Origin of the sequence: Streptantibioticus ferralitis (assembly GCF_029223525.1) — a bacterium.
GTDB classification, from domain to species: domain Bacteria; phylum Actinomycetota; class Actinomycetes; order Streptomycetales; family Streptomycetaceae; genus Streptantibioticus_A; species Streptantibioticus_A ferralitis.
Genome location: NZ_JARHTQ010000049.1, coordinates 1 through 43,913, shown reverse-complemented (window position 1 = coordinate 43,913; position 43,913 = coordinate 1). Strand labels below are relative to the sequence as shown.

35 protein-coding genes and 4 pseudogenes are annotated in these 43,913 nt (G+C 68.6%); 16 read left to right on the top strand and 23 right to left on the bottom strand.

The genetic code is table 11. The features are described 5' to 3' along the window. Positions 1–37: 37 nt before the first annotated feature. From P2L57_RS37400 to P2L57_RS37380, 5 genes are all read right to left on the bottom strand, one after another. Entirely contained in the window at positions 38–1,252 is a 1,215-nt protein-coding gene (locus P2L57_RS37400) for an FAD-dependent oxidoreductase (RefSeq protein WP_275822548.1), read from the bottom strand. 925 nt (positions 1,253–2,177) lie between these two features. Beyond that, entirely contained in the window at positions 2,178–3,878 is a 1,701-nt protein-coding gene (locus P2L57_RS37395; RefSeq protein WP_275822547.1) for an SWIM zinc finger family protein, read from the bottom strand. Positions 3,879–4,673: 795 nt separating this feature from the next. Next, positions 4,674–5,921, bottom strand: a complete 1,248-nt coding sequence (locus tag P2L57_RS37390) for a serine hydrolase domain-containing protein (RefSeq protein ID WP_275822545.1) — start codon at positions 5,919–5,921, stop codon at positions 4,674–4,676. Positions 5,922–6,166: 245 nt separating this feature from the next. Continuing rightward, a complete protein-coding gene (locus P2L57_RS37385; protein WP_275822543.1) occupies positions 6,167–7,408 on the bottom strand; it encodes a serine hydrolase domain-containing protein in 1,242 nt (413 codons plus the stop codon). A 323-nt stretch (positions 7,409–7,731) separates the two neighbouring features. Further along, the gene (locus tag P2L57_RS37380; RefSeq protein WP_275822541.1) at positions 7,732–8,394 is read right to left on the bottom strand and encodes a DUF4097 family beta strand repeat-containing protein; all 663 of its coding nucleotides are present in this window, start codon (positions 8,392–8,394) and stop codon (positions 7,732–7,734) included. Positions 8,395–8,656: 262 nt separating this feature from the next. Here P2L57_RS37380 and P2L57_RS37375 point away from each other — a divergent pair, with 262 nt between their 5' ends. Next, a complete protein-coding gene (locus P2L57_RS37375; RefSeq protein ID WP_275822554.1) occupies positions 8,657–9,412 on the top strand; it encodes a GbsR/MarR family transcriptional regulator in 756 nt (251 codons plus the stop codon). A 263-nt stretch (positions 9,413–9,675) separates the two neighbouring features. Here the strand turns inward: P2L57_RS37375 and P2L57_RS37370 are convergent. Continuing rightward, positions 9,676–9,800, bottom strand: a pseudogene (locus P2L57_RS37370) (IS5/IS1182 family transposase); the annotation flags it as partial. Positions 9,801–10,226: 426 nt separating this feature from the next. On the opposite strand from P2L57_RS37370, the gene P2L57_RS37365 reads away from it, so the two are divergent. The 3 genes from P2L57_RS37365 to P2L57_RS37355 all read left to right on the top strand — a co-directional run bounded on the left by P2L57_RS37365 (position 10,227) and on the right by P2L57_RS37355 (position 13,853). Beyond that, positions 10,227–10,883 carry a hypothetical protein gene (locus P2L57_RS37365; protein WP_275822539.1) on the top strand — a complete coding sequence of 219 codons (657 nt, stop codon included), beginning with the start codon at positions 10,227–10,229 and terminating at the stop codon, positions 10,881–10,883. A gap of 980 nt (positions 10,884–11,863) precedes the next feature. Then, a complete protein-coding gene (locus tag P2L57_RS37360; RefSeq protein WP_275822537.1) occupies positions 11,864–13,270 on the top strand; it encodes a NucA/NucB deoxyribonuclease domain-containing protein in 1,407 nt (468 codons plus the stop codon). A 76-nt stretch (positions 13,271–13,346) separates the two neighbouring features. Next, positions 13,347–13,853 carry a hypothetical protein gene (locus P2L57_RS37355; RefSeq protein ID WP_275822535.1) on the top strand — a complete coding sequence of 169 codons (507 nt, stop codon included), beginning with the start codon at positions 13,347–13,349 and terminating at the stop codon, positions 13,851–13,853. Between the two features lie 167 nt (positions 13,854–14,020). On the opposite strand, the pseudogene P2L57_RS37350 reads toward P2L57_RS37355, so the two are convergent. After that, positions 14,021–14,179: pseudogene (locus tag P2L57_RS37350) on the bottom strand (diadenosine tetraphosphate hydrolase); the annotation flags it as partial. Continuing rightward, positions 14,160–15,287, bottom strand: coding sequence for a tyrosine-type recombinase/integrase (locus tag P2L57_RS37345; RefSeq protein WP_275822533.1), 1,128 nt, complete (start codon positions 15,285–15,287; stop codon positions 14,160–14,162). The gene P2L57_RS37345 and the pseudogene P2L57_RS37350, both read right to left, overlap by 20 nt. Before the next feature lie 1,294 nt (positions 15,288–16,581). Between P2L57_RS37345 and P2L57_RS37340 the strand changes: the two genes are divergently transcribed. After that, the gene (locus P2L57_RS37340; protein WP_275822531.1) at positions 16,582–17,607 is read left to right on the top strand and encodes an isocitrate/isopropylmalate dehydrogenase family protein; all 1,026 of its coding nucleotides are present in this window, start codon (positions 16,582–16,584) and stop codon (positions 17,605–17,607) included. Positions 17,608–17,620: 13 nt separating this feature from the next. Here P2L57_RS37340 and P2L57_RS37335 read toward each other — a convergent pair whose 3' ends face one another. The 8 genes from P2L57_RS37335 to P2L57_RS37300 form a co-directional block, all read right to left on the bottom strand. Beyond that, a complete protein-coding gene (locus tag P2L57_RS37335; protein WP_275822529.1) occupies positions 17,621–17,947 on the bottom strand; it encodes an antibiotic biosynthesis monooxygenase family protein in 327 nt (108 codons plus the stop codon). 55 nt (positions 17,948–18,002) lie between these two features. Then, complete coding sequence (locus tag P2L57_RS37330) at positions 18,003–19,346, bottom strand: FAD-dependent oxidoreductase (protein WP_275822527.1); 1,344 nt, start codon at positions 19,344–19,346, stop codon at positions 18,003–18,005. Between the two features lie 39 nt (positions 19,347–19,385). Then, on the bottom strand, positions 19,386–20,597 hold the full coding sequence (locus P2L57_RS37325; protein WP_275822552.1) for a cytochrome P450: 1,212 nt from the start codon (positions 20,595–20,597) through the stop codon (positions 19,386–19,388). A 48-nt stretch (positions 20,598–20,645) separates the two neighbouring features. Then, positions 20,646–22,406, bottom strand: a complete 1,761-nt coding sequence (locus P2L57_RS37320; protein ID WP_275822525.1) for a non-ribosomal peptide synthetase — start codon at positions 22,404–22,406, stop codon at positions 20,646–20,648. Further along, positions 22,403–23,473 (bottom strand): LLM class flavin-dependent oxidoreductase, encoded by a 1,071-nt coding sequence (locus P2L57_RS37315; RefSeq protein ID WP_275822523.1) that lies wholly within the window; start codon positions 23,471–23,473, stop codon positions 22,403–22,405. The genes P2L57_RS37320 and P2L57_RS37315 overlap by 4 nt, the downstream gene beginning before the upstream one ends. Beyond that, positions 23,470–24,075 (bottom strand): flavin reductase family protein, encoded by a 606-nt coding sequence (locus tag P2L57_RS37310; RefSeq protein WP_275822521.1) that lies wholly within the window; start codon positions 24,073–24,075, stop codon positions 23,470–23,472. Before P2L57_RS37310 ends, P2L57_RS37315 begins: the two co-directional genes overlap by 4 nt. A 25-nt stretch (positions 24,076–24,100) precedes the next feature. Further along, on the bottom strand, positions 24,101–25,693 hold the full coding sequence (locus tag P2L57_RS37305) for a tryptophan halogenase family protein (RefSeq protein ID WP_275822519.1): 1,593 nt from the start codon (positions 25,691–25,693) through the stop codon (positions 24,101–24,103). 145 nt (positions 25,694–25,838) lie between these two features. After that, positions 25,839–26,723, bottom strand: coding sequence for a sigma-70 family RNA polymerase sigma factor (locus tag P2L57_RS37300; protein WP_275822517.1), 885 nt, complete (start codon positions 26,721–26,723; stop codon positions 25,839–25,841). An 86-nt stretch (positions 26,724–26,809) separates the two neighbouring features. On the opposite strand from P2L57_RS37300, the pseudogene P2L57_RS37295 reads away from it, so the two are divergent. Next, positions 26,810–27,319 (top strand): annotated as a pseudogene (locus tag P2L57_RS37295) (YceI family protein); the annotation flags it as partial. Between the two features lie 68 nt (positions 27,320–27,387). Here P2L57_RS37295 and P2L57_RS41000 read toward each other — a convergent pair. After that, positions 27,388–27,498: pseudogene (locus P2L57_RS41000) on the bottom strand (hypothetical protein); the annotation flags it as partial. A 588-nt stretch (positions 27,499–28,086) separates the two neighbouring features. Next, the gene (locus tag P2L57_RS37290; RefSeq protein ID WP_275822513.1) at positions 28,087–29,679 is read right to left on the bottom strand and encodes an MFS transporter; all 1,593 of its coding nucleotides are present in this window, start codon (positions 29,677–29,679) and stop codon (positions 28,087–28,089) included. Between the two features lie 132 nt (positions 29,680–29,811). Between P2L57_RS37290 and sigJ the strand changes: the two genes are divergently transcribed. Further along, positions 29,812–30,699 carry an RNA polymerase sigma factor SigJ gene (sigJ, locus tag P2L57_RS37285; RefSeq protein ID WP_275822511.1) on the top strand — a complete coding sequence of 296 codons (888 nt, stop codon included), beginning with the start codon at positions 29,812–29,814 and terminating at the stop codon, positions 30,697–30,699. Positions 30,700–30,712: 13 nt separating this feature from the next. Here the strand turns inward: sigJ and P2L57_RS37280 are convergent, their stop codons facing one another. The 3 genes from P2L57_RS37280 to P2L57_RS40480 all read right to left on the bottom strand — a co-directional run bounded on the left by P2L57_RS37280 (position 30,713) and on the right by P2L57_RS40480 (position 32,636). Continuing rightward, positions 30,713–32,017 carry a cation:proton antiporter gene (locus P2L57_RS37280; protein WP_275822509.1) on the bottom strand — a complete coding sequence of 435 codons (1,305 nt, stop codon included), beginning with the start codon at positions 32,015–32,017 and terminating at the stop codon, positions 30,713–30,715. Positions 32,018–32,082: 65 nt separating this feature from the next. Further along, on the bottom strand, positions 32,083–32,289 hold the full coding sequence (locus tag P2L57_RS37275; RefSeq protein ID WP_275822550.1) for a ferredoxin: 207 nt from the start codon (positions 32,287–32,289) through the stop codon (positions 32,083–32,085). Positions 32,290–32,342: 53 nt separating this feature from the next. Beyond that, positions 32,343–32,636 carry a cytochrome P450 gene (locus tag P2L57_RS40480; RefSeq protein WP_308292558.1) on the bottom strand — a complete coding sequence of 98 codons (294 nt, stop codon included), beginning with the start codon at positions 32,634–32,636 and terminating at the stop codon, positions 32,343–32,345. A gap of 13 nt (positions 32,637–32,649) precedes the next feature. On the opposite strand from P2L57_RS40480, the gene P2L57_RS40475 reads away from it, so the two are divergent. The 6 genes from P2L57_RS40475 (at position 32,650) to P2L57_RS37245 (ending at position 36,993) form a co-directional block, all read left to right on the top strand. After that, positions 32,650–33,306 (top strand): hypothetical protein, encoded by a 657-nt coding sequence (locus P2L57_RS40475; RefSeq protein ID WP_308292557.1) that lies wholly within the window; start codon positions 32,650–32,652, stop codon positions 33,304–33,306. Positions 33,307–33,755: 449 nt separating this feature from the next. After that, positions 33,756–34,532 (top strand): thioesterase II family protein, encoded by a 777-nt coding sequence (locus P2L57_RS37265; protein ID WP_275822507.1) that lies wholly within the window; start codon positions 33,756–33,758, stop codon positions 34,530–34,532. A 2-nt stretch (positions 34,533–34,534) separates the two neighbouring features. Then, on the top strand, positions 34,535–35,254 hold the full coding sequence (locus P2L57_RS37260) for a tryptophan 2,3-dioxygenase family protein (protein ID WP_275822505.1): 720 nt from the start codon (positions 34,535–34,537) through the stop codon (positions 35,252–35,254). Positions 35,255–35,305: 51 nt separating this feature from the next. Then, complete coding sequence (locus P2L57_RS37255; protein WP_275822503.1) at positions 35,306–35,533, top strand: MbtH family protein; 228 nt, start codon at positions 35,306–35,308, stop codon at positions 35,531–35,533. A 27-nt stretch (positions 35,534–35,560) separates the two neighbouring features. Then, positions 35,561–36,148, top strand: a complete 588-nt coding sequence (locus P2L57_RS37250; protein ID WP_275822501.1) for a flavin reductase family protein — start codon at positions 35,561–35,563, stop codon at positions 36,146–36,148. A 182-nt stretch (positions 36,149–36,330) separates the two neighbouring features. Further along, positions 36,331–36,993, top strand: coding sequence for a nitroreductase (locus P2L57_RS37245; RefSeq protein WP_275822499.1), 663 nt, complete (start codon positions 36,331–36,333; stop codon positions 36,991–36,993). 328 nt (positions 36,994–37,321) lie between these two features. On the opposite strand, the gene P2L57_RS37240 is transcribed toward P2L57_RS37245, so the two are convergent. Both P2L57_RS37240 and P2L57_RS37235 read right to left on the bottom strand, forming a co-directional pair. Continuing rightward, entirely contained in the window at positions 37,322–38,632 is a 1,311-nt protein-coding gene (locus P2L57_RS37240) for a tyrosine-type recombinase/integrase (RefSeq protein WP_275822497.1), read from the bottom strand. A 37-nt stretch (positions 38,633–38,669) separates the two neighbouring features. After that, the gene (locus P2L57_RS37235; RefSeq protein ID WP_275822495.1) at positions 38,670–38,852 is read right to left on the bottom strand and encodes a helix-turn-helix domain-containing protein; all 183 of its coding nucleotides are present in this window, start codon (positions 38,850–38,852) and stop codon (positions 38,670–38,672) included. Between the two features lie 839 nt (positions 38,853–39,691). Here P2L57_RS37235 and P2L57_RS37230 point away from each other — a divergent pair. The 3 genes from P2L57_RS37230 (at position 39,692) to P2L57_RS37220 (ending at position 43,162) form a co-directional block, all read left to right on the top strand. Further along, positions 39,692–40,483 carry a hypothetical protein gene (locus P2L57_RS37230; RefSeq protein WP_275822493.1) on the top strand — a complete coding sequence of 264 codons (792 nt, stop codon included), beginning with the start codon at positions 39,692–39,694 and terminating at the stop codon, positions 40,481–40,483. A 318-nt stretch (positions 40,484–40,801) separates the two neighbouring features. After that, positions 40,802–41,440, top strand: coding sequence for an acyl-CoA-like ligand-binding transcription factor (locus P2L57_RS37225; protein ID WP_275822491.1), 639 nt, complete (start codon positions 40,802–40,804; stop codon positions 41,438–41,440). A 102-nt stretch (positions 41,441–41,542) separates the two neighbouring features. Continuing rightward, on the top strand, positions 41,543–43,162 hold the full coding sequence (locus P2L57_RS37220; RefSeq protein ID WP_275822489.1) for an FAD-dependent oxidoreductase: 1,620 nt from the start codon (positions 41,543–41,545) through the stop codon (positions 43,160–43,162). The last annotated feature ends 751 nt before the right edge of the window (positions 43,163–43,913 follow it).

Here is a 43,913-nt window from a genome sequence, read left to right as displayed (position 1 = left end):
GGTGCGGGGTGCGGGGCGCGGGGTGCGGGGCGCGGGGTCAGCCTTCGGGGACGGGCAGCGGGTTCTGGCCGACCAGATCGTGTCCTCGCTTGGCCGATTCGCGCACGGCGTCGAATCCGTAGCCGAGCATCTCGCTCTCGTAGGCGTGCAGGGCTTCGTGGAGCGGCCGCCCGCCCGCGGCCTCGGCGAGCCGGGCGGCCAGGACGCGTGCGTCGCGCAGGGCGGTGTTCGCGCCCACGCCGATGGCGGGGCTCATGACGTGGACGGCATCGCCGAGCAGGGTGACCGCGGTCGTCTCCCATGCGGCGACGGGCACACTGCTGCGCACCGAGACGGGGAAGATCGAGGCCGGGTCCTGACCGGACACGATCTGGCGCATCTGGGGGTGCCAGCCCTCCAGCAGCGACAGCGTCAGCGCCTGCAGTTCCTCGCCGTTCATGGCGAACAACTCGGCGTCGGTGCAGGGAAACTGCTCCTGGCGGGCACCGAAGACGCAGGTCACGTAGTCGCTCTCGGCCTGGAGCTCGATGTCGGGAGCCAGGCGGGCCGTCACCTTGTGCATCGGCTCGCGGTACTGCACCGGCGCGAGCCCGACGAACCGCCGGCCCGGGCCCACGACCGTGGTCCACAGCCCCAGCAGCTCGGGTGGGACCAGGGCGCGTGCTTCCTGGCCGACGAAGGGGATCTTGCCGTACAGCAGGCGCAGCCCGGCGTCCATGACCTGGGCCCGGGGCAGGTACTGCCGGCGCGTCGCCGAGTTGACGCCGTCGGCGCCCACCAGCACGTCGCCGACAGCGGTGCTGCCGTCCGCGAAGTGCGCGGTCACCGTGCCCGACAGGTCGGTGGTGTAGTGGGTGAACTGGGCGCCGAAGTGGACACTGTCGGCCAGGCCGGACAGCAGGATCTGCCGCAGCGTCATGCGGTTGACCGCAAGGTGGCCGCCCCCGGGCAGGCCGGGGTCGGCCGGGAGGTTCTGCGGGTGAACCACGTTGAGCTGGTGGTCGAGGGTGTCCATGCGCGGCCCGGGCATTCCCGCGGTGGCCACGAACACCTCGTACGCCTGCGGCGTCAGCACGGCCCTCAACCCGGCGATGCCGTCGGAGTTGATGCGGATGCGGTAGCCCTGGTTGCGGAAGGACGCCGAGGCGTCCTTCTCGTAGACGGCGACGCTGACCCCCGCTCGGCGGAGTCCCTGCGCGAGGGCCAGGCCACCCAGGCCGCCCCCGGCCACGATTACATGCAGATTCGACACAGCATGTCCCTTCTCGATGAATGAACGAAAAGGGACGCACTGGACATGCCGTCAAGGGCACCGTACGAGCGATCAAACCGCCATCCGGACTACCGACCGGACCGTGACTTCTGTACGTCCGCCAATAACGCTAGCAGCTCCCGTCGGCGGGCTTGCAAGCCCCGCGCAGCCGAACTCTCCATCGCTGGGCGGGACCTGCGCCGGCTGATCCGGCAGGTCGTTGATCTCCTGGACCCCGCCGCGGGGAGGCCGGGGCACCGCGAACCCCGCCGCGGCGCGCCGACGTCCCTACTCGTCCTCGGACGCGTCCGGGTCGCGTAGCGGCCGCATCCCGCCAGGCACTGCGCGAACCGTGTTGAACACGGTTCGCGCAGTCTTCCGCACGGCGGTCCGCGACCGCATGATCCCCGAAAACCCCTGCGTGGACGCGAAGTCGCCTCCGGTCCCCCGCAAGCGGTCATGCCCCTCTCCGTCGACCAGGTTCGCCAACTGGCAGCGAGGATCTCCCCTCGCTACCGGGGCCTCGTCCTGCTGGGCTACGCCACGAGCCTCCGTCCCGGGGAACCCTGGAGGCGCGCCTGAAGGGGTTTCCCGTCCACGGTCCCGAGGGCTGGCTCTTCACCGCTCCCGAGGGCGACCCGGTCGTCCACACCCACTTCATGGACGGCCCATGGCGCCCCGCCTGCAAGCAGGCAGGCTTACCGATGGGCACCGGCCCGCACGCCCTCCGGCACCACTTCGCCAGTCTGCTGATCAAGAACTCGCGGCAGCCCCATCGGAACCCGCCTGACACCGCCCCTGCCCGGCTACGGCATTGGCCATGGCACGGGCGGATACGAGCGCAAGGCTGCCTGGATCACGGTCGGGACTTGTCCCAGGAGGCGTGAACGGGCTGGTTGCGTAGGCCCCGAGACGCCGTCCCGGTTCACAGACCGCGCTCGTCCATCAAGCGCATCAGGTTCCGCTTGCGTTTCTGGGCAGTGCGCAGGGCGGTGACGTACCCCGTGAACTCGTCGGGTGTGCCCAGACGGCGGTGGCAGTCGCGGATGCCCAGCAGCAGGCTGACGAGCTGCTCGTAGACCGCGTTGCCAGTCTGTTCGGTGAGCGGCTGGGCAAGACGCAGGTAGACGCCGAGCGCGTCAGCGGGACGGCCAGCGCGGGCCTGGTCGGCGAGAGCGAGCCACTGCCGGTCGTGGGCACCGGTTTCGGTCGCGGCCAGCCAGGCGGCGTCGAGGTCCTTGTCGTCGAGCAGGGCGTCGACCAGGAGGGCACCGCCGTACCAGCCACCCCCGCCGTACTGGCCGTTCCCGCCGCGCCGGTTCCCTGCGGCGTCGGCGCGCAGCAGAGCCAGTGCGCCCTCGCGCTCGGCCGGCCAGCTCTCGGCGGCCCGCGCCGCGGCACGCAGCTGCTGGCACGCGAGCAGGGTGCGGCGGGCCCTGAAGTGGGCGCGACGCAGCGCGACGGCCTCGGGGAGCCGGGCAGCCTGCGCGTAGCGGTCGCAGAGGTAATCGAGCAGGGCCGTGTCGACGGCGGCGAGGTTCTGGGCCTCCCGGATGCCGCGTTCCGCCCAATCCAGGGCCTCGTCGCTGCGCCGCGCGGTGTCCAGCTCGCGGGCGATGACCAGGTGCGTGTGACCGTTCGGCGCGAGGTCGGCCGCGTGCACAGCGATCACGGCGTCGACATCCCCGCCCGCCTTGGCCAGGTGTTCCATCAGGTACTTCTCGGCCCAGCCGGTACGGTTGCGCCGCCACGCCTCGACCGCCAGCTCCCGCAGGACGGTCATCCCCCGTTCACCGAGGACATCCTCGTAGTCGAACGGATCGATCTCGGTGAGCTCGTCGAGGTCACCGAGCACATGGCCGACCAGCCAGCGCGCGAGCGCTCCGGGGTCCGGGCGCGCCGCACGGCACGCTTCGAGGTGGGCGTCGGCGAGGTCGGCACCGATCTGTCCCAGCCCTCCGTCGGAGTCGTCGACACTCTCCAGCGCCTCGGCCAGCAGCCGCATCGCCTCCCGCGCCAGGGTGATCGCGTCGGCGGCCCGGCCCGAGCCGGTCAGCGCCCTGATCGCGGACACCGCCTGCCCGGCCTGGTCGGCATAGGCGCGGGCATCGGCATACTCGACGTACCCGTACTGCGCGAACGGACCGAAGTCGAGCAGCTCACGGCTACGGGCCCGGACCCCGGCGAGGTCTCCCCGGGCGCTCGCGGCCCGCAGCTCCAGACGGCGGCGCAACTGCCGGTCCTCGGCAACCTGTTCCCGTAGCAGGGCCAGCAGTTCGTCCCTGGAGAGGTCGGACAGCCAGGTGTCGAAGTCCTGTGCGCGCTCCCGGGCCGCCTTCCGCTGTTTCGGCAGGCTCTCCGACCGGGCGAGCACGGTCAGGCCGAGGGCGACCAGGTGCTTGCAGAAGTTGCCCTCCAGACCGTACGGGCAGTCGCACTCGCCGGACAGCCCTCCGGGCTCGGGCAGCGTCAGCTCCACCACATACCGCTGCGTGCCGTAGACGGTCGCGGTCACCCAGCCGTCACCGACCTCGACCCCGGACACCGCGTCCAGGTATCCAAGCCCGCGCTCGAAGGAACGCACACCGGCCAACGCCCGCAGATCCGCCTCGGTCAGGCCACCCATAGTCTTTCCACCCTGCTCAGCCGTGCAGTTGATGCTCCGCCAGCCTAGGAGGCATCTCCCGCACCCAAGGCCCATACCGCGCAGATGACTTGGGCCAGCAGAGCACGGCGGCCGCTCCGTCCTCATCGCCTGGAATAGGACACCTCTCGACCCCGGGGCCGGGCATGGTCGTAGTCATGCAAAGCATGGAGGACATCGCCGCAGGCCATGACGAAGTGAACATCGACAGCACGCACGGTTCGCTGCGCCACCAACTCGAATGCTGGGGCACCAAAGTCGCACTCCCCCCGGCGGCGACGAGGCCTGCAGCCCCGCTCCCCCGATGCCCGCCGACGGACCCCTGTCAGCGGCGCGTCGACAGGGAGGAAACCAGGCACGAGGTGCACGACGGGTAGGCCGCGCACGGCACCGCGCCTGTGCACCACCTCACGGGACGAGCGGTTACAACTCCCCCGCACGAGCTCGCCCTCACCGTCGCCAGATCTGGACAGAATGAGCGGGCCGGACCGAACGTGACCAGAGATGGCAAATATGACGGGACATCAGCCAGCCCAGGACGGATCCAGCAACGGGAACACGAACGGGGCCGAACCCAACCAGGGCCGAACCCGCCTGACCTACAGGTTCGCTTGATCACCATGCCAGTGCCATGGCAGCGCCTAACCCTTTGAACCGGAACTTCCGGCGCACCGCTGTCACCTGCTAATGCAGGGCTTGCACCGCCCCTATCCAGCACGCATCCAGCCTGGTCGGGCCGACCCAGCGCATCACACCGCGGCGCCGTAGCCGCCGCGATCAGCGGTACCCGATGAGGTGACGGGTGATCACACGCCTCGCCCCAAGACATCTCGGCGGGGCAGCCACGCCGAGCTCAGCGAGCTTGGCGTGGCCCGGTTCGTGCTCCTCGGCCCGGTCTACTGAGCCGACCCGAGCCGCCTCGTGAGCCGGCTCGGCCTGCCCGCTGCCGAACACCTCTTTGACGAGCCTGTGCTGCGCCTTCTGGAACGCCTCGGCCGTGGCGGCGAAGTCGAGCTCGGCGTCACCGGTGGTCAGCGAGGCGGTCAGGGTCCTACTGCCGTCGGGCGTGCTGTACATCAGCGCCGCCCAGCCAAAGAAGCCTCCGTTGTGGTTGAAGATGGTGCCGCCGTCCGTCTCCTCCACGAACAGCCCCAGGCCGTAGCCGAGTTTGGGGTGCGGCGCGCGCATCTCGGCCAGCAGTGAGTCCGGCAGGAGCTTGCCGCTCATCAGCGCGGAGAAGAACGTGTGGAGATCCTCGGTGGTCGAGATCATGTCACCGGCGGCGGAGATCCAGGAGACGTTGAAGCGGGTGACGTCGACCACCTTCCACTGGTCGGCGTGCTCGTACCGGTAGTAGCCGTGGGCGTGCGGCTCGGGGATCTCCGGCGAGGCGCCCGGCACCACGGTGCCCGACAGTCCCAGCGGCCGCAGGATCAGCCGCTGCATCTCCTCGGCCAACGAGCGGCCGGTGATCTCCTCGATCAGCAACTTGGCCAGCACGTAGTCGGTGTTGGAGTAGCTCCAGTCCGTCCCCGGTTCAAACCGCGTCGGCTTGGACAACGCCAGCCGTACCAGCTCGTCCGGCTGGTAAGTGTGGAACTGGTTGTCCATGTACTCCTGGCCCTGCCAGGGGATCCCCGGCGCGACCGTCCCGTCGTCGTAGTACTCGCCGGTGTAGTTGAACAGCCCGCTGGTGTGCTGCAGCAGCATCCGCACCGTGATCCGCCGGTCCAGCCCGAACTGGGGTAGGTAGTCATCCGCCGGGCTGTCCAGTCCGATCTTGCCCTCGGCCACCAGTTGCAGCACCACGGTCGCGGTGAAGGTCTTGGTGGTGCTGCCTATCCGGAACCGCCCGTTGGTCGGCGGCTTGGCGCCCTCGCCCAGCTTGCGCACCCCGGCGCTGCCGACCCACTCGCCCCGCTCATCGTTCACGCGCAGTTGCACCCCGGCGAAACCGGAATCGACGATCTCCTCGATGGCCTTCTGCAGCTCCGGGCGATCCTGCCTGGTGAGGGTGAGGGACACGGCTGTGCTCCGTTGGATCTGTGGTGGTGGGATGCGATTGAGCGGACGGAGGGTGCGGTCCTGCTGGCCCGGCGGGTCGGGCCGCCCGAGGGGATCTCGCCCTCGGGCGACCCGGCCCTGGCGGACAGGGCCGTGGCCAAATCCTGTGGGGATGTCGACGGTTCGCGGCCAGGGGCCTGGCTGTCGGGTGTCGTGGGTCAAGGGCGGGCCCACGCGGGACGCTAGGTCGGTGTCAGTCGTCGATGTCAGTCATCGATCGCCTGATAGAGCGTGGTCCAGAAGTCGTGGATGAGCTGTGCCGGGGCCGGGAGGGACAGCCCGACCTGGGTGAGCAGGACGCCGACGAGCCCGCTGTGCGGGTCGGCGTAGGCGGTGGTGCCGGTACCGCCGTCCCAGCCGAACTGGCCGATCGGCGCGTAGTCGCCGCGGTAGGTGCGTACCGCCATGCCGTAGCCCCAGCCGCCGTGCTGTCCCTGGCCGAAGGAGATGTGGACGTTGTTGCGGGCCAGGTCGTTGCGGGCGGCCTGCTGCTCGGGGGTGAGGCAGTTGGTGGTCATCAGCTCCACGGCCGGCCGGGACAGGATGCGTTCGCCGTCATGCGTCCCGCGGTTCAGCAGCATCCGGAAGTAGGCGTGGTAGTCGTCGACGGTGGAGACAAGACCGCCGCCGCCTGACTGGAACGCCGGAGGCGCGCTGTACTGCCCGCCCACCGCCTCGTCCCACACGGTGAACTCCCCGGTCTGCGGGTTCGGGGTGTAGCAGGGCGGCAGTCGGTCGATCTTGCCGGCGGACACATGGAAACCGGTGTCCTTCATGCCCAGCGGGCCGAAGATCCGTTCGCGCAGGAACGACTCGAACGACTGCCCGGTGACCCGGGCGACGAGCACACCGAGCACATCGTTGCTGATCTGGTACTGCCAGTGCTCTCCGGGCTGGTGCATCAGCGGCAGCGTGCCCAGGCGGCGCATCCACTCGTCCGGCGCGGCCAGCGCTGTCGCGCTCTGGCTGAAGATGCCCCGCTCGAAGACCGCGTCCATGATCGGGGTGCCCAGCGCCGTCAGATCCATGCCGAGCCCGAAGGTGGAGGTCAGCAGGTCCCGTACGGTGATCGGCCGCCGCGCCGGCACGGTGTCGTCCAGCGGGCCGTCGACCCGCTTGAGCACTTGGCGGTCGGCGAGCTCGGGCAGCCAGGGCTCCACCAGGTCGTCGAGCCGCAGCCTGCACTCGTCCAGCAGGACCATCGCCGCCGCCATCGTGACCGGCTTGGACGTCGAGGCCATCCGGAAGATCGTGTCCCGGCGCATCGGCGCGCCACCGTCATGGCGCATCGCCCCGACCGCTTCGACGTGCGTCTCACCGCCCCGGCTGACCAGGGCGACGAGTCCAGGAATCTTCCCGGACTCCACATGCCGTGCCAGCACGTCGCGGATTCTGCGCAGCCCTGCTTCGGAGAAGCCGCTGTGCTGGTCGGTGAGGTAGAGGGACATGGCTGTGTGCTCCTTGTGGGTTGCGTGGGTGGGTGGTTGGTTGGTTGGCCCGGTGAGGTGTGGCTGCCGCCGGGCGCGTCCTGGGCGGTGGCTGCGCGCATCCAGGGCGGTGGCCGTGCTGCGTTCGCCGTGCGGGACGCCTCCCCGGCGGCGTCCATGGCGTTCGCGAGTTCGGCCCGGTGGGCCCGTGGTGGTCAGGTCCGGTTGCACCTGCCCGTGATCTTGGGGGCACTTCAGACGGTCTTGTCGCCGTAGGACGTGCGCAGCCCGTTCGCCCCGATGGCCGGGTTGGTGTTGAGGGGTGCCCCTTTGGAGGGAGCGGGTCACAGGCTGCGGGCGGTGATGTCGCCGTGGGAGGTGGTGGCGCGGATGTCGAGATCGGCGGTGCCATCGTTCTTGAGGGCGTTGTTGATGCGGCCATAGGCGGTGCCGGCGTCCAGGGAGGCGGAGACTCCGCGGGCGGCGCCGATCGTGATGTCGCCGGACTGGGTGCTGAGCACGACCGTGCCGCCCATGGCCTCGGCGATCCGGATGTCGCCCCTTGCGGTGCTGATCTTCGCGGCTCCGCCGAGGCGGCCGACCTCTACGTCGCCGTCGACCGCGGTGAGACGGACGCTCGCAGCCTCGTCCAGCTTGATCTGGCGGTACGCGCCTTCGAAAGCGACGTCGCCGAGGCGGCCGAGGGTCCGGAGTTCGGCGCTGGCCGCCTTGGCCTCGACCCGGGAACCGGCGGGCAGCTTGACCGTCACCTCGATGGATCCGGAGGGGCCGAAGTACTGGTCCTTCGCCGAAGATTCGATCCGCAGGACGCCGTCGGCGTATTCGACCGTGGTCTGCTCCGCTGCCTTCACGTCGCGGCCCTTCGAGGCGTTCGCAGGCAGGACCTCGACCGCGGTGTCGGCCCGGTCCGCGGCGATGAACTGGACGCGTCCCGCCGGGATGTCCAGGACGGCGGAGATCGGGGCGGGGGTGTCGAACTTCTGCATCGTGCTCTCCCTAACGCTTACGGCTCACTGTTTCAGAACACTGAAAACGCTACGTTGCTTTCCAAATTTACGCAACGCGATCTTTGCCTATGGGCAGCATCTATGCAGGTCATGGCGCGGAAATCATTGCAACGCCCTCTCGCTTAACGCAACGATTGAACAGTCGGCCGTTGCAATACATTGAAGATGAACGCTACGGTGGGGGCGTCAAGGAACACCGAACAGCACCATGGAGCACCCGTGGGGCATGAAGGGGGTCGTGATGCCGGGAGGCAGGCTCACCCAGCAGGAGCGCCAGCAGATCGCGGTGGGGCTGGCCGACGGCCTGGCCTACGCCGAGATCGCCCGCCGTCTCGACCGTCCGACCTCCACGATCACGCGTGAGGTGACGCGCAACGGCGGCCCCACCGGCTACCGCGCCGACCTGGCCCACCGCGCCACCCAGCAGCGCACCCACCGGCGCAAGCAGGCCGCGCCCCAGGGGACACAGGCGCTCCAACAACCCTACGGACGCGACGCCGAGGCCGTACGCGACTACCAGGAGACCCTCACCACCGTCTTCATGACCTCGGGCCTGCCCAAGATGATGGCCCGGGTACTGGGCTGCCTCTACACCACCGACAGCGGCAGCCTCACGGCCTCCGAACTCGCCCAGCGCCTCCAGGTCAGCCCGGCGTCCATCTCCAAAGCGATCACGTTCCTCGAAAGCCTGGACCTCGTCCGCCGAGAACGCGACGAACGCCGCCGCGAGCGCTACATCGTCGACGACGACCTCTGGTACCAGTCGACGATCCGCAGCGCCCGGGCCAACGACCAGTTCATCGAGACCGCACGGCAGGGCGTCGGCATCCTCGGCCGCGGCACCCCGGCCGCCACCCGCCTGGAGAATGCCGCCCGCTTCCTCGACTTCGTCAGCGAAGGACTCATCCACGCCGCGCAGCAGGGTCGCGAGGTCCTCTACACCAGAACCGAAACAACCCCAGACGCCACCGCCACACCACCTTCAGATCGCGCATAGACAACCGCCTCGACGGTCCAGCCAGTGGGGCCCGCGCCGGATCCTTCATCCTGAGCCGACCCCTCGCGCGTTAGCCAGGCGGCCTCGCTCATGCAGGGGTCGGTGAGGCCGGCAAGTCCTTCATCGCAGCTCCGTGACTGATCGGGCGGCAACATCCGCCGGGGTACGGAGCGGGGCACGGCCAGGGCCGGCCCCAAGCCGAGCCGGGCGTCCATGTACAGACGGAAGGTGCCGTAGGGGCCAGTACAGAAAGCGCCGAGGCATGTCCTTACAAGGTGCATCAGGCGCAGCGCGACATGCTCAACCACCTCATGCGGAACATCGAGCATGGCTCGATACGGGACCAACAGGGCTCCTGTGTCCGGGCGTTGATGAGTGAGATCACCAACCGAACGACCAGGAGCCCTGCCGCGTCGCGAACCCCCACCAGCCCTTCGTCATCAGCCTGCGGCTGCGTTCCCTGTGCCCTTGGCGGTGCTTGCTGTCAGCCGGCTACATCTGCCCACTCCCCTACAGTCCTACGTATTCGCGGGCTCGGGCTTGCTGATCGTTACAGGGCTCTTCGGACGGAGGACAGCACAACGTGGAATCCCGTTGCTGGGTCTGCTCAAGTGAGGACTGGGTGGCAATGCTCCGGTGTCGATTGTCGTGACGTGTATGGCGTTACGCCACGGGGCTGTAACAGGCGCTGACTTGGGTTGTTGTACGTGCCACAGTCTTTGCAGCCGCCGGTGGTTGGATCCGTCCGGGGGCGGGATCAGACTCATCGCCACCGGATGCGGGGCGACACCGTCGAAAGCGAGAGAGGGACACCATGCGTACCAGGACTGCTCGTTGGGGCCTGTCGACTGCCATGCTCGTCGCCGCGGGGCTGGCGCTGACCGCGTGCGGACCCAACGACGCGACCTCCGCCGCCGGATCCTCCACCAGTTCGTCCGCCCCCACGAGTTCCGCACAGCCCGGCACCCAACCCACTGACAGGGGCAGCCAAGGCTCCGCCCACGCCAAGCCGTCGGGCACCCCCAAGAAGCCTGGGGTGAGCTGCACCAACCAGATCAACTACGCGGGGGACCGGAGGTCCAACGCCGAAATCAACACCATCGGCGAGCAGACCGGCTACTGCCCGCCGGTGTCCGCCTCCGGCGGGAGCGGCGTCGCCAACGCGGGTGACCACCACACGATCGTCGGCACGCTGGAGTACCTCGCGCCCGGCAAGCTGATCGTCAAGCCCCAGGGCGGCGGCATGGACCAGGCATTCTTGGTCTCCAACGCCACGCGGATCCTCGGCGCGGCCGCGATCTGCTCCGACACCGACGGCCGCGTGACCATCGGCCACGACGGCTACGGCACCTCGAAGTGCACCGTGGACCAGCTGGAGAAGGCCGCGAAGACCGACAGCGTGACTGTCCGCGTCACCATGAACTCCCAGTCCGGCGGTGCCGAGACGGTCGAGGAGAAGTACCACCCGTAAGCCCCCGGCACCCCGCGCCATGCGCGCCCCGTGGACCTCTCCCCGGCCTACCGGGAGCCGGGAGAGTTGTCCCGGGTGAGCGAAGCTCAGCGCGCAGCGCCGCCGTAGGCGCTCTTGGCAACTCGGCGCGGGCCGCATACTCCATGAGCGGGCGGCCGGGAGATAGCCCTGCGGCCCCACAGGTTCCCCCGCCGGATACGGGAGGAGCTGTCCCGAGGAGCTGACCGCCGAGGTGTAGCAGCTGAAGCCGTGCAAGGGCAGCGCCACCCCGCACGCCCCGCACCAGGCCCGCCAACCACCGATTCCGCAGCCGGACCCGTCCCATTCCGCAGACACCCCGTCAGCCCCACCCAGCACCGATCCAGCAACCGTACCGATAACCAGGGACGACGATAGCTGACGACCCGTCACCCAATCCAGCACGGATCCAGCAACGGGCACACGAACAGGGCCGACCCCCAAAGGGACCGACCCCGCCTGACCAGCACGTTTGCTAAATCACCGCATCAACGCTACAGCGCCGCCTAAACGTTGAACCGGAACATCGGCGACTCCGCTACGACCTGCGTCGATCGGCCATTTCGGAACACGATCCAGCATGGATCCATCAGCCGTAGTGCACTCGTCGCCCGCGCATCCCGTTCGGCGTGCCCGGCCGCGCAGCCGTGCTGTCCGGTCTGCCGCTGCCCGGCATGCGCACCGTGCGGTCCCCGAAGTCCGCCAATAGGCCGAGCCGCCGACCCAGGGCTCAACCCGGCAGCCAAGCACATCCACGGCCGCCACCGTACCCCTCTCGATCTGGGAGACGCGGGCAATACTCACCTATATGCGCCCGGCGACTGCCTGCCTACCGGAGTCCCCGGCAGACGCCCGCAGCTTTTCGGACGAATCTCCCAAAGCTGTTGAGCTGCTCCATCGGCGGATGAAGACTGCTGGCGGTTCCCAACGCTTGGGAACTGGCGTCACAACAGGGGGTTTGTATGACGCATGCACAGCAGCGATTAACGGGCTGTCGCGGCGGGCTGAAGCGATGGACGCGCCGCCTCGTCGGCGCCACCGGGGTGCTGACTCTGACCATTCCGTTGGCTCTCGGCGGTGCGACGTCCGCCGGCGCGGCCACCGGTCGCCACCACACCAAAGTCGTCTTCACCGTGACCGCGCCCTCCGGCAAGCAGAGCAGGACCGGAAACCAGACGCTCGGTCAGATCCTGGACAGCACGGCGAAAAGCCCCGAGTTCAATGCCCATGGCCATGCGGCCAAGGACCGGGCCGCCAGGGACACCTTGGCCGCCCACCAGGCCGCGCGAAAGGCGCACGCCGGCTCCGTCGCCCTCACCAAGCAGGCGGCCCAGACCGCCAGACCCGACGCGGCCGGCGACCAGGACAACATGACCGTCAGCGAGTGCCGACAGCACGATCAGGCGTCCTCCGGCAACGGCTGGGGGAAGTCCCGCTTCGTCTCCTGCCAGGCACACGGCCTGCACTTCCTCCAGGAGGACTGCTTCCTGTGGTGGTGCACGGTCAAGGGCGCGGCCGACGCCGACGTCACCGACATCCAGTACACACAGAACAGCGGGCGCTCCATCGATGTCCTGCAGGTCTTCGACAACTGGTGGACCTGGGGCGACACCGCGGACATGGTGCTGACCGCCAACATCACCTGCACTGCCAAGAACAACTCCGGTGCCTGCCAGTCCGAGTCCTTCGACGGCCCATACACCGAGCCGGTAGCCGCCTGGGCCGCCGAGGGCACCGCGTACCGCTTCTACGACTACACCAGCCCCGAATCCTCCGGCTGGGGGCCCGACAAGCTCAGCTACGCCGCCCTCAACTGGCATTTCAACGTCCCCGACGCCGAGCAGGCCAACGCCGACGGACCGGACAGCCTGTTCCGCTGCGACTCCGCGAGCTACATCATCGGCACTGCGGCGGGCACCGGCTGCGTCTTCCCATGGGTCACCGAGACCATGATGTTCTCCGTCGCCCAGTCCGGCGGCGCGGCCGACCACATCCTCAACGCGCTCTATCACCCGGACCAGACGATGCCGCCGAAGGCCGGAAAGGTCATCCCGGGCCGGCCGGGCACCAGCCCATTGCACCGCACCCAGGATCCGGCACTGGTCCAGGCACACCGGGACGTCGCCATCCCCACCTGCCAGTTCTACTGGCCCAACTACACCCAGGACGGATTGGAGTGCGACGAGTACCCCTTCGCCAGCACCCTGGAGGGCGCCACACTCGATGACAACTTCTCCGTCGAACCGATCAGCAAGAGCGACAACGCCTCCGGCGGCGGCGTAATGAACGGCTTCTACACCTACCGGCGCATCATTGCGGACGACACCGACAAGGTGAACGATCCGTTCTGGGTCGACGTCACCAACTAGTCAGCCAACGAGAGCACGAACTACGGGTGGTGCCGCGGACGCCGCGGCACCACCCGTAGTTCTCAGAGAGGGCACCATGTCTCCCGGGCATCCGCAGCTGCTGTCCACCGCCGACGGGGAAGTCCTGGTGGAACGCAACATGTTCCGCCTCGACGACACCGCCTCCATCCTGGCCACAGGTCCCGAGGACGAACCACCCATTCCCCGAGACGAGTTGGTCACCAGCGCCTGCGCCTCGGCGATCTTCGCAAGCGGTCTCGGGGACCACTACCCCTACGTCGTGCTGGAGTCCTGGTCGGCCGAACCGCCCGCGCCCGACGGGACGTGGGAGCGCAGCGAACGCGTACCCCTAGAAGTCGACGGCGGCCGCATCGCGCTGTCCTCGGGCGTCTCCCGCTTCGCCGCCCAGCACCGCCTGCCCCTCACGCCCGGCGACTACGTCCTGGAGGCGTGGTGCCGCGGCAGCGACAACGCCCGCGCCAAGCGCGCCGAAGGCGTCACCACACCGCACGGCGAAGAACACTGGCTGCTGCGGCTATGGCCCGAGGAACCTAGCCCTGACCTTGCCGGAAACGTCTCCTGATCTCAAACCACGCTCGCCATCGCAACGATCCGGCGCAGGCGCTTGTCGGCAGGTCCGTGACCGTCCACTGACCGTCACTGATCACCGGGCCCGCCTACCTGACGGTCGCAAGGCCCACGCCGTCAGGACATCGAGCGCAGCCGGTCCAGTTCGCTGCCCATCGCACCTCACAGCACATCGTGCTGCGGACCGAGCCCGGACCGCTCGTCACTCCACCGGTCACGCGGATACAGCCACACCAGCGCACCCACCAGCTCGGCAGGCTCCCACTCGAAACGCGGCCACACGTGGGCATGCAAGAACGGATCAGTGTTCCCCAAAATCTCCGTCCAGCGCCCGGGCGGACCGGTGGGCGACCGCGGGCCGCTCCGCCGCGGGGCGGTCGGCGGGCGCCGGGCCCAGGGTCTGCTGCAGGGTCTGCCGGCAGCGCTCCCACGCGGCGGGCACGAGGTGCCCGTAGCTGTCGACGGTCGTCTTGATCGACGTGTGTCCGAGCCACCGGGAGACCTCGTGCAGGGGGACGCCGTGCGCCAGGGCAGTGGAGGCGAAGAAGTGGAGCAGGGTGCGCGGCGTGTACTTGGGGGCCCGGTCCCGGCCGAGGAGGCCGGCCGCCCACACCGCCCGCCGGAAGTGGGGGCCGTAGGTGGTCGCCGTCGGCATGGTGCCCGCCGCTGCCCCGCGCCGGGCGCAGATCACGTCCCGGTCCCCCACCGGCGTAACACCCCAGCGCCGCAGGTGCACGTCGATCTCCTCCTCCAGGAAGGCGGGCAGGGGAACGTCACGGTAGGCGCCGGGGATGCGGTGTTTGAGGGGACCGAAGCGGTCCCGGCAGTCGGCCCGGTGCGCCGTCCAACTCACCTGTTCCCGCACCCGGATGGCGCCAGCACGGCGGCATTGGGTCGCGAAGGCGAGGGCCTCGCTGACCCGCAGGCCCGCGCCGGCCTGCAAGTACACCGACAGGCGGTAGTACGGCCCGATGTGCCAGGCGATGAGGTCGACCTCCTCACGGCTCGGGATCGCGTCCTCGTCGACCGCGCCGGTGCCGACCCGCGGGAGCTTGGTGCCGTCCACCGGGCTGTAGGCGATGCGCCGTTCCTCCACCGCGGTCTTGAACAGATTTCTGACCAGCGTCACGCGGTCATGCACCGTGCTCGCGGCCAGCCGCGTGCCGAGGGCGACGACGAACCTTTCGATGTCCGCCCGCTCCACGCCGGCGAGCGTCTTGTGACCCAGCTGCGGAAGGAGGTGGATACGCAGAAAGCTCTCGTAGTTGCGGTAGGTGCTTCCCCCGACGAGCTGGCGCTCCAGCCAATCCTCGGCGTATGCGCGGACGGTGACGGCACCGCGCTTGGGCTCCACGAAGAGTCCCTGGTGCTTGTGGTGCTCGGCCTGGGTGGCGAACTGGCGGGCCTGGCTCTTCTTCGGGAAGCTCACCTCGCGCTGACGGCCCGTATGCCCTCCGGGCTCCCGGTACCGGACCGTCCACGGGTGTCCACAACGCGGCTTCGCACACGGATAGTACTTGCTGCGCTTGTCGGTCCTGCAACGCTGAAATACAGAGGCCATGGGCCTGTATCCGCAATGCCTGGACTGGACTGAACACAGTCGCGCGGGAGGGCCACCCTCCTGCAGAGGTGCGCGAACGGAATGATCAGCCGATCTGCGTCTCTCGTACGACGGACAGTGCCGCGGCTTCGCCGCCGACCCTTCACCGCGGGCGGGTGTCATCATGTGGATCGCGACGCCGAGCCGCGTCACGTTTCCCGCCGGCCACAAGGGCACCTGATGGGCGGCGCGGACGGCGAATCGGTAAGTGGCTAGTGCGGCGCCAGCGGTGTCGTGGGGGTCGGTGCCGCCCGGGGACAGTGTCCAGGAGATGTAGTCCGGAATATCGGGCAGCCGAGCGTCGGGGCGATTCGGGCGGCGCCGCGGCTCGGCTCGACGGCGAAGGTCCGTCCGCTTCCGTGCCGCTGGTGACCCAACCACCTTGTATGTCCGGGCAGATGAAGCAGACCTCTGGACACGAGAAGGGTCCCAGAGCTGAAAGTGCGACCGCCAATAAACCGGACGGCAAACTCAGCGGCGAGACGCCTCAAACGGCAGCACTACCGAGGTGTGCCTACAAGTAGCGCGTGCTCCACGGGCATCGAACCAATGAACCCGTTCATGCCATCGCGCGTAGCCGATGCGGATGTCCGCGCTCGGCACATCCGGGCCGACGGCGGCCGGGGCGGGGTACCGGTCCGCCATAGGCGCCCGGGCCCGATGTCCGACATCAGCAGCGGCCGAAAGACCTGCTGCCCCGCGGTGCCCGCGGTTTTCCACAGGGTCTGCAGGGCCACCGCCAGCAGGAGCGGCCACACCATCTGCGCTGCCGACAGCGGGATTCCCTGGTGCGTCACCCAGTTCGGACGGTCCGTCCGGTAGGCGACAGCGCTCTCCCAAAGCGCCCAGAGGGCCACCTGCAGCGCACCCGCCGCACCTTCCATCCGCCCATGGCCACCCCGGCTCCCCGTACCCACCCAGCCGTGATCCGCGAGCGCTGCGGCACGGGAACGCCCCCAAGTAACGCGGAAAGCCAGAGGGAGTCCGAGCCCCGTGGTGAATGAAGCGTGACAGAACCGGAGAGTCAGCGAACGGGAGGCACCTAGCCTGGCCGTACGCCGGACCGACATCCTCCAGTGGTTGGCGAATGCTCCCCTTTTCCGACCCCAGGAAAGGTGACCCGTTGGATTCCATCACCGTCATCCCCGGCGACGGCATCGGTCCCGAGGTCGTCGAATGCGCGCTTCAGGTGCTGGACGTGCTCGGCATCGGTCTGTCGGCCGACGTTCTCGACCATGTGTGCGCGGACCGGTACCGCCGCGACGGCCTGGCGCTGAACGAGGCGGACCTGGCGCGCGTGTCCGCGAGTTCCGCTGTCCTGCTGGGGGCCATCGGACGGCCTGACCTGGAGGAGACCGACTACGTACGCGGTGTTCTGCTGTCCCTGCGGCACAGCTTCGACCTGTACGCCAACTGCCGACCCGTCCGGCTGTGGCACGACCGGCTCAGCCCGCTGCGGGACCCGGCCAGCCGCATGCTCGACTGCGTGATCGTCCGCGAGAACACCGAGGGGCTCTACAGCGGCATCGGCGGGAACCTCCGTACCTCCTCACCGCAGGAAGTGGCCATCGACGCCGACATCAACACCTGGCACGGCGTCTCCAGGATCCTGGACTACGCGTTCTTCACGGCCCGGCGCGAGGTGTGTCTTGTGGACAAGGCGAACGCGGTGCGGGCCGGCGGCCGCCTGTGGCAGGAGTGCTGGCGACGGAGCGCGGAGCGTCATCCCGAGACGGCCACCAGGCATCTCTACATCGACGCCGCCGCAATGAAGCTCGTCACCGAACCGGGCCGCTTTGATGTCATCGTGGCGAGCAACTCGTACGGCGACATCCTGAGTGACCTTGCGGCCGCGCTGGCTGGCGGGATCGGTCTGGCGCCGTCGGCGAGTCTCAACCCCGAGAGCGGCTTCGGGCTGTTCGAGCCGGTGCACGGCTCGGCCCCGGACATCGCGGGGCAGGGCATCGCGAATCCCTTCGCGTGTCTGCTCACCGCCGGGCTGATGATCCGCCATCTGGGATACAAGACCGAGGCGGCCGCGATCGACGCGGCGGTCGCCGGGTCGATCGCGGCCGGGCGGGTCACCCCGGACCTGGGAGGCTCACTGAGCACTCGGGAGGTGACGCGCGCGGTGCTCGCCGCGCTGTGAGCGGCACGGAGGCTCACGGAGCCGGGTACGCCTCGGGGCCCACGCTGGAACTGGTGCGGACGACCTCGGCGACGCTCAGTTCGAAGAACTCGTACCACTTGTCACGGCCGAGCCGCTGAGCGTCCTGGTGCTCGGGATCGTTGCGCCACTTCTCCAGTGTCTCGGGGTTCCGCCACCACACCAGAGCCAGGCGCTCGCCGTCCTCCGCCACGTAGTTCTTGAGATGGACGAGATCGTCGCCGGCCATCTCCCGCACCTTCTTGGCCAAATGCTCTTCCGTTGTTCCGTACGCGTCGTCGACCTGCTTGGAGAAACGCGACCTGAAGACGACCAAAATCACTGTGCCCTCCCGGCAATTCCCTCTTGTGTGAACACACCTGGTGTGAGCCGCGGACTCACGCGGACGAGACGCACGCGCGTAGTTGCGGATCGGACAGGTCGGCGGCGTCGGAGCCGTGGCGGCTGAGGATCCGCCGGGCGACTTCGCGCAGCCGGCGTTCCTCGGCGCGCGCCGAGCTGTAGCTCTCCTCGCTGAACGCACAGCGTTCGTAGAGGGGAACGAAATGGTCCGGCATCAGGGAGACCAGCCGTCGGGCGATGGCCTCCTCGGCCTCCTGCCGGGGGTCCGGCAACCGGGACATCGTGCGGTAGTGCTGGTAGGAGATGTCCGCGATCGCGTTGCCGTCGCTTTTGCGGATCCGCTCGTACGCCGCGAACGCCCTCTCCCAGTCCTGCTCGCGGTCCAGGCAGCTCACGAGCGTGCGGACGTCCTCGAAGGCGCAGTTCATGCCCTGTCCCATGAAGGGGGCCATGGCATGACAAGAGTCGCCGACGAGCACGGCCGTGCCGCCCAGGGCCCATCTGTCGCACCGGGTGAGCCGCACGGCGGATACCGGCTTGGTCGCCAGCTGCTCCTCAAGGTCCGGGATGCCGGCAGCCAGTGCGGGAAAAACCTCGGCGAACTGCTGTGCCAGAGCGCGGCCGATGGCCGCAGCAGCGTAGGACGGACGAGGTCCCTCCCTGCGGAGGAACACCGAGCCTGCGAACAGCGGGGAGGAGACCAGCGGGAAGGCCCCGAAGAGCGCGTCACCGGCAGGCCAGTAGTGCATGAGCCCGCGATCGCAGGAGGGCAGGTCCAGGACGATCTCCTGATAGGCCAGCTCCAGGATGCTGACCTGTTCCTGAGCGCCCTGGTCGACCAGGGCGGCACGGACCACGGAGTGGACGCCGTCGCAGCCGAGGACATGCTGGCAGGTAATCCACCGCTCGGCGGTGCCCGCTCGCACCAGGAGTGCCGGTGCCTCCAGGTCCACTGCGAGGACCGGTCGCTCGAAATGGACACGTACCCCCGGCTCGGCCTCGGCCGCGTCCAGCAGAAGGCGGTGCAGCCGGTGCCGTTCGACCGCCCAGATCGGTATTCCGTCCCGGCTGTAGGGGGTCACCACGGTGTTGCCGTCCGGCAGGTGACCGCACCGGGCCGTGAGAGGAACGCAGATCCGGCGCACGGCCTTCTCCAGGCCGAGTTCGCGCAGCACGCGCCACCCTCGGTCCGACAGAATCACCATGAGGGACCGGCCCTGCCCAGCCGGGATGTGCCGGGGGTCTGTATGCCGTTCCAGTACGGTAACCCGGCCGAACCGCCGGGCCAGGTAGATCGCGGCGACCGGACCGGCCAGCCCGGCCCCGACCACCACGATGCCGCTGCTCGCCGCCGGAGCGGACGTACGCGAGTCGTGCATGATTGGCTCCTCGTGAGACAGTGCGGACACGCGGTCCGGCTACCAGGACACCGGAAGCTCACGGACGCCGTAGGCCACGCCGTCGTACTTGAACGGGACATCGGCGAAGTCGATGGCGAGGCGCAGGCTGGGGATGCGCCGGTAGAGCGTGCCGTACACCACCTGCAGTTCGAGGGTGGCCAACGGGCGGCCGAGGCAGTGGTGGGAGCCGAAGCCGAAGGCCAGATGATGCTGAGCCTCGCGAGTGATGTCCAGGCGGTCGGGCTCCGGGAAGTTCTCCGGGTCCCGGTTGGCCAGTTCGCTGGCGAGGATGATCCCCTCTCCGGCGCGGATGGTGATCTCCCCGATCGTGATGTCCTGGATGGCCACGCGCCGACGGCCGGAGTGCGAGATGTTGAGGTAACGGAGCAGCTCGTCGACCGCGCGGTTGATCAGTGTCTGGTCCTCGGTCTCCCGCAGGAGCGCCAGCTGGTCAGGGTTGCGCAGCAGGGCCAGCGTGCCGAGGGCAATCATGTTCCCGGTGGTCTCCAACCCGGCGACCAGCAGCGTCATGGAGATGTACGACAGCTGCTCGGGGCTCAGCGAGCCGGTGTGCACCTGGGTCTCGATCACCGAGGAGATCAGGCCGTCCGCGGGCTCCTTCATCTGCCGGTCGATCAGATCCCTGAGATACCCGCGCAGCGCCTCCTGGGCACCCACCACCATCTCGGGCGAGCTGTCCCGGTGCAGCATCAGGGTGCTCTGCTCCTGGAAGAACTCGTGGTCGGCGTAGGGCACTCCGAGCATCCGGCAGATGACCTGGGTGGAGGTGGGGAAGGCGAACCGGCTGACCAGATCGGCCGGGTTGGGGCCGGCGAGAAGGTCGTCGATGAGCCCGTTGACGATGTCGGTGACGTCGCCCCTGAGCGCCTCGATGTTCCGGATGGCGAACGGCGAAGAGACCATGCGGCGCTGGCGGGCGTGCTCGGGGTCGTCCATGGCGACGAAGGAGCGGCCGTCCTTGCGCCGCTCGCGGCTGCCCAGGTCGAAGTGTGGATAGCCGGGCCTGGTCGAGTCGGCGCTGACCCGGGGATCGACCAGGAGCTTGCGTCCGAGTTCGTATCCAGTGATCAGCCACGGGGTGCTGCCGTCCCAGAGCCTGACCCGGACCGGGTCGCCGAGCGAGCGCATGGCGGGCGCCGGATCGAAGGGGCAGGCCGCCTCCTTCAGGATCGGGAAGTGGACCAACTGTTCAGTCACGGAACTCTCCATTCCTTGCCGCAGTGGGCACAGGTCCGCCGTGCGGCCGTCCATGGTGTGTCACCCGTTCAAGGACTGGGCGATCTCCCGCAGATCGCGCGCCCCGAGAACCGCCCGGACGGGCACGCGTACGCCCAGCTCCTCACGCAGCGAGCCGATGAGCCTGCCTGCGAGCAGGGAATTGCCGCCTAGGTCGAAGAAGTTGGCCTCGGGATCGACCCTCGGAAGGTCGAGCAGCCGGGCGACGGTGTCGTACAGCCGGTCCTCCGGCGAGTCCGGCTCCCGGGGTGCGCAGGGCCGCTCCAGCACGGCGGTGCCGTCCCGGCTGGCCAGGGCACCGCGGTCGATCTTCCCGTTGGGCATCGTGGGGAAGGCGTCGAGTACCTCGATGCGCGTCGGCACCATGAACTCCGGCAGGGCGGCGGCCAGCCGCTCCCGCAGGTCCGAGGAGTCGACAACGGCGCCGGGGCGGGCGGTGACGTACGCGACCAGCCGCGCGTCGGCGAGTTCTCCGTCGACGACCACCGCGGCCAGATCCACGTCCGGTTGCCCAGTGAGGAAGGCCTCGATCTCGCCGAGTTCGACGCGGAATCCCCGCAGTTTCACCTGTCCGTCAGCCCGGCCGGCGAAGTGGAACCGGCCGTCGGCGTCACGTCGGCCGCGGTCGCCCGAGCGGTACATGCGGCTGCCCGGCGGCCCGAAGGGGTCGGGCAGGAACCTCGCCGCGGTCAGCCCCGGACGGCCCACGTAGCCGCGGGCCAGTCCGGAGCCGGCCAGGTACAGTTCGCCCTCCTCGCCGACAGCCACGGGCCGCAGACGCTCGTCGAGCACGTGCACCCGGGCCCCGGTCCACGGGACACCGATACCCACGCCATCGGCCTCCGTGATCGGGCCAGCGATCGTGCAGCCGACGGTCACCTCGGTGGGGCCGTAGCCGTTGAACATGCGTCGGCTCGGTGCCCAGGTGCGCACCAGGGCCGGGGTGCAGGCGTCACCGGTCGACATGATCGTGCCGCTAAGCAGCACCGACTCGCTGTCCGTGACGCTGAGCGCGGCGGGCGGCAGCACCGCGTGGTCGATCTCGTACTTGACCAGGGTTTCGTGCAGGGCGTCGCCCGGCAGCAGATCCTCGTCGTCGGCCATCACGAGGGTGCCCCCGTGCAGCAGGGCGAGCGCGATGTCCCAGAATCCCGCGTCGAAGCTTATCGAGGCCCAGGCCAGCACCCGGTCGCCAGGAGCCGGCCGGAACCGGTCCGCCTGGGTCGCGACCAGGTCCGCGACGCCCTCGTGGGTGACCGCGACGCCCTTCGGTGTCCCGGTGGAGCCGGAAGTGTAGATCACGTACATCAAGTGGAGGTCCGACAGTGGCTCCCGGCGCTCGGTCTGACGCACGTTCGCGCCGCTGTACCGGGAGCAGGCCTCAGCGCACGACTGGGAGTCGAGGACGACGTTGTCCAGCTCCACTCCCTCGGCCCGCCCCGCTCCCGCGCGCACGAGCAGCCGCGGGGCGGCGTCCTGGACCATGAACGCCTTGCGGGCCGCGGGGTAGCGGGGATCGAGGGGAAGATAGGCGCCGCCCGCCTTGAGGATCGCCAGCAACGCGACCACCAGCTCCGGGGAACGTGGCACGGCCAGCGCTACAAGGTGGTCCGGGCCCACGCCCCGGTCGATCAGCAACCGGGCCAGCTTGTTGGCCCGCTCGTTGAGGGCGCCATAGGTGAGCGAGGTGTGCTTGTATAGCACGGCCGGCGCGTCCGGGGTGCGCGCCGCCTGCGCCTCGAACAGCTCGGGCACCGTGCGGCCGACCGGCCTCCCGGTCAACGTGTCCCACCCAGCTGGGGGCGGACCTCGGAGGCGAACAGCTTCAGGCTGCGCTCCATGGTCTCCAGGGGCTGCTGGCCGTAGTCGAGCTGGAACAGGACGATGTCCGTTCCCAGTTCCCGCTCGATCTGCCGCAGTTGCTCGACCGCGCTACGGGGCGAGCCGATCACCGCCAGGCCCGCGGCCTCGCTCGGGCCGGCCTGGTGCTTGTCCACCACGGCCTCGCGGTAGCCCTGGTACGAGGTGGAAGTGCGGCTGCGCCAGGCGTCCGCGGCCGAGCCGAAGGTGTCCCAGTGCCGACGCAGCGCCGCGGTGCCCTGCTCCAGCGCTTCCTCGTCGGAGTCGGCCAGGTACAGCGCGACGCTGATGGCGACCCGGGGCTGCTTTCCGGCGTTCTTCGGTGCCCCGATGAACCTGCTCCGGTACAGTTCGATCATCTCGCGGACCTGGCCCACCTGCTCACGGCTGGGCGAGGAGGCAATCAGGAGGTTGTAACCGGAGTCCCCGATCCACTCGAAACTGGAGCGGGTGAGGAGCGCGGCGGCCCACACGGGAGGATGCGGGTCCTGGGTGGGCAACGGCAGGGAGTTCGCGCCCCGGTAGCGGAAGAACGGCGTGTCCTCGCTCGCATCGGGTTCGGTCCACAGCCTGACCACGGCATCGACGGTGGCCCGGAAACGGTCCGTGCTGCTGTCCATGTCGATGCCGAAGGAGTCGAACTCGTACGGCAGGAAAGCGCGCGCGAAGCCGACGTCCAGCCTGCCGCCGCTGAGCGCGTCGAGTTGCGCGGTGCGCGCCGCGAGCTGGATCGGGTGGTGGAAGGATGCCTGGATGCCGCCGGTCATCAGCCGGACCCTGCTGGTGCGCGCCGCGACGGCGGACAGAAAGGCGAGCGGGTCGGGGCAGTAGCCGCCGTAGGGGTGCAGGTAGTGCTCGGTCATCTTGACGTAGTCGAGCCCAAGGTCCTCAGTCAGCTCGGATACCGTCAGCAGGTTGGCGTAGTAGTCCTTGGCGCTGCGCTGCTGCGGCAGGGTGTCCGGCAGCAGCGATATCCCATAGCTCGTCATCTCGACGTCTCCGTATCCGAGTCCGATGGTTCGCCCGGTGAGGGGGCACAGTGCTGTGGCGCGGCGCCGGTGTGGCCGAGGGACCAGTACTCGCGCATTCCGTAGACCAGGGGGCGCGGCCGTGCGTCGTCCTCCGTGGTGACTCGGAAGACCTCGCCGAACACGACGACGTGATCGGCGACGGCGACCGAACCGGTGACCCGGCAGTCCGCGATGGAGTGCGTGTCCTGTTCGAGATGCGGTCCGCCGCAGTCCGGCCGTGCGGTCCACGACACGTGCTCGAAGCGGTCCCGCCCGCGGGTGGCGAACAGTTCGGCGACCGTGCGGGCCTGGTCGTCCAGCAGGTTCACGGCGAAGCTGCCCGTCCTGGTGAGGACGGCGAGAGTGCGGCTGGAGCGCTGCATACACACCAGCAGCGTCGGTGGGCTGACCGACACGCTGGAGACCGCGGTGCAGGTCATGCCGTACTGCCGTCCGCCCTCGTCGGCGGCGGTCACCACCGCAACTCCGGCCGGGAAGGACGCCATCAAAGTTCTGAACGCGGTTGCCGAGACCGGCTCGGCCGCGGTGCGGCCGTCGGCCCCCGCCATGGGTATGGGCATCGTGGAGGTACCTCTTGGCATGCCGTCAGGCACTGGGGACGAGGCGCCCGGCCATGGCGTCGTCGAACCCGGCTGCCTGGTGGACGAGGTACTCGTACTGGCCGGGCAGCCGGTCGATCAATGCCGAGGCCTGGGCGCGTACGCGCTGGAACTCGTCGCGCGCCGCGGTCGCGTCCAGCCGGCCGAGCGCGGGCAGCGGCCGGACGGGCAGCCCGCCGAGGCCCAGGATCATGGCGGTGTACGAGTACGGTTCAAAGCCGTGGAAGCGTGGAAAAACGGAGTTCTCGTCCGGCAGCGTGGTACGCCACTGTTCGATGCGCTCGGCCAGGCCGTCGGGCATCGGGCGGGTCTTCGCATCCCGCCAGTACGCGTTGTCCGACCGGGCAGCGGCGTAGTAGTGCAGGAAGAGGAACTCCCGCACGCCGTCCATGACGTCGCCGACCTGGCGGTTGTAGGACCGGCGCAGCGACTCGTCGTCCCAGGTGCCGGGGAAGCGTTTGACCAGTTGCTCCACTGCGTTCTGGATGAAGAAGATCCCGGTGGATTCCAGCGGCTCAACGAAGCCGCTCGACAGGCCGATGGCCACGCAGTTCTTCACCCACGACTCGGCACTGCGGCCGATCCGCATCTTGATGTGGTTGGCGGACAGGTCGGAGGCCTCCGGCCCGACGAACGCTCGCAACGTGCGTTCCGCCTCCTCGGGGGTGGTGTAAGCGCTGGAATAGACGTACCCGGTGCCGATTCGGTCGAGCAGAGGGATGGTCCAGATCCAGCCGGCGTCCTGTGCCGTGGCCGTCGTGCACGGCCGCATGCCATGGGTCGCCACATCCACGGGAACGCGCAAGGCCACCGCGCTGTCGTTGGGCAAGGACTCCTGGTAGGAGACGAACGGCACGCCCAGCGCCTTATTCAGCAGCAGCCCGCGGAAGCCGGTGCAGTCGACGAACAGGTCGCCACGGATCGCCCCGTGGTCCTTCGTGAGCACATCGGAGATCGAGCCGTCATCGTCGAGACGTACATCGAGGACGTCGTCCTGGATGTGCCGCACCCCGCGTTCCACCCCGTATTCGCTGAGGAACTGGGCGAGCAGGGTGGCGTCGAAGTAGTAGGCGTACGGGAACTGCGTCCCGTGGCCCTCGGGGATCGCGCGGGCCATATCCCGTGCCTCCCCGGTCTCGAAGACCTCCTCGAACAGGCCCCCGTCTAGATGGCGGGGCGAACGCTTGGCGTCGCACAGCGCGGCCAGCACCGAGCAGTCCCTGTCGAAGCGGTCGCTGGGGCCGTCGTGCAGCCACCAGTCGGCCAGCGGCAAGCCGTCGACGATGCGCGGCCGCTCGAAGGGGTGGTAGAAGTGATGGCCCTTCGCCCTCCAGTTCTCGAACCGGATGGCCAGCTTGTACGAGGCGTGACACCGGGGCATCCACTCCGGCTCGCTCAGCCCCAGGCGCCGGAAGAAGTTCCGCACCGTGCTGAAGGTGGCCTCCCCGACGCCAATCGTCGAAACGGCCTTCGACTCCACGAGCGTGACGGTCAGTCGGTCACCGAAGCTCGCCTTGAGGTAAGTGGCGGTCATCCAGCCGGCTGTTCCGCCGCCGACAATCACTATGTCCTCGACCATGATTTCCGTCCTGGTGGGTGCGGCCAGATCCTTGGACGTTGCACGCAGACTCTTGCATGGGCCGCGGCCGGGTCGTTCGGCGGAAAAAGATTTACGAAAGACGCTCTTCCGCTCCTGCCGGGGCTAAGGCGGCGTCAGGCCTGACTCACCTTTCAGGCAGCAGCCTGATACACAGACGCATGAGCCGAGCGGGGTCCGCAACCAGCTCATATTCCCTGACCAGACCGTTCTCGATGCTGAAGCAAATGGCCAGCCGAAGCCAGCCTCCGGGCGCCACGAGCAGTCCGACTTGACCGTCTATCAGGGCGGGTTCGGCGTGCCGTGCGGCACCACCGAACCGGCTGATCTCGCCCGCGACGGCGGTGGCACCGTGTGCCTTCAGCGGGCGGCCCGGCGGCAGGGCCGCCGCGTCGGCGCGCCGCACCACGTCCGGCGCGAGATGCGCAGCGATTATCCCGGTGTCCCCCGTACGCGCCGCGACCTGAAAAGCCGCCACGACCTCGCGGTACTCGTCCATCTCCACCCGGTGCCGCTCCCGGGGCGCGCGCACCTTGTGCCGGGCACGGCTGGCCAGCTTCTTGGCAGTCGCCTCGCTGCGGTCCAGGATCCCGCCGATTTCGTCGAACGGGACGCCGAACATGTCGTGCAGGATGAACGCGACCCGCTCAGCAGGACTGAGGGTGTTGAGGACGACGAGGAGCGCGAGGCCGACGGATTCGGCTTCGAGCGCCTCATGCTCGGGGTTGCCGTCGTCAGGAGCCACGGTGGTCGGCGCGAGGTCGCCGCTCCAGCACTCCTCGCGTCCCCCGTGCCGGCTGCGCAGCATGTCGAGGCATACCCGGGAGGTGACCGTGCGGAGCCAGCCCGGCAGGTTCCGCACCGCCGCGGTGTCGGCGCGGTCCAGCCGCAGCCAGGTCTCCTGCACCGCGTCTTCCGCTTCCTCCCGGGAGCCGAGCATGCGGTACGAGAGGCCGAGCAGGTCCCTGCGGTTCTCCTCGAAGCAATCTGCCAGGGATTGGCGCTGGTCCATTGGTCACCTTTCCGGTTCACAGTCCGTCGTACTCATGACCCGCGAATCGCGGGCCGTGTGACGCACGACCGATAAGGAGACGTGGCATGACCGAAACCGTTGCCGAGTTCATCCCGGGATACACCGTGGGAACCTGGGTCATCGACGCGCCCAACTCCGAGGTGGGGTTCACTGTTCGCCATCTGGGCGTGGCGCGGGTACACGGTCGTTTCAACGTCTTCGACGGCACGATCCAGATCGAGGAGACCGTCGAGCAGTCCTCGGTGACCGCCCGCATCGAGACGGACAGCATCGACACTGGCTACTCGGCCCGCGACGGTTACATCCGCGGTGACGACGTACTGGCGGCCGACCAGCACCAGGAACTGATCTTCCGTTCCACGCGAGTGCGTCAGCACGAGCACCAGTTCTTGATCGACGGCGAGTTGACCCTGCGGGGTACGACCAAGGCGGTCACCCTGGTCGCCGAACCCGGCGGTTTCGGGACCGACCCCGTGCGCGGGGTGCCGGTGCTCGGCGTCAGTGCCTCGGTGACGGTCAGCCGGACGGACTTCGGCCTCGCCTCGCGCGTCCCCGCCGCCGTGGTGGGTGAGACGGTGCAGATCCGGCCCCAAACAGTCCGGATGCTCAGGCCCACTGCGGCGATACGGCGGCGCAGTCGCATGATCTGCAGGTCGAGGGCGTTTCTGGAGATCTTCCCGGTGGCCTTGACCACCTCCTGCTCCAACTCCGACCGGTAGACCACTTCGCCGTAGTGGGCGACAAACTGCTCCATGATTCCCACCTGGATACTGGAGATGGCCACCGAGTCGGTGCCGAAATTAAGGACGCCGGTGGAGTCGACGGTCGGGACCTTCCGCCCATAGGCACGCCGGGCCAACGCCTGTATGCGTGCCTCGACATCGCCGCGGGGGGCGGGTGCCCTGATCCAGTCCTCCGTGGGGTCGACGCAGATGGGAGCGTCGTTGCCAGCCTCCACGACCAGCAGGCGGGGAATTCCAGCTTTCCTGCAGTCATTCCGCGTGTCGGCCTCGATGGGCCAGCGTATTAACTTGACGCCTTCGCTCAAGAGTGTCTCCCCGTAGCAAACAGGCAATCTGGTGGTTTTGTCTTCTGGGCTCGGCGATGGACACGCCCCCGGGGGTGCGGGGCTGTCATGGCGATGCGACCTGTGGCGGAGCCACTCACCGGTCTGCCAACAGCATGGCCGCCCGGCCCCGATAGCGCATTCTCATTGATGCAGTTGTCTGGCCGGGCGCAGCAGCGTGCCCGCGCCGCGTCATGCGGCGCGGGCACGCTGCCCTGGCGGATGGAGCACCTCCCCATCCCGCCCCCGTGACTTCCCTCCCCGTCGTGATGTGGATCACTGACTCCGTCGGCGGGGGCCGTCCCCGGTCACAATGGCCTCACGTTCCGGGACGGCCAGGGACGGCTGCGCGGCGGCCTGCGGCGGCTCGGCCCGGCGCCGGAACCCCGTCCAGGCGAGGCCAGCGGCCACGGCCGTGCAGACCGCAGCGATCCCGACGGCCAGCTGGTAGCCGTGCAGGAAGGAGTCGACAGCCAGCTGCCGGAATGGTGCGCCGAGCGTTTCCACCACGGCGTGTACGCGTCCGCCACCCACGTTGTGCGCCTGCCCGAGTGCCGTGGCGTGGCGCGTCCCGTCCAGCACGGACACCTTGCCCTGCCAGTTGGAGGCGGCCGCGTTGACACCCACGGTGCCCAGCACCGCGAGGCACACCGAGGAGCCGATCTGCCGTGACGCGTTCAGGACACCGGAGGCCGCGCCGGAGACTCCTGAGGGCACGTCGCGCATCGCCACATGGGTCACGGCGGGCACGAACGTGCCGAACCCACCGCCGTACAGCGCGTATCCGAGGGCACTGACGGCGAAGGGGGTGGTTCCCGCCCTGCTGAGCAGGAACACGCCGACTGCGGCCACCAGTGTCCCCCACGTAGCCACCGTCGATGCCCGGAAGCGGGAGTCGAGCCGCCCGCCGAACTGCGCCATCGTCAGGAACGGGATGTTCATGAACAGCCACGACAGCCCAGTGCGCAGGACCGACCAGCCCGCGACGTTCTGGAAGTACAGCGTGACCCAGAAGAGCGCGCCGCTCATCCCGCCGTAACAGAGCATGTAGATGCCCGAGGCGCTAGCGAAGCTCCGCGCCCGCAGCAGAGCCGGCGGCAGCATGGCGTGCGGGGCACGGCGCTCCCACCAGAAGAAGGCGAGCAGCAGCACGGCCCCGGCCGCCAGGGGCAACGCCACGAGGGCCGCACCCCACGAGTGGTCGGACGACTCGACGAACCCGAGCGTGAGGCAGACCAGTCCCAGCAAGCTGAGCGCCATCCCAGGCACGTCGAGCTTGCGAGCCTGGGGATTGCGCGACTCCCGGACCGCCACGGCCGTGCAGGCGATGCCCAGGGCGGCGAAGGGCAAGTTGATCCAGAACACCGACGGCCAGCTGAAGAAGGTGAGCAGGATGCCCCCGCCGACAGGTCCGGCGCCGAATCCGGTGCCGCCGATGGCCGCCCAGGCACCGATCGCGCCGGCCCGCTGCTCCTGCGGGTAGGTCTCCGTGATGATCGACAGCCCCAGGGCGAGCATCGCCGCGCCCCCGACGCCCTGCACTGCGCGGAAGGCGATGAGCGAGGCCGCGTCCCAGGCCACGGCGCAGGCGATCACGCCGATCAGGAAGACGATCATCCCTGTCAGGAAGACCCGCTTGCGGCCGTACCGGTCGCCGAGCGCTCCGCTGGCCGGGATGATCGCGGCCAGGCTCAGCGAATATGCGCTGATCACCCACTCCAACTCGGCAGCGCTCATGTGCAGTTCACTCTGCATCGACGGCAGTGCCACGTTCACGATGGTCAGATCGAGCGAGGTCATGAAGGTCGCCATGCACATCGCGAACAGAGTCAGCCGCCGACGCCGCGATTCGGTGAGAGACAGGCTCATGTCATCTCCCCCCGCGATGTCTGTGTGATATGCAATGAAGAAGTGATCATCCGTGCTCCAAGTAGGGTCCACGATCGTCGGGTCGGCTAGCCGCCCACTAGTGATGACCCCTGGCGACCGAGGAGTGTGACCGTGCACGACCACGATCGGCTGGCGGAGCAGTTCGAAAACTTCCGGCCACATCTGAGGACCGTCGCCTACCGGATGCTGGGCTCGCACGCCGAGGCCGAGGACGCCGTACAGGACAGCTGGATCAGACTCAGCCGCAGCAACGCGGACGAGGTGGAGAACCTCCCCGCCTGGCTGACCACCGTGATCAGCCGGATCTGCCTGAACGTGCTCAGGTCACGCGCCGCGCGGCCGGAGGACCCAGTCGGCGTGCACCTGCCGGACCCCGCCATCAGGCACGAGCCGTCCCACGGCCCCGAGGACGAGGCGCTGTTGAGCGAATCGGTCAGCCTCGCGCTGCTGATCGTGCTGGACACGCTCGCCCCCGCCGAGCGGGTGGCCTTCGTGCTGCACGACATGTTCCATCTGACCTTCCACGAGATCGCGGCCGTCATCGGGCGTACGACGGTGGCGACCCGTCAGCTCGCAAGCCGGGCACGCCGCCGGGTGCAAGGCGCCCGCGAGGCGGACTCCGGTGGCGACTTCGCGACCCGGCGCATGCTGGTCGACGCCTTCTTCGCCGCGGCTCGCAGCGGCGACCTCGACGGGCTGGTGGCCGTACTGGACCCGGATGTCGAACTCCACGCTGACGGCGGACTCGCGCTCGCCTCCGCCACGGCCGTGATCCGTGGGGCCCGCCTCGTGGCGGAGCGGGCCGCGCTCTTCCGTCAGCCCGGCGTGACGGTGACCGCCGTCCTCGTCAACGGCGCCCCTGGCGTTCTGGTCGACCGGGGGGGCGTACCGGTGTCCGTCATGGGCTTCGCCGTCCGGCAGGACCGGATCGCGCAGATCCAGATCCTGCTGGACCCGGAGCGCCTCGCAGCAATCGACTTCGGCGCCTTCAAGGCGTAGTCCGGGCGTCTCCTCAGGAGACGCCCGCCAGATCCTTGCCCCGCTGGAGACGGGCCCGCTCCCCGTCGTTGACCTCGATGCGCTGCACGGCGCGGCGGAGCACTGGCGGCGCCATCAGCGAGGTACCCACCGCGACCAGCATCACGATGGTGTACGACGCGGTGTTCAGCACGCCCAGCCGCAAACCGATCCCGGCCACGATGATCTGGATCACCCCGCGCGCGTTCATCCCGGCGCCGAGCACCAGGGCGGCACGGCGATCGAGCCTCGCGACGCGAGCGCCGAGCAGTGCCCCGGTGAACTTACCCACGGTCGCCACAACGAGCGCGCACAGCGCTGCCAGGGCGATCAGCGGTGTGCCCAGCGCGAACAGGTCCATGCGCAGGCCCGCCTCGGCGAAATAGAGCGGTGCGAGAACCGAGAGCGTGACGGAACGCAGGGGCGCCAGGCCCCTCTTCGTCTCCGCTCCGGCAGCGCCCACCAGTAGGCCTCCGACGAGGGCACCGAACGACGCCTCCATGTCCATGGCCTGTGTGGCCGCGGCGCACCCGGTGATCACCACGGTCGCCGTACCCGTGACCATCTGCGGGGACCGCGCCCTGGCCATCAGCCATCGGATCGCCGGCCGACCGAGGAACGTGGCGCAGACCGTGATCAGCACCAGCCGGCACAGCGGCTCGGCCACCGATCCGAGCGTGAACCCGCTCGCCACCGTGGCGGAAGCTACGGACAGCAGCATCCAGCCGGTGACATCGTCCACCACACCGACGGCGATGGTCAGTTGAGCGATGTCCCGGTGCAGCAGCCGCATGTCCGACAGCATTTTGGCGATCACTGGCAGGGCGCTCACGCACATGGCCACACCGATGAAGAGGGCGAACAGACCGCGTTCGCGGCCGACCGGCAGTAGGGCCGCGGGCGCCACGACACCCGCGGCACAGCCGAGCCCGAGGGGAATCAGCAGGCCGAAGGCCCCCACCGTGAGCGACGTCCGTCCGGTACGGCGCACCAGAGCAGGGTCGATCTCCAGCGCAGTCGTCCCCACGAGGAGGATCACCCCGAGCTGGCCGACCGCATCCAGTAGATGAACCTGGGACGCCTGTGTCGTCTGGAGCCAGTGGTGGAATCCGGGGATGAGCCGACCAAGCACTGAGGGTCCGAGCAGGACGCCCGCCGTTAACTCGCCTGACACCGCAGGCAGTTTGAACCGCGTGGCGATACGGCCGAGCAGCAGCGCGACACCGAGGAGCAAGGACGCCTGGACCAGCAGAACCAGCAACGCATGCCCGCCCAACGGCGGGGCGGTGACGGACGGCATGACCCATTCCTCCGCTAAGGGGCGTGTTTGGCAATCGGCGACAAAGCGGCCGGGGCCCGCCCCGCCTAGGCATCGGTCTCCTGCGGGACGGTGATCGCCCGTGAGGGACAGACGCGAGCGGCATGGCGTACCCGGTCCTGAAGTTCGCTCGGCACGTCCTCCCGCAGCAGGTGGACGGCCCCGTCCTCCTCCCGCTGGTCGAACACCTCGCCCACGGCGAGGACGCACATTCCCGAGCCGATGCAGCGCTGCTGGTCGACCGTCACACGCATGTCGTTCCTCTTCTCCGTTCGCATTCGGTCCCCTTGCCTCTGCCGCCGGGCCGTCACCTCGGGAGAAAACGCACCGGCAGCGAGCTGTAGCCGTTGAGAAAGTTGGATTGAATCCGGGTGGGCGGCCCAGTGACCTCCAGATCGCGGACCGTCGCGGCGAGCACGCTCAGCAGCGCACGCAGTTCGGCCCGGCCGAGAAAGGCCCCCAGGCAGTAGTGGGGTCCGTGGCCAAGGGCGACGTGCTTGTTCGGGGACCGGAACAGGTCGAAGATGCGCGGATTCGAGAACACCTGCTCGTCGTTGTTGGCTGAGATGTTCCACAGCGACACGATGTCTCCCGCCCGCACCTGCCGACCCCCGATGACGTGGTCGCGAGTGGCGGTACGGGCGAAGTGGAACGAGGGAGTCGCCCAGCAGCGCTTCCTCCACCGCGGCGTCCAGGTCGACCCGCCCGGCCCGCAGGTCCCGCCACTGCGCGGGGTGTTCGGCGAGGGCCTTGACCGTGCTGACGGCGGACACCCGCGAGGACTCGTCACCGCCGATGATCAGGCTGTAGCAGTTGAGGGCGACCTCTTCCAGACTCAGCGGTTCGCCCTGGATCTGCCCGGTGGCGATCGTGCTGATCACGTCGTCGCCCGGGTCCACGCGGCGCCGCTCAGCCAAGTCCATGAAGTACAGGACGAGTTCGTTGCGCGATTCGAGGGAGTCGAGTTCGTCCGCACCGGTCAGCGCTCCCTTGCTCCACCTGAGCAACTGGGGCCGGTCCGCTTCGGGGATGGACAGCAGATCGCAGATCGTGTTCATCGGCACGTGTTCCGCGACCTCGGTGGCGAAGTCGAAGGTTTTCAGGCCGACGGCGCGCTCGATGAGCGCGGCGGTGCGCTGCTCGACCTTCCGGGCGACCGCCTCGAGCACCTTTGGCGACAGGGCGCGCCACATGAGGGCCCGCAGTTCCCGGTGGCGAGGCCGGTCCGTGACTGCCAGCATCCTGCCCCCGGCGGAGTCGTCGCCGCGTAGCAGTACGTCCAGCACGGTGCCACGGCCCGAAGCCAGGGCGCCCGAAGCCCCGTAACAGGAGACTACGTCGGCATACCCGGCCACCACCCAGAACCCGGGCCGACCGCCCGAGGCTGCGTGCCAGTACACCGGCTTGCTCGCCCGCACTTCGGCAAAGAACTGGAATGGATCGTGCTCCATGAATGTGCGCGAGTCGGTCAGATCGAGCGAGGCGACCGCTGTTCGGCTCATCGTCCGCAATCCCCACTGAAGACTGGAAACGCACTGCTCGCAGTGCCCGGTACCGGCTCCGGTACGCGGATCATCACAGAGGGCCGAGCCGAGCCGCTCCAGTTGTGTCAGAAGTCTTTCGCGGCCGGTCAGGGCAGTGACGGAGATCCGAAAGATTGCTCTGCCGCCCCGGTTCGCCGTGAGAACTTACGGACACATCCGAAGCGGAGGAGCGCATCATGCTTCGTACTCGCCGGGATCACTGCCTGCGGACGCTGGCCCAGGCGCCTGCACCCACGGCACGGCTCGTCTGCCTGCCGCACTCCGGCGGCACCATGGTCGGCTACGGCACGTGGGCCACCGGGCTCCCGCCGACCATCGAGTTGTTGGCGGCACAGTATCCGGGACACGGCGACCGATTCAGCGAGCCGCTATCGGCTGACGTGCGCGCGCTGAGTTCGGAACTCGCCTCCGAACTCCTGCGCCTACGGCCGCTGCCCACCGTGCTGTTCGGGCACAGCCTCGGCGCCCTGGTCGCCTACGAGACCGCTCTGACCCTTAGCGCCCTTGGCCGCCCGCCTTCGGGTCTGCTGGCGTCCAGCTGCCCTCCCCCCGGCACGGCTGGCCGTGTGTGTGCCGAACTGCTCTCCGACGGCGAACTGTGGTCCCTGATCTGCTCCCTGGGCGATGTCGACGCCGCCGTGGCCGACGACTCGGAACTGGCGGAGGCGCTGCTCCCGGTGCTGCGTGCGGACATCACGGCGCACGAACACTACCGACCGGAGCCCGGGGCCATCCCCCTGTCCTGCCCAGTCCGCTGCTACCACGGCGTTCACGATCCGCTCGTGGACGGCGACGTGCTGGCCGGCTGGGCCTCCGTCACCACCGGGCCTTTCAGCCTGCTCGAACGAGAGGGCCACCACTTCCACCCGTTCCAGGACGCAGAACCCCTGCTCGCCGACGTCGTCGCCGCCCTCGACACCGCACTCGACACGGACTCACTGACACGGAGCTGACCATGGCTGAGCTGAACTATTCCTCCTATCTCCAGACAGAGACACTACTCTCGCTCCAGAAGACGCAAATCCCCGAGACGGCCGACCGGACCGTGGTCCTGGCCGAACACTTCTTCATCGTTGCCCACCAGTCCTGCGAGCTATGGCTCAAGCAGGCCCTCGCGGATCTGAGCCTGGCGAGGGACCTGCTGTCCTCCCCTTGCCATCCGGCCGACGGGGCTGAGATCAGCGTGGAACTGCTCCAGCGCGCGGCCGAGTTGCTACGGGTCCTGCACGAGCAGGTGCTCGTCCTGGAACGTCTCCCGCTGCGCCATTTTGTCCAGTTCCGGCCCTACCTCGGCACGGCCAGCGGGGCACAGTCGCAGCAGTTCCGGGTGCTCAGCCGACTGCTGGGGGACGACAAGGGGGAGGGCGAGCTGTATAGGGCCTTCGTCGAGAACGCCGCCCATCAGGGCTGCACCGTCGCCGATGTCTGCCGCCTCGGGATCACTGGCGGCGGCCTGCACCGGGTAGCCGAGGCGCTGCTCGACATGGGCAACGGCTACTGGCGCTGGAAGGTGGCCCACCTGGGGGTGATGTCGAAGATGGTCGGAGGGCAGCAGGGCACGGGAGGAACGTCCGGGGAGGAGTTCCTGATGCGCCGGATCACGCTCCCCTTCCCGGAGCTGCGGCGATTGCGCGGCGCTGTGCACGCGGAGGACCTCGCCCCCAGCCCCGCGTGAGACCCACCGGACCAGGACCTCATTCCCCCCACGAGACAGAAGGCGGCCTTCATGGCAGCAGACGACACCAACCGGCTCCATGACGTCGTGATCAACCACGAGCGGCAGTACTCGGTCTGGCCTGCGGACAGCGCGACCCCGGCGGGCTGGTCGCCAGTCGGCTTCACCAGCACGCTGGACGAGTGCCTTGCGTACGTCGACCGGGTCTGGACGGACCTGCGCCCCCAGAGCCTGCGCGATCCCGGCGCCAGTCAGCCCTGCGGCACCGAGAGCGGCTGATCCATGCTGGACATCGACGTAGCGGACATGACCACACGACAGCGCGAGCGGCTGTTGTTGTGGAGTGTGGTCCCCCGGCCAATCGCCATGGTGAGCACGGTCTCCCCGAGCGGATCGGTCAACCTGGCGCCCTTCTCCTACTACACGGCGGTGGGGTACTCCCCGATGGCCTTGCTCTTCTGCGCGGGTCGGCGGGCCGACGGCACGGAGAAGGACTCCTGCCGCAACGCCCGGGTGCCGGCCGAAGGAGGCACGGGGGAGTTCACCGTCAACGTCCTGATCGAGAAACACGCCGAGGCCGCCACCGCCTCAGCGAAGCCCCTGCCGCACGGCGAGTCGGAGTACGAGCTGGCCGGCCTGCGGCCGCTGCCCGGGCGGAGGGTCCGCTCGCCACGCATCGACGGTTCCCCCATCGCCTTCGAATGCCGGACGTCCGCGGTGGTGCCGGTCGGAGACCACTTCGTCGTCATCGGGGAAGTCGCCCACCTCGCCGCGGACGAAGAGCTGATCCACGAAACCGACTTCCACCTCGACCTCGATCGGCTGGGGTCGGTCGGCCGCATGGGTGCCGCGGACTACGTCCGCACCCTGGACCGCTACATCGTCGACGGATGAGGCCACCCCACCCGCACACGTGACGCCCGGCCGGGGCCACCCGCCACCGGCCGGGCCGCATCTCGTGACTCGATCGCGGTGCCCATCAGTCACCTCTCCCCGTTCCGAACCGTTCATAAGTATGGGCGCCCAGTACAAGGGGCGACCGCGAAACGGTGAGGCGATGCAGGAGGATCTGGCTGTTGGACGTCTATGAGGCGGTGGACACTCGCCGAGCGGTGCGGGGGTTCACCCGTGATCACGTGCCGAAGGAGGTACTTGAGCGGGTGCTCTCGGCCGCGTCCAGGGCACCGTCCGGTGCAAACCTTCAGCCGTGGCACACCTATGTGCTGACCGGTGAGCGGCTGGACGAACTCAAGAAACGCGCCGTCGCACGTGCGTCCGCGGGAGACCCCGGAGACAAACCCGAGTACGACATGTACCCGCCCAACCTCAAATCCCCCTATCAGGAACGACGGTGGGCCGCCGCCGAGCAGCGGTACACCGCGCTCGGCATTCCACGCGAGGACAGAACCGCACGACACAAAGCGGTCACCGCGAACTGGAGCTGCTTCGGCGCGCCCGCCGCCCTCTTCTGCTACATCGACCGGGACATGGGACCGGCCCAATGGGCCGATGTCGGCATGTATATGCAGACCATCATGCTGCTGCTGCGGGCCGAAGGACTGCACAGCTGCCCGCAGATGGCATGGTCGGTGTACCACGGGACCGTCGCGGAGATCGTGTCACCCTCCGAGTCCCTCATGCTCTTCTGCGGCATGTCGGTGGGCCATGCGGACCCGGTCAGACCCTGCGTCCGCGTGGCCCGAGCCCCACTCAACGAGACGGTTACCTTTCTCGACTGACAGTGATGATGTTCGCGGTGCCGCCGCTGGTGGGTCTGGCCCATCGAATGACTGACGTCTCGACTGTCCGGTTCGGCATTTGCCGGCCTGCCGGGCATCACCACGCAGCGGCCGGGCAGGGCGATGCCGGCGGCGGGCGTGCCGCCTGCCCAGTGAGGCAGGCCCATTCCACAGCTCCCACCGGACCCGCCCTCTCAAGAGGTTCTACCGCGCAGTACGACGCCGACTTCAACAGACCAGGGACAACACAGCAGCCCGAGATCACTAATATCGACATAAATCCACCCCTGACCGCGAGTTCATCAAACCAAGAGACAGCCGACCGGCACTAGAGGTGGAAGAAGCAGCTATGACCGCGGAAACCGCCCGCCGGGAGCCACCATCCAGCATTTGGAACGGCACCGCGCGAGCGCCCGTCCAAAACCGGTCCGGCATCGGCCTCGACTTGCTCTGACGTGGGTGCCCCAGGCCGCAAGGCCAGCTGCATGACGGTCCGGCAGCGGTCCCAGGAGGCGGGAACGAGGTGCCCGTAGACGTCGACCGTGGTCTTGATGGATCTGTGGCCGAGCCAGCGGGAGACCTCGTGGATCGGGATGCCGTGGGCGAGGGCGGTCGAGGCGAAGAAGTGGCGCAGGCAGTGCGGGGTGTACTTCGGCCTCCCGTCCGCTTTGACGATGCCCGCGTCGTTGAGCGCCTTGCGGAAGTGGTAGGCGTAGGTCGTGGCCGTGGGCATGGTGCCCTTGCCCCGGTCGCGTGGTGCGAACAGGACCTCCTGGCCCGCCGCGGTCGCCGTGCCCCACTCGCGTAGGTGCGCGTCGATCTCCTGGGCGAGGAAAGCGGGCAGGGGGATGTCCCGGTACTCCCCCTCGGCTCGGTGCTTGAGGGGGATGAAGCGGGTCTCGCAGTCGTCGCGGTGTGCCTTGGAGCTGACTTGTCGGCGCAGGCGCAGGAAGTCGGTCCGGCGGCAGTCGGTGGTGAAGGCCAGTGTCTCGCTGATGCGCAGTCCCGCCCCGGCTTGCAAGTACACGGTCAGCCGGTACTGAGGTGAGATCTGCTTGGCGATGAGATCGACCTCGTGCAGGGTGGGGATCTCGTCCTCGTCGACCGCGTGAGTTGCGTTGCGGGGCAGTTTGACTCCCTCGGTGGGGTCGTCCGCCCGCCTCTTCTCCTTGATGGCGGTCTGGAAGAGGCTGGTGACCATTTTCATGCGGTCGCACACGGTACTCGCGGCGAGCTTGCGGCCCAGCGCCGCGACGAAAGCGTCGATGTCCTTTCGCTCCACACCTGCGATCGTCTTGGCGCCGAGGCGGGGGATCAGGTGGATCCGCAGGAAGCTCTCGTAGTTGCGGTACGTGGAGTCGCTGATGATCTGGCGATCCAGCCACTCGGCGGCGTAGGCGCGCAGGGTGATCTCTCCGCGCTTGGGGTCGAGGTAGAGGCCCTCGTACTTGTCGTGCTGCAGCTTTTCGGCGTATGCGTCGGCTTGGGACTTCTTTTCGAAGCTTCGCTGGCGTTCCGGCGCTCCGGCACCGCCGGGCTCTCGGTAGCGGACTGTCCACGGATGTCCGCATCGGGGCTTCTCGCAGGGGTAGTTGACGCTGCGCTTGTCGCTTTTGCATTTTTGGTAGACGGTGGGCATCGAGCCTGACTCCTTTCCTCACTGCGGGCGCTCGGTCTCACCCGTAGTGCTCGTCCAGGTAGTTCGCGATGTCGCGCTCGCGGAACCGCAGGAGGCGCCCGACCTTCTGGGGTTTGATCCCCCAGGCGCGGTACCTGTTCCTGACGGTGGTCTCACTGACCCTGAGCCACTCGGCGACCTCTGCCGGGGTCAGCAGCCGGTTGCTTCCACCACGTGTCATGCGCGCACCGTCCCGGATCGGTTCATGGGTCTCCTGTATCGATCCGAACCAAAGACAGCGCGGGGTAGCAGGGCTGCCGCACCGGGCGACGACCATGGACGCTCCACTTCGGTCGGTTCGTCAAGCGGTTGTTGTCCCAGGTCAATGGAGATACGTGACGGACACACCACGGCGTCCCGGGGCCGCGGCCTGGCGGGTTGGAGGTTCCGGCCGAGCGGGGCAGTGTGGGCCGCCAGGTGACGCGGATGGTGTTGGGCTTGTTGGCGTTGCAATGGGGTCGGCGGGATAGGGCGCGATGGCCGGTATGGGGTTGGCAGATCGTGTCCAGGTGGATGCGATGCCGCCCAGCGGTAGCGGGGCGGGGGTGAGGGTCATGACAGATGTGCGCCGGGTGCGCCCTGTTGCCTCGTACTGACGCCTTCTATGGACAAATCGGGGCCCTTCAGTGCCACCCTCGCGTTTCCTGATGCGGGTGACTACGCGGTCGCCCGTGGCGCCGCCCTGAGGCAGCTCCACGCCTCTTCAGGCGGGAGAACGTGCAGTTCAGCGGTTTTATCGCCAGTCGCGTGCCGTGCGATCACGTCATCGCTCGCCTGGCGGGGATGCCAGGAATCTCCTTCAAGATTTTTCTCCGCGCTCCACCTGTTCGGCGCAGCTGCCGTGTCTGTGCTGGTCGTCGGCGGATTCGGCACCGGCGAGCCGGTCGGCGTGGCCGGCTGATGGCGGGCTGGTGGCTCGCGGGGGGCTGGGAGGGCGTCGGCGGACGGCGCGGTGGTGGCAGGGGCGCCTGGCGGGATGGCGGCTGTCCGCATTCCGCCGCTCTCATCAGGAGTCGCCCGATGAACCGCACCACCTCCTCCGTTTTGTCCGCCCGGTCCCCGCTGGCCGCCTTGGATGCCGCGTTCTTGTCCCTGGCGCGCGGGATTCGGCCGGTGGCCCTTCCCGCCGCGCTGCTCACCGGCCGTCCCAGCGACCAGCTGCTGCCGGTCGACGAGGTGCGCGACCGGCTCGCCCACCCCTCCTGCAGGCCGCAGACGCGCGAGCGGGTCTGGAGTGAGACCGCCTTCCGCGCCCGTCGCGAGGGCGAGCCGTGGACGACCGTGGTGGCCGGGTTCGCCGTGCCGGGGTTGCGCCACACGCTGGCCCGGCTGCCGCGCCTACCACACCTCGATTCATGCGAGGTTGAGCAGGAAGCTCTCGCGGGGCTGTGGACCGAACTCGCCCAACTCGACCCGGCCGACCCGCTGCTGAACCGCCGTCTGATCCGCGCGGCCGACCGCGCCGCGCACCGTCTGATCCGAGCCGCCCAAAGACGCCAGGACACCCGCGACGGCCGGGAGGTCACCACCGATACGCCGCCCGTCGCCGCGGCCCCGGCGGCGTCAACCGCCGATGAGTACACGGTGTTGTGGCAGGCCGTCCGCAACCAGGTGATCGCGCCCGACGATGCCGATCTGATCGCTCGTACCCGCCTCGACCAGACCCCGGTCGAAGCGATCGCCGCCGAGCGGGGCGTCAGCCGACGCACGATCTTCCGGCAGCGAGCAGCCGCCGAGAAGACTCTGGTCGATGTCCTGCGCCAGCGCTCCCACGTTCCGCCGCAGGAATCAGGGATGACGGGCTGGCACTGATCGCAGGGAAACGTCCATACAAGGGTGAGCCCCCGTCAGTGGATCGCCGGACATGACGGGGCTCACCCGTCACACCCCACGGGCCTCCCGGGAAACCCACGCCAAGTGCCCGCCCAACTCGATGCCCACGCTATTGGCGCTATGTGATTCCCCACCGGCTACTCAGGGGTTGACCAAACACGCTCAGCCGATCCCCCCACCTTTACTTCATCCTCCTCGGCGCGCGGGATGAGCCTGCCTTGTTCGCGGCCCACCTCCCGTAAATTTTTGCCGCACCGGAAACCTTGCCTTTTCGGCAAGATTTGCTAGCGTGGCGGCATGACGCTGGGAGACGATGCTCACGCTCACCTCGGGCTGCGAGAGCGCAAGAAGCGAGAGACCCGTGTCGCGCTGAGCCAGGCCACGATCCGCCTGTGCGTCGAGCACGGGTGGGACAACGTGACGGTGGAAGACATCGCCGCCGCAGCGAACGTATCCGTACGCACCTTCCGCAACTACTTCACCAGCAAGGCCGAGGCGATCGCCGCCAGCCACCTGGAGCGCATGCTGCGGATCGCCGACGAGCTGCGCGCCCGGCCGGCCACCGAGCCCATGTGGGATTCGATCGTCCAAGCCGTGCAGACCCAGTTCGCGCCGCCGGGAGACGCAGCAGGTGGGGACCCGACACGCGACCAACGCTGGAGGGACGGGCTCCGGCTCATGTTGGCCGAACCGGCGCTGCAGGGTGAGATCGTCAAGGCGAACGCGGCCGCACAGGACGAGCTGGCCAAGGCGATCGCCGAGCGCACCGGCACCGATGCGGCACATGACGTGTATCCCAAGCTGGTCGCCGCGGTGGTCAGCGCGGGCAGCGCGGTGGCCGTGGAGCACTGTCTGCGGGCCGATTTCCCGACCCCTGTCGTACCGGTGTTGATCGAGGTGTTCGGCCAGCTCACCGCGGGACTTCCCGTCCCGTAGGCAACCCGCACGAACCAACCAACCCCATTGATCCCACCCGGTTGTCGCCGGGTCTGTTTGTCCTGCCCTTTTCCGCCTGAACGGACCTACGCAGAGGGGAACATGCTTGTGATCGCCGATGTCATCATCGCCGGAGGCGGCCCGAACGGGCTGATGCTCGCCTGTGAACTGAGCCTGGCCGGCATCCGGCCGATCGTGCTGGAACGTCTGCTGGAGCCGAGCGAGGAGCCGAAAGCCAACGGCCTGCTGGGGCAGGTGGTGAGAATGGTCGACCGCCGCGGACTGTACAAGCGCCTCAGCGATAGCTCGGGGCCGCCGCAGCCGAACTCCGCCTACTTCATGTTCGCCGCGATGGGCCTGGACCTGAGCCTGCTGCAGGACAGCCCGCTGTACAGCCTGCCCGTGCCACAGCGCCGCATCGTGCAGGTCCTGGAGGAACGCGCCACCGAACTCGGCGTGGAGATCCGGCGCGGACACCAGGTCGTCGGCGTGTCGCAGGACGACGACGCCGTCACCGTCGATGTCGCCGGTACGGACGGGGACTACCGGCTGCAGGCCCGTTACGTCGTCGGCGCGGACGGTGCGCACAGCGCCACGCGCAAGCTGTCCGGGATCGGTTTCCCCGGCGTCAGCTACGACCGAAGGACCAATCGGACGGCGCACGCCACGGTCCCGGCGCACTGGGTGGACCCCGCGACCGGCGCCCTGAACGTGCCCGGCTACGGAACGATCCTGCCGTTCCTGCCCCACCGCACCGAGCACGGGGGGTTCTCCTACGCACCGTTCCCCGGCCACCCACCGTTGATCAGCACCACAGAGTGGGACCAGCCCGAGACCGGGGAACCCATGAGCCTCGACGAGCTGCGGGCAAGCATCCGCCGCATACTCGACGCCGACCTGCCGCTCGGTCCACCTGCGGGCGAAGGGCCGCACGTGCTACGCCGGTTGACCGGCGGCAACACCCGAGTTGCCGAACGATTCCGGGACCGCCGGGTGTTCCTGGTTGGCGACGCCGCCCACGTCTACACCGCAGGCGGCGGCCCCGGGCTCAACCTCGGCCTGCAGGACGCGATCAACCTTGGCTGGAAACTCGCCGCCCAGATACGCGACAGCGCCTCGCCCGGACTACTCGACAGCTACGAGACCGAGCGCCGACAGGCCGCCGGTCGCATGGTCATGAACGCCCAGGCACAGTCCGCGCTGACCGCCCCGGGCAGCGACGTCACCGCGCTGCGCGAACTGTTCACCGAACTGCTCGGCCACCGGGACACCATCCAACACCTAGCCGACCTCACCGCAGGCACCGACGTCCGCTACGACATGGGCGTTCCCGATCCCCACCCAGCGGTCGGCCGGTTCGCACCGGACCTGGAACTGCACACTCCCACCGGGACGGTCCGACTGGCAGAACTCACCAGAAGCGCACGGCCACTACTGCTCGACCTGACCGAAGACGCATCAGCCGCCAGGGCACTGGCAGATCGACGTGACCAGATAAGCATCATCACCGCACAACCCCAACCCACCGCACCCGCAGCCACCGCCCTGCTGCTCCGCCCAGACTGCTATGTGGCCTGGGCGTCGGATTCACCCCGCCCGGACCCCGCCGAACTGGAAGCCCTCCGCGCAGCCACACAGCGATGGTTCGGCTCACCAAACCACCCGCAGCAAGCCAGGAAGCTCCAGAACAACGTGAAGCCCCTTGAGCCCACAACCGACTGAGACGAAGAGCGGGAGTGCGGATTTCAAGGAACCTCCAAAACGCGCACCTGCTCCCTGACCGCTCCTGGCAGGTGCTCCTGCTCCCGTCGCCTCCCAGGAGCACCTGCCAGGAGCGGTCCTCACGAGCAGCCCGCCTCCCGCAGGCACTCCTGCAGGCACTCCTGCAGGAGCGGCCCTCAGGAGCGGTGTGAGGAGCGCTTCTGAGGAGCCGTCGCGACCGTCGTGACCAGCAGCGACGAGCCGCTTGACTTGTCGGCGCACTCCACGGCTCCATGGGGTTCACGCCGCCGCACGGGAACACATGGCGATGCGCACGCACCCGACGGCACCCCGCGGCCCGACGCCGCGCCCCGGCCGGGGACCCCACACCGACCCGCATTCGTGGAGGCCCCAACATGTCGCCCCTCACCCGCCAAACGGAATCCCCACCGGACAACGCACTCATCGAATCAGCAGCCGACGCGCTTACCGGCACCCAGGCCATGGTCTACTCCGCCCTGGCTGATTGTGTCCACGAGTTTCGGGTTCTGGCACAGATCTCGGGGACAGAGCCAAGCGCCTCACCCTGCTGAATCGAACGCCGCAAGCGAGCAGATGTCAGGCCTTATCAGAAAGCTTCGGGGGGGGAGTGTCATGAATCAGGTGGGCACCCGATCAGAAGGGACCCCAGATGGACACGAAGAGCAGTCACCTGATCGAGGACGCTGACGGCGTGTCGGTTGCGGTGTTGGGCAGCGGCGTTGACGGTGCT

Bases quoted from the DNA above. Each gene is read 5' to 3' on its own strand.
- P2L57_RS37250 (WP_275822501.1), top strand. From the start codon at position 35,561: ATGACCACACGACAGCGCGAGCGGCTGTTGTTGTGGAGTGTGGTCCCC.
- P2L57_RS37305 (WP_275822519.1), bottom strand. From the start codon at position 25,693: ATGGTCGAGGACATAGTGATTGTCGGCGGCGGAACAGCCGGCTGGATG.
- P2L57_RS40475 (WP_308292557.1), top strand. From the start codon at position 32,650: ATGACGTGGTCGCGAGTGGCGGTACGGGCGAAGTGGAACGAGGGAGTC.
- P2L57_RS37300 (WP_275822517.1), bottom strand. From the start codon at position 26,723: ATGGACCAGCGCCAATCCCTGGCAGATTGCTTCGAGGAGAACCGCAGG.
- P2L57_RS37395 (WP_275822547.1), bottom strand. From the start codon at position 3,878: ATGGGTGGCCTGACCGAGGCGGATCTGCGGGCGTTGGCCGGTGTGCGT.
- P2L57_RS37355 (WP_275822535.1), top strand. From the start codon at position 13,347: ATGTCTCCCGGGCATCCGCAGCTGCTGTCCACCGCCGACGGGGAAGTC.
- P2L57_RS37235 (WP_275822495.1), bottom strand. From the start codon at position 38,852: ATGACACGTGGTGGAAGCAACCGGCTGCTGACCCCGGCAGAGGTCGCC.
- P2L57_RS37280 (WP_275822509.1), bottom strand. From the start codon at position 32,017: ATGCCGTCCGTCACCGCCCCGCCGTTGGGCGGGCATGCGTTGCTGGTT.
- P2L57_RS37360 (WP_275822537.1), top strand. From the start codon at position 11,864: ATGACGCATGCACAGCAGCGATTAACGGGCTGTCGCGGCGGGCTGAAG.
- P2L57_RS37265 (WP_275822507.1), top strand. From the start codon at position 33,756: ATGCTTCGTACTCGCCGGGATCACTGCCTGCGGACGCTGGCCCAGGCG.
- P2L57_RS37325 (WP_275822552.1), bottom strand. From the start codon at position 20,597: ATGGAGAGTTCCGTGACTGAACAGTTGGTCCACTTCCCGATCCTGAAG.
- P2L57_RS37290 (WP_275822513.1), bottom strand. From the start codon at position 29,679: ATGAGCCTGTCTCTCACCGAATCGCGGCGTCGGCGGCTGACTCTGTTC.
- P2L57_RS37330 (WP_275822527.1), bottom strand. From the start codon at position 19,346: ATGCACGACTCGCGTACGTCCGCTCCGGCGGCGAGCAGCGGCATCGTG.
- P2L57_RS37375 (WP_275822554.1), top strand. From the start codon at position 8,657: ATGCCGGGAGGCAGGCTCACCCAGCAGGAGCGCCAGCAGATCGCGGTG.
- P2L57_RS37255 (WP_275822503.1), top strand. From the start codon at position 35,306: ATGGCAGCAGACGACACCAACCGGCTCCATGACGTCGTGATCAACCAC.
- P2L57_RS37230 (WP_275822493.1), top strand. From the start codon at position 39,692: ATGAACCGCACCACCTCCTCCGTTTTGTCCGCCCGGTCCCCGCTGGCC.
- P2L57_RS37225 (WP_275822491.1), top strand. From the start codon at position 40,802: ATGACGCTGGGAGACGATGCTCACGCTCACCTCGGGCTGCGAGAGCGC.
- P2L57_RS37365 (WP_275822539.1), top strand. From the start codon at position 10,227: ATGCGTACCAGGACTGCTCGTTGGGGCCTGTCGACTGCCATGCTCGTC.
- P2L57_RS37260 (WP_275822505.1), top strand. From the start codon at position 34,535: ATGGCTGAGCTGAACTATTCCTCCTATCTCCAGACAGAGACACTACTC.
- P2L57_RS37220 (WP_275822489.1), top strand. From the start codon at position 41,543: ATGCTTGTGATCGCCGATGTCATCATCGCCGGAGGCGGCCCGAACGGG.
- P2L57_RS37275 (WP_275822550.1), bottom strand. From the start codon at position 32,289: ATGCGTGTGACGGTCGACCAGCAGCGCTGCATCGGCTCGGGAATGTGC.
- P2L57_RS37310 (WP_275822521.1), bottom strand. From the start codon at position 24,075: ATGCCCATACCCATGGCGGGGGCCGACGGCCGCACCGCGGCCGAGCCG.
- P2L57_RS37380 (WP_275822541.1), bottom strand. From the start codon at position 8,394: ATGCAGAAGTTCGACACCCCCGCCCCGATCTCCGCCGTCCTGGACATC.
- P2L57_RS37240 (WP_275822497.1), bottom strand. From the start codon at position 38,632: ATGCCCACCGTCTACCAAAAATGCAAAAGCGACAAGCGCAGCGTCAAC.
- P2L57_RS37315 (WP_275822523.1), bottom strand. From the start codon at position 23,473: ATGACGAGCTATGGGATATCGCTGCTGCCGGACACCCTGCCGCAGCAG.
- P2L57_RS37385 (WP_275822543.1), bottom strand. From the start codon at position 7,408: ATGTCCCTCTACCTCACCGACCAGCACAGCGGCTTCTCCGAAGCAGGG.